The organism is Haliea salexigens DSM 19537, assembly GCF_000423125.1.
GTDB classification, from domain to species: domain Bacteria; phylum Pseudomonadota; class Gammaproteobacteria; order Pseudomonadales; family Halieaceae; genus Haliea; species Haliea salexigens.
In genome coordinates, this window is the sequence record NZ_AUHJ01000002.1 from 230,687 (window position 1) to 288,357 (window position 57,671).

49 protein-coding genes are annotated in these 57,671 nt (G+C 59.2%); 27 read left to right on the forward strand and 22 right to left on the reverse strand.

The features are described from left to right. Positions 1 to 503: 503 nt before the first annotated feature. Entirely contained in the window at positions 504 to 1,805 is a 1,302-nt protein-coding gene (locus G533_RS24425; RefSeq protein ID WP_144079776.1) for a phytanoyl-CoA dioxygenase family protein, read from the reverse strand. Between the two features lie 57 nt (positions 1,806 to 1,862). On the opposite strand from G533_RS24425, the gene G533_RS23850 reads away from it, so the two are divergent. From G533_RS23850 to G533_RS20415, 3 genes are all read left to right on the forward strand, one after another. Then, entirely contained in the window at positions 1,863 to 2,762 is a 900-nt protein-coding gene (locus tag G533_RS23850; RefSeq protein ID WP_084638779.1) for an IclR family transcriptional regulator, read from the forward strand. Positions 2,763 to 3,355: 593 nt separating this feature from the next. After that, on the forward strand, positions 3,356 to 5,077 hold the full coding sequence (locus G533_RS0103830; RefSeq protein ID WP_035526300.1) for an N-acyl-D-amino-acid deacylase family protein: 1,722 nt from the start codon (positions 3,356 to 3,358) through the stop codon (positions 5,075 to 5,077). Between the two features lie 37 nt (positions 5,078 to 5,114). Beyond that, the gene (locus tag G533_RS20415) at positions 5,115 to 6,002 is read left to right on the forward strand and encodes a Coq4 family protein (protein WP_051229938.1); all 888 of its coding nucleotides are present in this window, start codon (positions 5,115 to 5,117) and stop codon (positions 6,000 to 6,002) included. A 47-nt stretch (positions 6,003 to 6,049) separates the two neighbouring features. Here G533_RS20415 and G533_RS0103840 read toward each other — a convergent pair whose 3' ends face one another. Then, on the reverse strand, positions 6,050 to 6,814 hold the full coding sequence (locus G533_RS0103840; RefSeq protein WP_027948824.1) for a DUF2889 domain-containing protein: 765 nt from the start codon (positions 6,812 to 6,814) through the stop codon (positions 6,050 to 6,052). Positions 6,815 to 6,824: 10 nt separating this feature from the next. Next, positions 6,825 to 7,139 carry a DUF1330 domain-containing protein gene (locus G533_RS0103845; RefSeq protein WP_027948825.1) on the reverse strand — a complete coding sequence of 105 codons (315 nt, stop codon included), beginning with the start codon at positions 7,137 to 7,139 and terminating at the stop codon, positions 6,825 to 6,827. Positions 7,140 to 7,330: 191 nt separating this feature from the next. Here G533_RS0103845 and G533_RS0103850 point away from each other — a divergent pair, with 191 nt between their 5' ends. Continuing rightward, positions 7,331 to 8,101 (forward strand): SDR family NAD(P)-dependent oxidoreductase, encoded by a 771-nt coding sequence (locus G533_RS0103850; RefSeq protein WP_027948826.1) that lies wholly within the window; start codon positions 7,331 to 7,333, stop codon positions 8,099 to 8,101. A gap of 24 nt (positions 8,102 to 8,125) precedes the next feature. On the opposite strand, the gene G533_RS0103855 is transcribed toward G533_RS0103850, so the two are convergent. After that, positions 8,126 to 9,808 carry a diguanylate cyclase gene (locus G533_RS0103855; protein ID WP_027948827.1) on the reverse strand — a complete coding sequence of 561 codons (1,683 nt, stop codon included), beginning with the start codon at positions 9,806 to 9,808 and terminating at the stop codon, positions 8,126 to 8,128. Positions 9,809 to 10,042: 234 nt separating this feature from the next. Between G533_RS0103855 and G533_RS0103860 the strand changes: the two genes are divergently transcribed. The 3 genes from G533_RS0103860 (at position 10,043) to G533_RS20425 (ending at position 13,961) form a co-directional block, all read left to right on the forward strand. Then, positions 10,043 to 11,470 carry a M20/M25/M40 family metallo-hydrolase gene (locus G533_RS0103860; protein ID WP_240472361.1) on the forward strand — a complete coding sequence of 476 codons (1,428 nt, stop codon included), beginning with the start codon at positions 10,043 to 10,045 and terminating at the stop codon, positions 11,468 to 11,470. A 150-nt stretch (positions 11,471 to 11,620) separates the two neighbouring features. Further along, complete coding sequence (locus tag G533_RS20420) at positions 11,621 to 12,763, forward strand: serine hydrolase domain-containing protein (protein ID WP_084638781.1); 1,143 nt, start codon at positions 11,621 to 11,623, stop codon at positions 12,761 to 12,763. 103 nt (positions 12,764 to 12,866) lie between these two features. Then, positions 12,867 to 13,961, forward strand: a complete 1,095-nt coding sequence (locus G533_RS20425) for a CNNM domain-containing protein (RefSeq protein WP_084638782.1) — start codon at positions 12,867 to 12,869, stop codon at positions 13,959 to 13,961. On the opposite strand, the gene G533_RS0103875 is transcribed toward G533_RS20425, so the two are convergent. The 3 genes from G533_RS0103875 to G533_RS0103885 are packed head-to-tail and all read right to left on the reverse strand — an operon-like array spanning position 13,958 to position 18,092. Then, the gene (locus G533_RS0103875) at positions 13,958 to 14,851 is read right to left on the reverse strand and encodes a sterol desaturase family protein (RefSeq protein WP_027948829.1); all 894 of its coding nucleotides are present in this window, start codon (positions 14,849 to 14,851) and stop codon (positions 13,958 to 13,960) included. The two genes, G533_RS20425 and G533_RS0103875, sit on opposite strands and share 4 nt — an antisense overlap. Then, a complete protein-coding gene (locus tag G533_RS0103880) occupies positions 14,844 to 16,850 on the reverse strand; it encodes a hypothetical protein (RefSeq protein WP_205622532.1) in 2,007 nt (668 codons plus the stop codon). The genes G533_RS0103875 and G533_RS0103880 overlap by 8 nt, the downstream gene beginning before the upstream one ends. An 18-nt stretch (positions 16,851 to 16,868) precedes the next feature. Further along, positions 16,869 to 18,092: an ATP-grasp domain-containing protein gene (locus G533_RS0103885; protein ID WP_027948831.1), complete on the reverse strand. Its 1,224-nt coding sequence runs from the start codon at positions 18,090 to 18,092 to the stop codon at positions 16,869 to 16,871. A 180-nt stretch (positions 18,093 to 18,272) separates the two neighbouring features. On the opposite strand from G533_RS0103885, the gene G533_RS0103890 reads away from it, so the two are divergent. Together G533_RS0103890 and G533_RS0103895 are read left to right on the forward strand one after the other, a co-directional pair. Beyond that, positions 18,273 to 19,355 (forward strand): ADP-ribosylglycohydrolase family protein, encoded by a 1,083-nt coding sequence (locus G533_RS0103890; protein WP_051229939.1) that lies wholly within the window; start codon positions 18,273 to 18,275, stop codon positions 19,353 to 19,355. Positions 19,356 to 19,497: 142 nt separating this feature from the next. Then, positions 19,498 to 20,070 carry a hypothetical protein gene (locus G533_RS0103895; protein ID WP_027948833.1) on the forward strand — a complete coding sequence of 191 codons (573 nt, stop codon included), beginning with the start codon at positions 19,498 to 19,500 and terminating at the stop codon, positions 20,068 to 20,070. A gap of 57 nt (positions 20,071 to 20,127) precedes the next feature. Here the strand turns inward: G533_RS0103895 and G533_RS0103900 are convergent, their stop codons facing one another. Then, a complete protein-coding gene (locus tag G533_RS0103900) occupies positions 20,128 to 20,463 on the reverse strand; it encodes a hypothetical protein (RefSeq protein WP_144079777.1) in 336 nt (111 codons plus the stop codon). A 394-nt stretch (positions 20,464 to 20,857) separates the two neighbouring features. Here G533_RS0103900 and G533_RS0103905 point away from each other — a divergent pair, with 394 nt between their 5' ends. The 9 genes from G533_RS0103905 to G533_RS20430 all read left to right on the forward strand — a co-directional run bounded on the left by G533_RS0103905 (position 20,858) and on the right by G533_RS20430 (position 34,637). Then, on the forward strand, positions 20,858 to 22,006 hold the full coding sequence (locus G533_RS0103905; protein WP_027948835.1) for a metallophosphoesterase family protein: 1,149 nt from the start codon (positions 20,858 to 20,860) through the stop codon (positions 22,004 to 22,006). Next, entirely contained in the window at positions 22,003 to 24,627 is a 2,625-nt protein-coding gene (locus G533_RS0103910; protein WP_027948836.1) for an AAA family ATPase, read from the forward strand. Before G533_RS0103905 ends, G533_RS0103910 begins: the two co-directional genes overlap by 4 nt. Positions 24,628 to 25,281: 654 nt before the next feature. Then, on the forward strand, positions 25,282 to 26,193 hold the full coding sequence (locus G533_RS0103920) for a hypothetical protein (RefSeq protein WP_027948838.1): 912 nt from the start codon (positions 25,282 to 25,284) through the stop codon (positions 26,191 to 26,193). 1 nt (position 26,194) lies between these two features. Beyond that, positions 26,195 to 26,728, forward strand: coding sequence for a hypothetical protein (locus tag G533_RS24430; protein ID WP_144079778.1), 534 nt, complete (start codon positions 26,195 to 26,197; stop codon positions 26,726 to 26,728). A gap of 1,087 nt (positions 26,729 to 27,815) precedes the next feature. Then, entirely contained in the window at positions 27,816 to 28,451 is a 636-nt protein-coding gene (locus G533_RS0103930) for a hypothetical protein (RefSeq protein WP_144079779.1), read from the forward strand. Between the two features lie 2 nt (positions 28,452 to 28,453). Then, a complete protein-coding gene (locus G533_RS0103935) occupies positions 28,454 to 30,340 on the forward strand; it encodes a caspase family protein (RefSeq protein ID WP_027948840.1) in 1,887 nt (628 codons plus the stop codon). Positions 30,341 to 30,724: 384 nt separating this feature from the next. After that, complete coding sequence (locus G533_RS0103940) at positions 30,725 to 31,267, forward strand: HNH endonuclease (protein ID WP_205622533.1); 543 nt, start codon at positions 30,725 to 30,727, stop codon at positions 31,265 to 31,267. Between the two features lie 62 nt (positions 31,268 to 31,329). Further along, entirely contained in the window at positions 31,330 to 33,027 is a 1,698-nt protein-coding gene (locus G533_RS0103945) for a class I SAM-dependent methyltransferase (RefSeq protein ID WP_158413390.1), read from the forward strand. A 209-nt stretch (positions 33,028 to 33,236) separates the two neighbouring features. After that, a complete protein-coding gene (locus G533_RS20430; RefSeq protein WP_144079780.1) occupies positions 33,237 to 34,637 on the forward strand; it encodes a DUF1214 domain-containing protein in 1,401 nt (466 codons plus the stop codon). A gap of 24 nt (positions 34,638 to 34,661) precedes the next feature. Here the strand turns inward: G533_RS20430 and G533_RS0103955 are convergent, their stop codons facing one another. From G533_RS0103955 to G533_RS20435, 3 genes are all read right to left on the reverse strand, one after another. Continuing rightward, complete coding sequence (locus G533_RS0103955; protein ID WP_027948843.1) at positions 34,662 to 35,270, reverse strand: TetR/AcrR family transcriptional regulator; 609 nt, start codon at positions 35,268 to 35,270, stop codon at positions 34,662 to 34,664. A 48-nt stretch (positions 35,271 to 35,318) separates the two neighbouring features. Then, positions 35,319 to 37,655, reverse strand: a complete 2,337-nt coding sequence (locus tag G533_RS0103960) for a TonB-dependent receptor (protein WP_027948844.1) — start codon at positions 37,653 to 37,655, stop codon at positions 35,319 to 35,321. Positions 37,656 to 37,724: 69 nt separating this feature from the next. After that, the gene (locus tag G533_RS20435) at positions 37,725 to 39,590 is read right to left on the reverse strand and encodes a DUF3604 domain-containing protein (protein WP_084638783.1); all 1,866 of its coding nucleotides are present in this window, start codon (positions 39,588 to 39,590) and stop codon (positions 37,725 to 37,727) included. A gap of 280 nt (positions 39,591 to 39,870) precedes the next feature. Between G533_RS20435 and G533_RS0103970 the strand changes: the two genes are divergently transcribed. The 3 genes from G533_RS0103970 (at position 39,871) to G533_RS0103980 (ending at position 42,241) form a co-directional block, all read left to right on the forward strand. After that, a complete protein-coding gene (locus G533_RS0103970; RefSeq protein WP_158413391.1) occupies positions 39,871 to 41,241 on the forward strand; it encodes a phosphotransferase family protein in 1,371 nt (456 codons plus the stop codon). A 17-nt stretch (positions 41,242 to 41,258) separates the two neighbouring features. Further along, positions 41,259 to 41,672 (forward strand): nuclear transport factor 2 family protein, encoded by a 414-nt coding sequence (locus G533_RS0103975; protein ID WP_027948846.1) that lies wholly within the window; start codon positions 41,259 to 41,261, stop codon positions 41,670 to 41,672. Positions 41,673 to 41,839: 167 nt separating this feature from the next. Continuing rightward, positions 41,840 to 42,241 (forward strand): nuclear transport factor 2 family protein, encoded by a 402-nt coding sequence (locus G533_RS0103980; RefSeq protein ID WP_027948847.1) that lies wholly within the window; start codon positions 41,840 to 41,842, stop codon positions 42,239 to 42,241. 69 nt (positions 42,242 to 42,310) lie between these two features. Here the strand turns inward: G533_RS0103980 and G533_RS0103985 are convergent, their stop codons facing one another. From G533_RS0103985 to G533_RS24910, 3 genes are all read right to left on the reverse strand, one after another. Then, positions 42,311 to 42,853, reverse strand: coding sequence for a PEP-CTERM sorting domain-containing protein (locus G533_RS0103985; RefSeq protein WP_027948848.1), 543 nt, complete (start codon positions 42,851 to 42,853; stop codon positions 42,311 to 42,313). Between the two features lie 173 nt (positions 42,854 to 43,026). Next, complete coding sequence (locus G533_RS0103990; RefSeq protein WP_205622534.1) at positions 43,027 to 44,142, reverse strand: NAD(P)-dependent alcohol dehydrogenase; 1,116 nt, start codon at positions 44,140 to 44,142, stop codon at positions 43,027 to 43,029. A gap of 91 nt (positions 44,143 to 44,233) precedes the next feature. Beyond that, positions 44,234 to 44,638 carry a hypothetical protein gene (locus G533_RS24910; RefSeq protein ID WP_027948850.1) on the reverse strand — a complete coding sequence of 135 codons (405 nt, stop codon included), beginning with the start codon at positions 44,636 to 44,638 and terminating at the stop codon, positions 44,234 to 44,236. A gap of 68 nt (positions 44,639 to 44,706) precedes the next feature. Between G533_RS24910 and G533_RS20440 the strand changes: the two genes are divergently transcribed. Beyond that, complete coding sequence (locus tag G533_RS20440) at positions 44,707 to 45,834, forward strand: tRNA-queuosine alpha-mannosyltransferase domain-containing protein (protein ID WP_051229958.1); 1,128 nt, start codon at positions 44,707 to 44,709, stop codon at positions 45,832 to 45,834. Here the strand turns inward: G533_RS20440 and G533_RS0104005 are convergent. Both G533_RS0104005 and G533_RS24915 read right to left on the reverse strand, forming a co-directional pair. Then, the gene (locus G533_RS0104005) at positions 45,803 to 45,982 is read right to left on the reverse strand and encodes a PLDc N-terminal domain-containing protein (RefSeq protein WP_027948851.1); all 180 of its coding nucleotides are present in this window, start codon (positions 45,980 to 45,982) and stop codon (positions 45,803 to 45,805) included. The two genes, G533_RS20440 and G533_RS0104005, sit on opposite strands and share 32 nt — an antisense overlap. A 106-nt stretch (positions 45,983 to 46,088) precedes the next feature. Continuing rightward, positions 46,089 to 46,214, reverse strand: a complete 126-nt coding sequence (locus G533_RS24915; protein ID WP_144079782.1) for a tannase/feruloyl esterase family alpha/beta hydrolase — start codon at positions 46,212 to 46,214, stop codon at positions 46,089 to 46,091. A gap of 277 nt (positions 46,215 to 46,491) precedes the next feature. Between G533_RS24915 and G533_RS0104015 the strand changes: the two genes are divergently transcribed. Next, complete coding sequence (locus G533_RS0104015) at positions 46,492 to 47,745, forward strand: cytochrome P450 (RefSeq protein ID WP_027948852.1); 1,254 nt, start codon at positions 46,492 to 46,494, stop codon at positions 47,743 to 47,745. Positions 47,746 to 47,824: 79 nt separating this feature from the next. Here the strand turns inward: G533_RS0104015 and G533_RS0104020 are convergent, their stop codons facing one another. Continuing rightward, entirely contained in the window at positions 47,825 to 48,745 is a 921-nt protein-coding gene (locus G533_RS0104020) for a LysR family transcriptional regulator (RefSeq protein ID WP_027948853.1), read from the reverse strand. Between the two features lie 121 nt (positions 48,746 to 48,866). On the opposite strand from G533_RS0104020, the gene G533_RS0104025 reads away from it, so the two are divergent. From G533_RS0104025 to G533_RS0104035, 3 genes are all read left to right on the forward strand, one after another. Beyond that, positions 48,867 to 49,709, forward strand: coding sequence for a DUF6671 family protein (locus tag G533_RS0104025; RefSeq protein WP_035526306.1), 843 nt, complete (start codon positions 48,867 to 48,869; stop codon positions 49,707 to 49,709). A 94-nt stretch (positions 49,710 to 49,803) separates the two neighbouring features. Then, positions 49,804 to 51,477, forward strand: a complete 1,674-nt coding sequence (gene ilvD / locus G533_RS0104030; protein WP_205622535.1) for a dihydroxy-acid dehydratase — start codon at positions 49,804 to 49,806, stop codon at positions 51,475 to 51,477. A gap of 10 nt (positions 51,478 to 51,487) precedes the next feature. Continuing rightward, the gene (locus G533_RS0104035) at positions 51,488 to 51,778 is read left to right on the forward strand and encodes a hypothetical protein (RefSeq protein WP_027948856.1); all 291 of its coding nucleotides are present in this window, start codon (positions 51,488 to 51,490) and stop codon (positions 51,776 to 51,778) included. Between the two features lie 12 nt (positions 51,779 to 51,790). On the opposite strand, the gene G533_RS0104040 is transcribed toward G533_RS0104035, so the two are convergent. Next, on the reverse strand, positions 51,791 to 52,603 hold the full coding sequence (locus G533_RS0104040) for an SDR family NAD(P)-dependent oxidoreductase (protein ID WP_027948857.1): 813 nt from the start codon (positions 52,601 to 52,603) through the stop codon (positions 51,791 to 51,793). A 133-nt stretch (positions 52,604 to 52,736) separates the two neighbouring features. Between G533_RS0104040 and G533_RS0104045 the strand changes: the two genes are divergently transcribed. Next, positions 52,737 to 54,038 carry a spinster family MFS transporter gene (locus G533_RS0104045; RefSeq protein ID WP_027948858.1) on the forward strand — a complete coding sequence of 434 codons (1,302 nt, stop codon included), beginning with the start codon at positions 52,737 to 52,739 and terminating at the stop codon, positions 54,036 to 54,038. A gap of 33 nt (positions 54,039 to 54,071) precedes the next feature. On the opposite strand, the gene G533_RS0104050 is transcribed toward G533_RS0104045, so the two are convergent. The 4 genes from G533_RS0104050 to G533_RS0104065 are packed head-to-tail and all read right to left on the reverse strand — an operon-like array spanning position 54,072 to position 57,610. Then, positions 54,072 to 55,118 (reverse strand): alpha/beta fold hydrolase, encoded by a 1,047-nt coding sequence (locus G533_RS0104050; RefSeq protein WP_027948859.1) that lies wholly within the window; start codon positions 55,116 to 55,118, stop codon positions 54,072 to 54,074. A 15-nt stretch (positions 55,119 to 55,133) separates the two neighbouring features. Then, entirely contained in the window at positions 55,134 to 55,991 is an 858-nt protein-coding gene (locus G533_RS20445) for a TIGR03619 family F420-dependent LLM class oxidoreductase (protein ID WP_051229942.1), read from the reverse strand. A 45-nt stretch (positions 55,992 to 56,036) separates the two neighbouring features. Next, the gene (locus tag G533_RS0104060; RefSeq protein ID WP_027948860.1) at positions 56,037 to 57,164 is read right to left on the reverse strand and encodes an MltA domain-containing protein; all 1,128 of its coding nucleotides are present in this window, start codon (positions 57,162 to 57,164) and stop codon (positions 56,037 to 56,039) included. 11 nt (positions 57,165 to 57,175) lie between these two features. Beyond that, the gene (locus G533_RS0104065) at positions 57,176 to 57,610 is read right to left on the reverse strand and encodes an MAPEG family protein (RefSeq protein WP_027948861.1); all 435 of its coding nucleotides are present in this window, start codon (positions 57,608 to 57,610) and stop codon (positions 57,176 to 57,178) included. Positions 57,611 to 57,671 lie beyond the last annotated feature (61 nt).

Consider the following 57,671-nt stretch of genomic DNA (forward strand, 5'->3'; position numbering starts at 1 on the left):
TCCGTCGGAGTGCTGACGGAACGCGGTCAGTGAACCTATGGAAAACCTATGGGTTTTGCCTTCCGGGGGTTGTTGTAGGCTGATCATGTTTCCGCCCTATGCTTCTTCACTCACCACCCGCTGCTCCTGTGAGAATCAAGGGATCGGCTACTCGCACGAAGAGCCGCGGTTCCTGGTTTGCGGTGTTACCCACTATGCGATTGACCGGGTACAACCTCAGGCTTTCCTTCAAGGTTTGTGGAGTGAACACTTGTGCGTTGGTCTATTGAGGAAGCAATCTCCCGCGACCATCCTCAGCCGGGCACACTCAGGTCGATCAATAGCGTGCGCAACATGTGACGAGAGTCTTGGATTTTCATATTCGAATATTCAGAACCCGGCTTCAAACCACTAAAACATATACGGATTGAAGTCGGGCCTAAGTGAACAAGTTGGCTCTAGTAGAAACTAAAAGGTGGTATTTTTTCGCAAGGTTACAAATTTATTAATAGCAACCACTTTTTCTAACCTATTAAGCCCTGCTTCACTTTATCGCGATACGTTGTTTGCTCTTCTGCAACTTGATCGAGACTTGGAATGTTTCCCGTGCCAAAGCCTGGAAGAATCTGTTCAAAGCTTTGGAACCGTCCCAGAAGTTGCAGTGTTTCCGGGGCGTAAAATGGCAGGTACAGTGTGCGCCGCTGATGAGGGCCAGTTGGGGGCGGACCCGCATGCATCAAACAGGAATAATGGATCGTCACGTCGCCAGGTGATGTATCCAAGGGAACCGCACGCGGGTGATCAGTCCCCATCAACGCGGTATTGTGGACGGAGCGACCATGAGTACCTGCAAGTGCCCACAATCGGGAACTCCGGGACCCTGCGGCATCAAGATGAATGCCAATATTGATAGAGGGACACATTATATTACAGCCCCCAAGGCCACAGTCAGCGTGCCAGCCGAGATTGCCTGCGATACTTGGCGCCAGTTTTGCGCCTGCCCCGAAGGGCTTAAGCACCGTCATAGCGCCCTGTCCTCGGTCGTGTAGCGGAACAAGATTTCTCTTCGAAAGGCCCACAATATCTTGAACTGTGGTGTCCTCTTCCATTAGTGATCTGATAAGAGGCGACCGTTCTGAAAGAAACATGAGTCGGTAAGGGAAACGCTGCTCCGTGTCCAAATTCTGTGTCCACCATGAAAATATCTCCCCTTCCCTGGATTGCGAACGAATCCGCTCTATTTCAGTCGCAATTTCCTCGCGACGATGAGCCATAGCTCCTCGGATGACTAAATATCCTGCGGTACGAAGAAAGTGGGACATTTCCTCCGGGTCATCTTCTGGAAGGAAGGTCTTTTTCAGGTCTAGGGGTGTTCCGTCCATAGACAGAAGAGGCCGTGATGGATCAAAGATCTCCCGTCCAGAATACATACACTGGATGGCAGGAGCCCAAGTGCGCCAATCGTCCATGTTTCCACGAAGAAAGTGCACGGCTTGAGAGAGTACCAACGACGATGGCGTCCGTAACTCATGAACGTAGTTTTGCCAGGCACGCTCTTGAATCTCTATCACGCACTGTGCGTCCGCATGTATCCCCGGGGTAATTTGGACTTTTCCCTCAATTGAAGCATAGCTGTAAGCACGCCCATCAGGGAGCGTAATTGAGAACGGGGGGGCACATTCTAAATCCCACGTCACTTTGTCATTGACCCCGGACTCCAGCCGGGCCGGGAGCTCTGCTTGGTGGAATTCATCGAAATCCCACGCCTTCAAACCCCATCCACTAAGATCCCCAACATTCATATCTCTTGTAACTTCACTAAACACTTGACACCTCCTCTAATGATATCCTAATATTAGGATTTCTAATCCGAGATATTGGACATGAGTGTAGCAGCATCGCCACCTACGTCAAGAGTCATTGCTGTACTTGAGGCTCTGGCGACAAACCCAGAGGGATTAAGCGGGGTAGAGATAGCGCGTCGTCTTGATCTAAGCACATCAACACTCTCTCTCATCCTGAAGACGTTGCGAGATGAGAATTATGTTGAAAGGCTTGATGATCGATCATACAGATTGGGGTTTGGAGTACTCCGCTTGCTAAACGGTGTTGCTCGTAGCTTTCCGCTTCTAGGAATTGCCAACGATGAGCTGAATCGCCTTCACGCGAAATTTGGGTTTGGTTGTACGCTGGCTCGAATTGATGCCGGTCGGCAGGAAGTGGTCTTGACAGTAGGCTCTACGCAGGGCTTCGGAATTACGCCAGGTGTAAGCGTCCCACTCCAGCCACCACATGGCACAATTGCTATGGCCTGGCGCTCTGCGGAAGATATAGATCAATGGCTAAGCAGCGCATGGTGGCATGAACCAAACCAGCAAGGTAAACGCCAGAAGAAAATTATGCTTGATATCCGTAAGATGGGCTTGGCTGTGTACGGCATACAAAACAATGCCGACGACACTATCTCTCAGCTACGCGAACTCTTGGCCTCGGTACAAACAGAAAACCCCAAAAACATTCTGCACGCGAAGCTTGAACAACTCGCAGCAATCGTGGGAACACGAATTTATACCGCTGAGGAGCTCTCCAAAAGAGAGTGCCTCGGTGTGAGCCATATCATTGCTCCTGTTTTCGGGCCAGAGGAACAACCCCGGTATCTAATTTCATTACATGTCATGCAAGACGAAGTATCGCCAGACAATCTCCATCTTTATAACGAAGAACTTCTTGTTTCAGCCAATGTGATTTCTAAGCAGATCGGTGGACGCCCGCCAACATCGTAACTCATGCCATACACCAATATCCGTTCGACGACTGCGATGAGAAGCATGGCGACTGCAGCGATACGGAAGACTAGAAGGTCTGTTTCGAGCTTAACCCACAGTGAAGCGTCAAGCACCAGAAAGAGAGATCAATGGAGGGCCGAGATGCTTACCACTAAGAAACACAGAAAGTGCAGTGTAGTTGGTAGAAGTGAACGGGGGTGAACAATCGCCTTTGATCGCTGAGGCTTTGCCGAAGGTCCACCTGCCACTTGACGGTGAGGCTGCTGCTGAAGTTCGAGCCTGAGTCTTCGGTTTTACTGCCGACGATGGTATTCCAATGGGATTGGAAACACCTTAAGCCGGCGGCAGTTAACGGCGGGTTAACACGCTTGGGTGAGGGTTTTCGTCCCACGCTACCGTGAACCGCCCGTGCTTGACCTGGATTGCGTTGGCCTCTTATCCTCCGGTAGCTTGAATAACAGTTATAACAAGTAATCGGGAGCCACGTGCAGACCGTCAGCACATGTATCGGCCTGGGCATCACGGGCTTGTCTATCTCAGCAGGCGCTGCCGGCCAACCGATGTGATGATTCATCTGTAGAGGAATACCCATGCTCAACCAAATTCTGATTCGCGGCGGAATGGTCGTCGATGGCACCGGCGCCCCGGCGTTTACAGCGGACGTACGCGTACGCGACGGCCGCATTGCCGAGGTGGCTAGTGGCCTGCAGCCCGAGGCACAGGAACAGGTGGTGGATGCCAGCGGCTGCTATGTGTCACCGGGCTTTATCGAGACTCACACCCACTTTGATGCCAACATGTGGTGGCAGCCAGATCTAGATCCCTTGCCCGGCTATGGTGTGACCACCACCATACTCGGCAACTGTGGCTTTACCGCAGCGCCGGTTTCCGATGACCCTGCAGTGCGCAGGGAGATGATCAATATCTTTTCCTTCTTTGAGGATATTCCGGTGGCGCCCTTCCTGGAGCATTTGCCCTGGGACTGGCGCAGCTGGCCGGAGTACAAGGCGTCCATGACCAGCAAGGTCAAGGTGCCCGCCAACTATGGCGCTTTTGTCGGCCACCTGGCGATCCGCCTGGCGGTGATGGGCATGGATGCCTGGGAGCGCGGCGCAACGGCCGAAGAGGTGCAGCGCATGTGTGCCCTGTTGGATGAGGCTCTGGCCGCAGGGGCCCTGGGTATGTCCTCCAACCTGCTGGACCACGACGGTCAGGACCGTCCAGTGCCAACCCTGAAGGCGGATGATGCCGAGTGGCAGGCCCTGCTGGATGTGTTGGCGAAGTACCCCGGCGCCACCCTGCAGGTGATCGTCGATACCTTCATGCGCAAAACGGCCCCGGACTCCATTGCGCGCATCGACCGCTTGATCGGCGATCGAGCGATTCGCGCTCAGGTGGCGGGCATGGCGCCGACCCTGACGTTCCAGAAAGATATCGAGGACAAGGTTGGTCCTCTTCGCGAGCGCTTCAAGCGCGAGGGGCGGGATATCCGGGCAGGCTTTGCCCACGTGCCCCCGACCAGTGTGATCAGCATCAAGAAGTCGCTGATTTTCGCTCAGTCCAATGACTATGTCTGGCACGAAGTGGTGCTGGCGGAGAGCGAGGAAGAAAAACTGAAGCTGCTGCAGGACGAGGATTGGCGCGCACGCGCGCGCGCCAGCTGGGACGAGAAAGTCTGGAAACACTCACCTTTCGCCAACCCGCAGAGCTTGCTGCTGATCAACTCGGAAAACGGCGTGGGCCCCGTGGATATTTCCCTCGCTGACTATGCGCAGCAGCTGGGTGTGCATCCCTCTGATGCCATGGCCGAATGGCTGGTAAAGAACTCCGTGCACTCCACAGTGCACATGGCACCCTTCCCGCAGGACGAGCAGATGGTGGTGCGGCTGATCAAGGATCCGTGGACGGTTCCCAACATCTCTGACGCCGGCGCCCACGGGCAGATGCTCTGTGGGGGCGGTGAAAACATTCGCCTGCTCAGCTATTACTGCCGGGAGAAGGGCTGGATCAGCGTGGAGGAGGCGGTGCACGCCCAGACCGGCAAAGTGGCAGACTTCTTCGGTCTGCAGGAGCTGGGCCGGATCGAGGTAGGTCGACGCGCAGACATCACGGTGTTTAACCTTGAGGAGGTGGACCGCCGTCCGATGAAGAAGGCCTTCGATGTGCCCGACGAAAACGGCGGCACTACCTGGCGCTTCACCCGTGACCCGGCGCCCATGCGCCTGACCATGGTCAACGGCGAGGTCACCTTCGCCGACGGCAAGTCCACGGGGGCCGCTCCCGGCGAAATGCTCAGCCCGGCCGGCGCCTGAGGCGCTGCGTTCACCCGCCATTGTGACGGAGGCACCGATGACAGACAAAAAAATACCTTACCTGATGAAGGGGGCGACGGCACCCACCTCCGCAAGCTCCATATTGATCAGCTCGTCGCGGTATCTGAATGACGCGCGGGTGCGGGAAGGCATAGCCCTGCGCATGTTGGGACGTAACGGGCGTGATCTGCCCCCGACCTACAGCCTGCCAGCGCTCTACGAGGCACTGGGTGCAGTGGAGGATTACGCAGAGGTTCAGCGACTCTTCGATGCGGAGAAAAAGGTGAATCCGCGCTTCGCGGATTGGCTGTCGGAACGCTATCTCTCCACTATGGAACGGGATGACTTCAGGCACTACCCGCCGGAGAGTGTGGGCGGTATCTACTATCGCTACTTGCACGACCGCCAGTTCGAACCCAACATCATCGAGTTGCACGAGCCGGAAAGCGACCTGGATTACTGGCAGATGCGCAGCTCCCAGATTCACGACGTATTCGAACACATCCTCGCGGCGGCACCTTTCGACATTATCAATGAAATGGTGCCCACCGCGATGAAAATCACCAGCTGCTACAGCGTTCTCAGCCCCGGGCTCGCGGGCAAGTTGACGATTATCAACAGCACGCTACTGTCGGGGCAGCTGATGCGCGCCACGCTGCATTACCCCGAATGCATGACAGCTATCATCGAGCGCATGGAGCGCGGGCTGCTGATCGGCCGCACGTCCGAGCCCTATTTCATGCTGAAATACGAGGACATCCTGCACCTGACCCCGGAGGCAGCGCGGGAGGCAATCGGCATGCGCAATGTGCTGGCGAAGGATTATCCGGAGCTGTCCAACGTGATCAGCGAGGGTGCGTACTTCGAGGAAATGGAAGAAGTGAGGGCGCGCGCGCGTCAGCGCGAAGCGCTTGAGGCCGTGTAAGGGGCGATCGCGCCGCAGGCTTGCCAGCGGCCGTGACCACCCGATTCTCACACAAACTTCAGCAACAGCTCCGGCGTTTCTGTGAAGTCTCGCACGCTGTGTGGTCGGTGTATCGCTTGCTCGACTATCTCCGCTGAGTAGCTATAGCAAACATTGCCATTCTGGTGTTTTTTAACCGGCTCATTTGCCTTTCCGAGTGCATCGGCGAAGCGCCGCGCCTGTGCCACGAAATTACCGCGCTGCAACACCAGTGCCGCTTCCAGGGCATCGCCGCTGAAACAGTCTCGCGCCCAGCTGGAAAAGCCGCGGAACAGTGTGCGCCCGGCAAGCGGTTCCGGCGCTGTCAGCGCGAGGCCGCTGGCATGCCACAAGTGCACGGCCACGCCGTTGCAGTGCACACTGAGCTCTGAAGCACCGTCGCGTTCATCGGTCACAGCGACATCGTATTGCCAGTCAACGGCGCCACGCGGGATATGGTTGATCGCGAGTATGCAAAGGTCCAGCCAGTGCGTGCAATTGCTAGCCGGGTCGGCGCGCCGGCTCAGTTGCGTGGCATCGCTGTGAACGTCAGCGCCCACCAGCCGTTGCAGGCGGGCGAGGGCGCCGGGGCAGGTCGACAGCGGCGTGCGCAACGCATCGCCGGTGATGCCTGTGATAGACAGTCCATCGTGCTCAATGCCAACGCGAAAGCCGTGGTTATTGTCTTCCAACTCGGCACATACGTGGCCTTCACCGTGCATCAGCCGGATACGGCGCCGGTACACGCCCGTGCCGTAGTGTGGGTTGGTGATAGGCAGTACTGGAATGCTCATGTCTGTCTGCCTATGCTCGCGGCGGCAGTCCGTGCAGTAGGGTGAGGAACTTAAGTTCGGTGCCTGCCCGGCGAAATTCAGACAGTGCCTGGTAATCGGGGTCTGCGTACCAGGCCCGTGCCGCCGCCTCGCTGGGGAACTGGAACAGCACCACGCGCCCCTCGCGTGGTTCAGGGCCCTCCAGGGTGTCCGGATTGTCATCGTAGGTGATGAAACTGCCGCCGTGGCGCTTGAGAATCGGGAAGAAGCCTTTTTCGTATTGGCGGTATTCAGCGGCGTCGTGAACGATAAAGTTGGCCACGATGTAGGCGGGTGCATCTGCCACGGTGATGTCCTCAATCAGGTTGCAGAGCACACAGTACAGGTTTCGGGTTTTAGCTGCGAGAAGCAGGGGGCGGCAGTATCATCAGGCAGGCTCATACATTTGAACTGGCGCACGCTTTCTGCCCGAGTCGACTAGGTTAGTGTGGCCCAGTGCTCTAGATTGCCCGTGACTATGAAGAGGAGGCTGTGTAAATGAGCAAGTCTGCAAACCCTGGCAGTGGCGTGATTATCACTGGCGGCGCGTCCGGTATTGGTCTGGCGAGCGCAGAGGCGCTGGCGGAAGTCGGTCGTCCTGTGGCTATATGGGATATCAACGCCGAGCGCAGCGTGGCGGTGGCTGCGGACCTCGCTGACCGGTTTGGCGTTGCCACCGTGGGTGTGGGCGTCGACCTCAGCGCGATGGCCAATATCGCACCCGCCCTGGAGCAAACACGGGCAGCGTTGCCCAGTATCGGCGGCCTGGTGCACGCGGCCGGTATTTCGCTCGCGGTGCCGGTTGAGGAAATGACGGAAGCGCAGTGGGATGCGGTGCTCAATGTTAACCTGAAGGCGCTGCCATTTATGGTGCAGCAGTTGCGCAGCCTCCTTGCCGCTCAGCCTGGTTCGGCCATCGTTGCCATCGCCTCCATCAACGCCACGTTGGGTAATCAGATGAACCCGGCCTACACGGCCTCCAAGGGTGGCACGCTGGCGCTGGTGCGCTCGCTCGCGGATGATCTGGCACGCGATAATATTCGCATCAATTCCGTGACGCCGGGTTATATCCTCACACCCATGATGCAGCCCGTGGTGGAGCATCTTGATCCCGGGCATTTCGAACGCCCGGTGATGTTGGGCAGGATGGGGGCACCGCGCGAGGTGGCGGCGGCAGTGCGCTTTCTGTTGTCAGACGATGCCAGCTACATTACCGCTGCCGAGCTGGTAGTAGACGGCGGCACCATCGCCTCGCAGCGCACACGCTAGCGGAATCCTGGCTCTAGCGGCGCGTCAGGCGATGTGCCCGGCTGCAACCACGCGGTTGCGCCCCTCGTGCTTTGCCTGATACATCAGGCTGTCCGCACGCACCAGCGTATCCCAAATGCTGCTGTCGTTGTCTCGTACGGGTGCAACACCAATGCTGATAGTGAAACGCTGACCGGCGACGTGCAACGCACCGACGGCCTGCCGCAGGCGTTCGGCCAATACCGTGGCGGAGCGCAGGTCGGTTTGCACGCAAAGGATGGCGAACTCCTCGCCACCCAGGCGTGCAACCAGGTCCAGTTCGCGGGATACCCGCGTGAGGCAATCCCCAAGCGCTTTGAGCATCTGGTCGCCCACACCGTGGCCATGGGTGTCGTTAACCACCTTGAAATGGTCAATATCCAGCACCAGCAGCGTGAGAGGAACGCTGAACCGCTCGCGGCGTTCGAATTCGTCAGCGGCGCGCGCATCCAGACCGCGTCTGTTCAGCAGGCCGGTGAGAGGGTCCACGAATACGAGTTCTCTCTCCTGTGAAAAGCGGCGTAGCACGGCGTAGCTGAAAAAGCCGAGAGTCATGAGCAGGCCGATGGCCGGCAGGTGTAGCAACCAGTCCGCATTGGGCAGGAGGCCGTTGACGCGCAGGGTGTTCAATACAGCGGCGGTAGGCGCCAGCACCCAGCCGAGGGTGAAAACGCCCGCTTGTTTGACTTTGCGACGCCAGAGATACAGGGCCAACCCCGTGGTTAGCAGGGGTCCTATAAAGATCACCACCAGGCTGAGCAGCATGGCCAGTAGCGGCGGCAGGTCGTGCAGCAAGGCTAGGCCCAGGGAGAGCCATTGCAGACCAGCAACCAGCTTGTCCGCGGTGGGGGCCTTGTGCGCGAGGTCAAGAAAGGAGCGGTAGAAGCGTGTGCCCAGGTGCATCAATAGCGCCAGGCTCAGCATGTGCAGCTGATTGGTGTAGGGCGTCAACGCATCGGGCAGTGCGTACTGCACATAACCCATGAGAAAGCTGACGTAGGTTGCGTAGAGGGCCAGGTAGGTGCCGAGGATAATGGCCAATCGACTGCGCACCATGAAGGCACTCAGAACCAGATAGAACGCAGAGATCAGGACCGCACCAAACAGGGCACCATAGATCAACGCAAGTGTTTGCTCCGCGCGATTGTAGGAGTTGGGCGCATAGACGGACATTTCGAAATTCAGGTTGGACTGTGTTTCCACGAACAGAAAAATGGGCGTGGTGGACTGCGCGGGCAGTTGTAACAGGAAGGACGGGGTGCGGGGGCGCTCGTTGCCCATTGTTGTCTGCAGGTCACCGCTGCGTCGTTCATGCCAGCTGCCGTCGGGGCGGGGGTTTCGAATCACCACCAGGTCGGTGGGAGCGTAGTGGTGGCTAAGCACCACCGCGGTGGGTTGATCCATCGTATTCTTGAGCTGCAGCCGGGCCCAGGCTCCCTGTCTTTGCAGGCCCAGGTTGAGATCAGTTGCCGGGCTGAATTCCCCCGCAGTCCAGCGAGCGACAACATCTTCAGGCGTCTGGTTCACGCTTTGGTCGAGAAGCAGTTCCAGGTTCTCGGGCCGCACGCCTATGACAGTTCCTGCGTGGATGTCGAGCGCGACCGCCTGGCTGCCGAACGCGCCGTGACAGGCGGTGACAGCCGTCAACCAGAATAGTAACCACCGCAGTGGTGACAGTTTGCGTGTCATTGCGGCACCAGGGTATGGCCCATGTTGTACCCCCGTAGGCCGGGGCATGAGCGCGTTCATCTTTTAGGAAGCGTAGCACAAGCTGCATTATTGGCTCGGTTAATTCGCCTTTGCTGTGCGGTGGCTGCGGTGGGCCGCGCGCGGGCAAGCGGGCACAAACGCTCGCCGGAGGATGCGACGTGCGATGAATTCGGCGATAATGGGCGAGTTTTTCGCATATTCAGGCCTGATCTGATGGATTTTCTCTCCGTACTGCGGCGTGGTTGCGCCTTTGCCATGTTGTTACTGACATTCACCGTGCCCTCGGCGCAGGGTGAGGAGCCCGCGATGGAAGCGGTCGGTCTCACCCCTGGGAGCGTCGAGCACGCGCGCACCCTGCGTGACCGGGCGCTGGACGGCACCATGGCCTGGGATATTGTGGAGGCGCTCACCACGGAAGTAGGCCCACGCCTGGCTGGCAGCGCCAGCGAGGCCCGCGCTCGTGAATGGGCGGTGCAACGTCTGCAGCGCATGGGGTTTGCCAATGTACGCATCGAGCCCTTTGAAATCCCGGGCTGGACGCGCGGTGCAGAACGCGCCGAACTGCTGGCGCCGTTCCCCCAGCCGCTGGCGATTACCTCACTTGGCGGTTCGGTAGCCACGCCGGAAGCGGGCATAGCGGCAGAACTGGTCGCCTTCGAGAGCCTGCAGGCGTTGCGCGCGGCCGCCCCCGGCAGCCTGAGCGGCAAAATTGCCTACGTCAGCCACGCCATGCAGCGCAGCCAGGACGGCTCATCCTACGGGTTCTACGGCGAGTTGCGCCGCGTGGGAGCCAGTGTCGCGGCGGAGAAAGGCGCGCTGGCGATTGTCATTCGTTCCATCGGCACGGATGATCACCGCTTCCCCCACACCGGCCAGATGCGCTATGCGGAAGGTGTGCCGAAAATCCCCGCAGCCGCGCTGTCCAACCCGGATGCAGACCAGATTGAGCGCATACTGGGTCGCGGCCTGCCGCTGCGATTGCATCTGCTGCTGCGCCCGCAAAGCGCGCCCAGTGCCCCAAGTGGCAACGTGATCGCTGAGATTGTGGGGCGTGAGCGGCCAGAGGAGGTCGTCATTATCGGCGGTCATCTGGACAGCTGGGACCTCGGCACCGGTGCGATTGATGACGGCGCTGGCGTGGCGATTACCACCGCAGCGGCCAAGATGATTCTGGACTCAGGCAAGCAGCCGCGGCGAACCATCCGCCTGGTGCTCTGGGGTGCCGAAGAAGTCGGCTTGCTCGGCGGTTATGAATACCTGAACGCGCACCGTGAGCAGCTCGGCCAGCACGTGATTGGCACCGAGAGTGATTTCGGCGCGGAGCGCATCTGGAAGATGACCGCACAGGTGTCCCCTGCCGGTCAGACCGTGGTGGATGTCATGGCCGAACTGCTGGCACCGCTGGGTATTGCCCCCGGCGACATGAACACCTCCGGCTCGGGGCCAGACCTTGTCCCCATGGTGGCCGCCGGCCTGCCATCGCTGCGCCTGGTGCAGAACGGCATGGATTATTTCGATCTGCACCATACGCACGATGACACCCTGGACAAGATCGACCCTGAGGCGCTGGACCAGAATGTAGCGGCCTATGTAGTGTTTGCCTGGCTGGCGGCTGACAGCACGGCCCACTTCAGGCGTTGATCCGCACCGGCGACAGGAGGGTTTACAAGTCTCTGTTTCTGGTGCTCAATGGACGACTACGAGACCCTGCGCAAGAAAATCGTGAAGCGCAAGCAGTAAACCACGCTGCGCTATTATCTGGACGAATAATAACAACGGACTTCTCGCACTATGCATGAGCTTAAATTCCGGTGGTTATCGCTGCCGCTTTTCGCACTTTCGCTGGCCGGCTGCAGTGATGGCGTCGATACACCACCAGCACCCCCCGAGGTACTGCCGGCCTACGACTTCACTGCCGTGGACCAGCGCTTCCAGCAATTCCTCGATGACAGCACCATATTCGACGGCATCTCCGTCACGCTGGTAGACCAGCGGCAGGGCACCGTGCACGAGGCCGCCTTTGGTGACCACAGTCTGGAGACGATCGTCATGCTGGCATCCACCAGCAAGGTGCCGGTGGTGATGCTGCTGATGGCGTTGAACGACGACCCGGATGCCGGTTTTTCAGTGGACGAGCCCATCGGCGGCTATCTGCCCTGGGAGGGTGTGTACGGAGACCGCACGGTCACGCAGCTTGTGAGCAATACCTCGGGTATTCCCGGGCTGGGTAGCTTGAACGTATACGGCGCCCACCTGTGCCAATATGCCCCCGGCGGCACGCTGGAGGCCTGCGCGCGTACAATCTACAGCACCGAGCTGGAAGGCACGGTGCCCCCCGCCAGCAAATTTGACTACGGCGGCTCCCAGTGGCAGCTGGCAGGTTCGGTTGCAGAGCAGGTCAGCAACAGTACCTGGCGTCAGGCGTTTGATGCCTATATCGCAGAGCCCTGTGAGCTTGAGGTGTTTCAGTTCGGCAATATGTGGTCCAACCTTGAGGGCTGGAGCGGAAGCCCCGACAGCCTGCAGGGGCTGGATAACCCCAACATCGAAGGCGGCGCCATTTCCAGCCTGCAGGATTACGCCAAGCTGTTGCTCATGCACCTCAACGGTGGCCTCTGCGGTGACAACCGGGTGATGTCGGAAGACTCGGTAGCGTTCATGCAGGTCGACCGTGGCGGTGAGTTCGGCGTGCCTTACGGTATGGGCTGGTGGATTGTGACGCCCGACACAGCCGGGGAAGCGCCCACAGTATTCTACGACCCGGGTGCCTTTGGCGCCGTGTCCTGGATTGATACCGAGCGCATGATTGGCGGCTATGTGGCCATCGATGATTACACCCGCCGCGATTCCGGTGCGCCGGTGAACCTGGTGCTCGAGGAAATCATCCCGTTGGTGGCACAGGCGGTCGATGAGGCGCGCGCCGCTGTCGAATAACTGAGGCCAACGCGCCCGGTGTGTTGCGCTGGACGCCCTGTGGTTAAATGCGTACAGTCCAGCCTGTCCCGATCAAACCGCTGCTGGAATCTTTAGCTAATTCATGAGCCTTCTCCTCGCGTTTGCTGTCCTTTCCATCGCTGTCTCCTTTGTGTGTTCGATACTGGAAGCGGCACTGTTATCCATCACCCCCAGCTACATTGCCCAGCAGAAACAGGAGCACCCGAAACGCTGGGAAAAGCTGAAGGTGCTGAAGGACCATATCGACCAGCCCCTGGCGGCCATTCTCACCCTGAACACGGTGGCTCACACGGTGGGTGCCACCGGTGTCGGTGCGCAAGTCGTGAAGATCTACGGCGACGGTTTCCTTGGCATTGCATCCGCCATCATGACGCTGCTTATCCTGGTGTTCTCCGAGATCATGCCGAAAACAATCGGCGCGCGTTACTGGGTGCTTATGGCGCCGGCGCTGCCGTCCATACTCAACGGCCTGATTTTTATCCTGAAGCCGGCGATCTGGATGTCCGACCAGATCATGAAGCTGTTTGGCGGCAAACCGCCGGAGCATGACATCCGCCTGGAGATCAAGGCGCTTTCGTTGCTCGGCCGTGAGCTGGACAAGATCGACGAGGACGAGCAGCGGGTGATCTCCAACGTGCTGGACCTGCACGAGATCAACGTGCGCCAGATCATGACGCCCCGCGTGGTGTGCCAGACCCTGGCGCCGGACCAGACTGTGGCCGAGTTCATCGAGCAGATTCAGGAACACCAGTTCTCGCGTTACCCGGTGCTGGATGCGGACGAAGCGCCGCTGGGTATCCTGTTTCGCCACGACGTGATTCGTGCGGACGAAGGGCAACGGGTGGCCAACCTGATGAAGCCCGCTACCATTGTCACCGACCGCGCCAACGTGGAATCGGTTATGACGCGCTTTATTCGCGAACGCCAGCACATGTTCCTGGTGTATGACGAGTACGGCAGCTGGCTGGGTGTGGTGACCATGGAGGATGTGATCGAGGCGCTGATTGGCCAGCCGATCATGGACGAGAGCGACGATATTCCCAACCTGCGCCGTCATGCAAAACGGCGCTGGAAGAAGCGCCTGCAGAACCTCACCGTGGAATCCGAAGCGGAGCTGCTCGGCGTTACCAGGCGCGAGGATGAAGACGACATCCCGGCGCCCAATCGCCCGCGCTAGTGCATGCCCGCCTGCGCGCGCAGCACTGAGGCGCGCTTGTCGGGCCCATCCGCCGACCAGCCCGGCGCCAGAAAGAGTATGCGCAGGCGGTCGCCCCAATTGTTCGCGCGCCGCAGGTCACGCCAGATGGCGCGATATTCGTGGCTGAGCACGGTCCACGGGTTATCTGAATCGATGTTGGTGGTAAGCCCGTAGACCACAGGCTCGTCGTCGCGCTCGTCGGCAAAGGTGCCGAACAGTCGGTCCCAGATAATCAGCACACCACCGTGGTTGCGGTCCAGATAGCGCACGTTGGAACCGTGGTGTACGCGGTGGTGGGAGGGCGTGTTGAACACTGCCTCAATCCATGGGTGCAGTTTGCCCACGGCACGGGTGTGTATCCAGAACTGGTAAAACAGGTTCAGGCTGATGACGGTGACGATCATCGCCGGGTCGAAGCCCAGCAGCGGCAGCCACATCCAGAACAGGAACTTGTGCACGCGCTCACCCACACCCTGGCGCAGCGCAGTGCCGAAGTTCAGGTATTGCGATGAGTGGTGGTTGACGTGCCCCGCCCATAGCAGACGCACCTCGTGGTTCGCGCGGTGGAACCAGTAATAGCTGAAGTCATCCAGCACAAACAGCAACAGCCACGCCCACCACTGGCGGCCAATTACATCACGTAGCGGGCTGACCTCATGCAGGTAGACAAACGCGGCGAGCGCGAGCAAGCGGGGCAGGAGTTCCACGATCGCGGACGCCGCGAGCATGGAAAAAGACGCCAGCGTGTCGCCCAGCCGGTAGCGACCCGATTGATGGCGGTGGGCGTGCCACGCTTCCACTAGCACGGCTGCCAGGTAGAGGGGCAGGGCGAACAGGCTCAGGTCGTCCTGCAGAAAGTCCTCAAGCATGCGGGCTTACGCTCGCCTGCAGCGCAGTCGGGGGGATGCGGTCCGCGCCCCAGCTGCGGTGCACCAGTGCGGTCACGCGGTCCAGCTCTTCCTGCGCCACGTCGGCCAGCGCGCCCGGCTCCAGCGGGTCGTAATGAAATATGTACAGGCGTGAGAGGAATTCCTCAAAGGGCAGGGACGATTCGCCAAACCGCTCGCCGTTGCCTGATGTGCTCACTTTCACGCCATCGCCCCAGTCCTGGCCGCTGTCGTTGTTCGGGTTGTAGAAATACACGCGCATGGTGTTACCCGGGTCGATGTTTACCCGCAGCAGTGTGATGGCGTGCCAGCCAACAAAGCGCGCGGCGCTGTCGGTGACGGCGATGCCAGCGGGCTGCGGATGGATCACTGGCAAGCCGCCATTATAGTAGGGATGGTAGCTGGCGTAGAAGTGGCGCAGGAAGGCATCCAGGTCCGCCAGTTGACCGCTGGCGACATCCACGTTGATGCGAAAGCCCCGGCCGGACCACCAGCCGTGAAACTCGGGGTTGACCCAGCGGTGCGGGTCCCCTTCGCGGCCGATGCAGCGGCGCCCCATTTCCGCGTAGATGCGGTCCAGGTGCGGCACTACCAGCAGCGATACCGGGTCCAGATCCAGGGGCAGGGTGGCCGCAAGCCCGCCCTCGCTGGCACAGGAGGAAATCGGCTGCCCTTCGAAATGCATGATGATTTCGTTGTCCCGCGCGGCCCAGGCGACCATTTGCAACAGGTAGTCCGGGTCGCTGTATGCCCACATGGACAGGGCGCGCGCCGACTGGCAAGTGGGGTTGTTGCCCTGGCCCACGCCCAGTGGCTGCCCGAGCATGCACAGTACGCCCTCCATGAGTCGGGCGTGGGGCGATACACCGTTGCCGAACGCCAGTGTCAGACGTTCGCGGGAGGCCGCCGAGAGCTGCAACCCCAGCTGGCGCAGCAGGGCGGGTGCGGCGGCGGGCTGATAAAGAATGCCGCGTTCCAGCATGAGGGCAAGACCGTACACCGCTTGTGCGGTATCGGGCTGCACACAGCCGTGAATCAGCGCATGCACCAGGTCGCGGTAACAGAGCAGGCAATCGCGGCCCGTGGCGGAAAGCCCCAGCGCCTCTGCCAGCAGGTGGTCGTTCTGTTCCAGCAGGAAGCGCAGCAAAACGGCGTGGTAGGGCGATACCAGCCCGGTGTCATGCATCGCGCGCGCGCAACCGGTAGCCTCACTCTGCAGGCCGCTCGGGTCCATGCTGTGCAGGCGCTCAAGATAGACCGCCACACCGGGGTCTTCGGCGCAACCGCGGGTGGGGCTGAACAGTGCGCTCACCAGGCGGTTGGCACCCTGCCCACTGCTGCCGAGGTCGATATCCGGGTTCGCCTGGCAGCTGGCGATCTGGGTGATCATGTGCTTGACGCTGTCCACCTGAATGGGCCGCTGCTGCAGCATGCGCCAGATCTCGTCGATCAGCTGGTCGATCACATGCTCGTAGCCGATGCGCTCAGTGAGGTAGTTGAAAAGATTGCGCGGCAGCAGCGCCAGCTTGCCCTGGCTGGCCCGTTCCGCCTCGGTGGGCGCACCAAACAGCAGGTGCAGGTTGATGGCAATCACCTGGGTGAGGTAGTGGTGTGCCTGCTCCGCGGGTAGCTGGGGGTGGCGGTACTCGCCCAGGGCCACGCTCAGCAAGCGCAATTCCGATAGCGCCTCGATGACCACCGTGTGGGCATCGGCACTGCCCAGTGAATGTGGCGTGAGGGCGGGTACCAGAATCTGCGGCGTGGCCCAATCGGACCCCGCAAACACCCCGGCTTCCTCGATCGTGCGCGCACGTGCGGCCACGGCGGCACAGCCACCCGGCAGCAACATCACCCGGCGCGCCGTATCCAGCACCCGCGGCAGTTTGCCGGGCTTGGCGAAGTCCCTCGCCGCCGCCAGCAAGGCGGTGGCCTCGTCCAGCATGGCCAGCAGGCCGCTCAGTTTGTCGCTCTCTGCCGTCACCGCCAGCGTTGCTTATTACTAGACATAATAGTCGAGGTCTTCCTGATGTTTGAGCAGGTCCCGTAACTGGTGCGCATCCGGCCCCTTGAAGTACACCAGGCCCCAGTGGGTACCAAATGCGGTGCGCTTGGTGACGGTTTCTTCCAGCGGCGGCGTGAGCTCGTGCGATTCGAAGTAGGGATGATCTTCCACTTCCTGCGGAATTTCCAGCGTGCTGACCACACGGCGTCGTGGGTACACACCGAAACAGCCGGCGTAGCCGTTGGCATCTTCAATCTCCCGCGGGAAGAATGTCGCGACTTCCTCGGCGGTAGCTTTGGGGTCAAACACCAGCATGCTGGCCTGATAGGCATTGAAACCGTAGACCCGCTCCAGCAGTTCGAACACCTTGAAGCCCGGCGGGCGATAGGCCACTTCGCCAAAGTACATTTCGCCATCACTGGTCACGAAATATTCCGGGTGAATCAGGCCGAACTCGATATCGAAGGCCTTGATGAGCTTTTCGATCTGGGCGGTGATCTGCGCGCGGTAGGCTTCGAGGTCCGGCGACGCCGGTACGAACACCGAGTAGCCCAGGGTGACGTATTCGGAAATATTGAGAAAGGCGATTTTACCGTTGTGAATCCAGGCTTCCACCGCAAATTCCCAGCCATCCAGGTGCGACTCCATCAGCACCGGGAATTCCTCGTCCGGAATCGAGTCCACCTCGTCGGGCGTGCGAATCACCCGGTGGCCCAGGCAGCCTGCCTTGTCGAAGGCCTTGAGGTGGATGGGGTCGTTCGGGTCACCGTCGAGTTTCAGCAGCGTCTGGTTAACGCGCTTGAGGAAACGGATGACATCCGCTTTGTCGTGAGCCTCCTCGAAGATACCCACGCGAATGCCGCCCAGTTGCGCGCGGCGCTTCATCAGCGCTTTGTCGCGCAGCAGGAGTGACTGGCCATACAGGCGCGGGTTGTCCAGCAGTACGGAGTTGATGGCCCCGGCCCATTCCACGGTTTCCTCGTAGAGCGGAACGGCAACATCCACGCCCATGGATTTCAGTGTTTCGGCAATTTCCAGCGAGCGGTCGTTGAGGCGCTCGAAGTTCCAGGAAACATAGGGGATATTGTGTTTTTGGCAGTACTCTTCAGCCCATTCCGGTGCGACGACAACGTAGCGTCGGTCAAAATTTTCTGCGGCTTCTACTGCGTTCAGGCTCCAGCCCAGCAGGGCGATGTACCCTTTTTGCGGATCTTTGTCCATGATGCGCCTCCCATGGTCGGCGAAGTGAAGGGTTTGCCGCGGAGTGTTGAGAGCAAACCCGATGAAGAACCGCACAGTGTACAGGATTTAGCACTTCTTCGCAGGCGGGGCCCCGGTGCAGGCTTTTGCTCGCCGCCGGTTTTGACTATGCTGGGCCACCCTGAAAGCACGAGAAATGCTATGCAGAAAGACCTCTATCCGAATGTTGCGCCGAGCCTGCGCAGCCGGTTTCGCGGCTGCCTGTTGGCGGGGGCTGCAGGTGATGCGCTGGGTGCAGCGATTGAGTTCGACACCCGGGCGGCCATTATTACGCGCTTTGGTGAGGGTGGTATTCGCCAATACGCCCCGGCCTATGGCTTACCCTGTGCCATCACGGATGACACGCAGATGACGCTGTTCACCGCAGAGGGGCTCATCCGCGGCCTGATGCGTTACCGGCAAGCAGGCCTGATTGAGTATTCACAGGTGACCGCCTGGGCGTACCAGCGCTGGTTGCTTACACAGGGCGAGAGCAACCATAGCCAGCTTGATCCTCTGCACCCGGACAGTGGTTGGCTGTACGAAGTGCCGGCTCTGCACAGCCGGCGCGGCCCCGGCCTGACCTGCCTGAGCGCCCTGCGCGACACGGAAACGCCCGGTGACCCGGCCCGCAACAACAGCAAGGGCTGTGGCGGTGTTATGCGCATGGCCCCCGTGGGGCTGTTTGCCGATTCTGCAGAAGAGGCCTTTACGCTGGGCTGTGAGCTGTCTGCACTCACCCACGGCCACCCCAGTGGCTGGTTCGCCGGTGGCGCCATGGCCGCCATGATCAGCACCCTGCGCGATGGCGGTGATATTGATGACGCGCTGGCGGTTGCGCTGGATAATCTGGCCGGCCAGCTGGATGCGGAGGAAACCATCGCGGCCCTGGAGCGTGCGGCAGACCTCGCTTCAACTGACCTGCCCTATGCCGAAGCCGTTGCCCAACTCGGCGAGGGCTGGGTGGCGGAGGAGGCACTGGCCATAGCCGTGTACTGCGCGCTGGTGGCGACGGACCTGCAGGAGGCACTGGTGATTGCCGTGAATCACGATGGGGATTCCGACTCCACCGGCGCTATTGCCGGTAACCTGCTCGGCGCGCATTGGGGGGAGGAGGCCATTCCCGCCAGCTTGCTGGAGCCGCTGGAGCTGCGCGACGTCATCACCCAGGTCGCCGATGACCTGCTCGACTGTGTGGATTGGCAGCCGGATGCAGCCGTGCTGCAGCGTTATCCCGCGTTCTGATTCAAGGAGCATAGCTGTGAAAACACGATTGGCCGCACTGTTGGCGGCACTGGGCACTTCCGCTGCGCTGTTTTTGTGCTAGATTCATTCAGGCGCCCGCGGGGCGCCACCCACAACTTCAACTCAAAGCAGGACTACTCGAATGACAACAATCCGCTTGCTACTGTCCGCCGCGCTGCTCGCTGTTACCACGCTGGCTACCGCCGCCGATGATGCACTGCCCTCCGTCTCCGCCAGCCGTATGGTAGAGGCCTCCGCATCCGTTGCGGCAATCAACCATGAAACACGCGAAGTCACCCTCTCCACCGAAGAGGGCGAGTCGGTGTCGTTCACCGCCGGTAACAACGTGCGCAATCTCGATCAGGTTGCAGTGGGTGATGTGGTCACCATGACTGTGCTGGAAGAAATCAGCCTGTCGCTGGTACACCCGGACCAGCCCATGGCCGCCGCGGAGGGCGGCATGGAAGCGGTAGCCTCGGCCGCTGAGGGCGACAAGCCCGGGGTGGTAATGGCTGACGTGGAAGTGATTACTGCCACCGTAGAGGCCATCGACCTGGAAGCCGGTACGTTCTCCCTGAAAGGCCCTGAGGGCAATGTGATGGAGTTTGAAGCCCGCAACCCCGAGAACCTGAAAAAAGCCAGCGTGGGTGACCTGGTGGTGTTCGAGCTGGACCGCGCCGTTAGCCTGGTGGTGGAAGCCCCGGCAACGATGTAATCACTCCGTATGTCCCGCGCGGCAACGCCGAGCGGGACAGAGGTGATCGAGAGACGGTTACAGCAAGCTCTGTATCTCCGGCACCGCTACCGCGAGTAACGTCACGCCCATCAGTGCCGACAGCACCCGGAAGTTGCCGTGCATGGTGGCCTCGATGGAGGCAAGCTTGATGTCTTGCTGGTTGAGGCGGGTAGTAAGCATCGTCTCCAGCTCCGCTTTCAGGCCCGTTCTCAGATCCCCAAGCTGGTGCTCAATATCGATAAACCGCTGATCAATGGCAGCAAACCGCTGCTCGAACTTCGCATCCTGCTCCGCAAACGCCGCGCGCAGCGTGCTATCAAGGTAATCCTTGGTGACGATATTGTCCGCGTAGAACCCGAATGCTTCCGCCATCAACTCAGCCTGCACCTCCGCCTGCAATTCAGGAACCGGGACGCCGGACCGGCCGCCTCTCTGAGTCGCCGCGCATACTTCAACGAATCAAATGCCAGTGTCGTCATAGCATAGCCTTCCGTTCTGCACCTGCCAAGCATGCCCAATCATGCCAAATCGGGCGCCAGAACCGTACATCACATCCGTCCATCTTGCCCATTAAATCCGCCCACCTTGCCCGGCCAGGCGGGCCCCAAAACCACACCTGCGCGAAAACGCGACCTGTACAGCCATCCACCATGGCCAGCCCGCCCGAGCGCCAGTACTGTGATGCACGTCAAAGTCAATCACAGCGTGCGTAGGCAGGGGGTACGGTTTCCCCCATACTTCTGACAATTGGGGGAAATAACAACACGTGAAATTCATCCACACATCCGACTGGCAGATCGGCATGACCCGCGCCTTCCTCAGCCAGGAGGCGGCGGCGCGCTACAGTCAGGCACGCATTGATGCGATTCGTGCGCTCGGAGAATTGGCCGAGAAGCACCATGCACAGTTTATGGTGGTAGCGGGGGATGTGTTTGAATCCAACCAGCTCTCCGCCCAGACACTGATCCGGGCGCTGGATGCGCTGAACAGCGTATCGGTGCCGGTGTTCCTGCTGCCCGGCAACCACGACCCGCTGGATGCCTCCTCGATCTTCCGCAGCAAGGCTTTTCGCGACCAGGCCCGCGACCACATCATCGTGGTTGAAAACAACGAGCCGATTCCGGTGCCGGGGCTGGCCAATGTGGAAGTGGTCGGCGCACCCTGGTTCAGCAAGCGCCCTGCGGAAGACCTCTGTGCCAGGGCGCTGCAAGCCCTGGAGCCCGCCCCCGGCATAACCCGCATCCTGCTCGGCCACGGCCAGGTGGACTCGCTGTCACCGGACCACAGCCAGCCCGGGGTGGTCAGCCAGGCGCGGCTGGAACAGGCGCTGGCCGAAGGGCAGGTGCACTACGTGGCATTGGGTGACCGTCACTCCCTGACCAACGTCGGCAACAGCGGCCGCCTGTGTTATTCCGGCACGCCGCTGGTCACGGATTTCGACGAAGTGGAGCCCAACCAGGCGCTGCTGGTAGAACTCGCTAACGACACCTGCACTCTCACATCACTCAATACCGGCTTCTGGGAATTCCAGGCCCTGCAGCGGGATATCAACGCCCCCGAAGACCTCGCGGCCTTCGCCCAGTGGCTGGATGCAGTGCGCGGCAAGGAATGCACCGTGCTCAAGGTCGGCTTTACCGGCAGCGTCAACCTGGCGCTGGCGGCGGAGCTGGATGCCCTGCTGGACTCGCAATCCCACGTTTTCGCCAGCCTCAAGCGCCGCGCGCGCACCACGGACCTGGCAGTCATCCCGGACGCCCTGGACGACAACGCCATTGCGCTGAGCGGCTACGCCGACGCCACCTGGAAAGCCCTGCTGGAACGGGCCGCCAGCGACGACACCGCCACCGATGCCCTGCGCCTGATGTACCGGCTGGCGGGCGGCGCCGGCGGCAATGAAAAGGCGCGCGGCGCATGAAGCTGCTCACCCTCACCCTGGAAAACTGGCGCGGCGTCAGCGCAAGCCACATCGAATTCGACAATGCCGTTACCCTGATCGAAGGCCCCAACGAGGTTGGCAAGTCCTCCCTGGTGGAGGCCCTGCGCATGCTGCTCCGGGAAAAGTCCGGCTCGAAGAAAAAGGAAGTGCAGGCCGTGCAGCCGGTGGGCCAGGACGTCGGCAGCAGCGTCGCCGCCGAAGTTCGCTGCGGCGACTACCACTTCCACTACAGCAAGACCTACAACCGCAAGCATGGCACCGAACTGCGCATCCTCGCCCCGCGGGCGGAACAGCTCACCGGCGATGACGCCCACAACCGCGCCTGGGAGATCCTCAGCGGCCACATGGACATGGCCCTGTGGGACGCCCTGCTGGTGGAGCAGGGCAAGGAGATCGGCGGCGTCAGACTGGCGGACTCCGACGGCCTGGCCCGGGCGCTGGACAACGCCGCCGGCGGCGCCGGAGTCAGCGGCGAGGAAAGCGCCCTGTTTGACGCGGTGCAGGCAGAGTACGAACGCTACTTCACCCTGAAGACCGGCAAGGCCCGCTACGGCGAGCAGCAACAGCGGGTGGAGCAGCACAGCACCCAGGTGCAGCAACTCAAGACCACCCTGCGCGAACTCGACGACGACCTGCGCCGCTTCGAGGGCGTCTCCGCGGAGATTTCCCGCCTGCAGCGCGCCCTGCCTGAGCTGCAAGCAGCCAAGGAACAGCACGAGCAGCGCTGGACCGCCATCGACAGCCTGCAGGCCCGGCTGACCGCGAAGGAGGAGGAGGGCAAGCCCCTGCGGCAGCTGCTGGACCACGCCCGCACTCAGTGGCAAAAGCGCCAGGAAGCCGCGGCGGACATCGCCCGCCGCGAGCAGGACCTCGCGCAGAAGCAGGCCGCGCTGCAGCCCCTGGCCGAACACGCGACGGAACTGGAGCGCACCGTGCAGGCAGCGGAGGCTACGCACAAACAATTGCAAACCCAGCGCCGAGCCCTGCAGCACGCCCTGCAGCAGGCCCGCCGCGATACCGCCTACCTGCGGGACGCCGCCGAACTGGCGCGCCTGCAGCAGCTGCTGGAGCGGGTACAGACGCAGCGTGCTGAACTCGCGGCACTGCGCAAGACCCTGGCCGACATTCACATTACCGTGGAAGGTCGCAAGGACATCCAGGCAGCCGCCAGCGCCCTGGATGTGGCCAGCCGCACCCGCGACAACGCCGCCACCCGCCTCAGCATCGAAGCCCTGCAAGCGGCAGAATTCCAGCTCAACGGGGAAGCCATAAGCCTGCGCCCCGGCACGCCGCTGGAACGGCAGGTGGCAGAGAGCCTGCAGATCGACATCCCTGAGCTGGCGCGCATCACCATCGCCCCCGCGGCCTCCGCCGGTGAGCTGGCGGCAGAGGTGGACGCGAAGCAGCAGGAACTGGATACCCTGCTGGCCCGCTACCAGGTCAAGAGCGTGGAACAGGCCATCACCCTGGACGAACAGCGGGCCGGCGGCGAACAGCTGCTTCGCTCCGCCCAACAGCGCCTGCAGGACACCCTGCAGGGCGCGGACGAAGAGGCGCTACAGGCCGACTGCGCGCGCCTGCAGCAGGCCTGCGACGACGCCCTGCAGCAGCGCGACCCCGGCCAGGAACTGCCCGCCAGCGAGCGCGAAGCTCGGGCGCAACTGGAAACCGCCAGCGAAGCCCTGGACGCCTGCGAATCCGAACTGGACCAGGAAGCCGGCCGCCTGGCTGAGCAGCGCGATGAACTCACCCGCGCGCAATCGCAACAGCAGCAGGCCAGCACCGAGCTCAACGCGCTCAGCAGCGTCCTCGAGGACAAGCGCAGCAGCCTGGCGCAGGAGCGCGAGGCCGAACCTGACGCCGCCCTGGAACAGGCGGTGACCGAGCGGCAACAGCAACTGGCGGCCATCACCGACGAGCTGGAACAGCTGCGCGCCCAGCTACAGGCGGAAGACCCGGACAGCGCCCGCCTGCAGCGGGACAACGCCAGCCAGGCCCTGCGCCGGGCCGAGCGCGACATCATCGACCAGCAACAGGAACAGGCCGTACTCAAGAGCCGCCTGGACCGCGCCCAGGCCAACGGCCTGTTCGAGGAACTGGAAGCCGCCGAGCAGGCCCTGGCGGAAGCCGAGGACACCCTCGCCGCCATCGAACGCCGCGCCGCCGCGGCCAAGCTGCTGTGGGAAACACTGAACGCACAGCGCGACGCCTCCCGCCAGGCCTACGTAGCCCCCCTGCGCGACGGCATCCGCAGCCTGGGCAAGATCGTCTTCGGCAGCGACTTCGACATCGTGCTGGGCGAGGACTGGACCATCCTCGACGTCATTCGCGACGGCAAGACCATCCCCTTCGACTCCCTCAGCGTCGGCGCCAAGGAACAGCTCGGCATCCTCACCCGCCTGGCCGCCGCCCGCATCGTCGCCGACCAGGGGGGCGTACCGGTGATCATCGACGACGCCCTGGGCTTCTCCGACCCCACCCGCCTGCAGAGCATGGGCGCGGCGATTGCCGCGGCGGGCAGGGACGCGCAGGTGGTGGTGCTGACGTGTACGCCGGGGCGGTTTATGTATTTGGGGGAGGTGGGGGTTAGGAGGTTGTGATGTATGCAGCTGGGGGCGGTTAATCTGGTTAGGTTGGGAACGATTTTTTGCAACAGTCTGACTGTAGAGGGAAAGTTGTGAGTGTGTTGCTGGAAATACAGGAATTAGTCGGCGTCGTGTTGTACGGCGTGATCCGCATAATTAGCTGTTACATGTCTGAATAAGGATTTAGTTTTGCCAAAAAGAACTACAAAAACACCAGATGGTACCCACCAGGCTCTAAAGAATACGAGTTATGAAAACACCCTTATTAGTTGGCTGATGTACGACGGATGGCAAGTGTTCGCGCCAGTACTCGATCATGGCCACAAGACTGATATTCTCATTTCAGACGGCCCAAATTATCACCGTCTCCAAGTGAAGACTATTGAAGCCCAAGGCGAAGTTCATGTTCTTGAAAATCGATGGGAGGGCAGCAATGTGGACTTCGTGATCTACATTGCAAGAAATTCTACGTGGGGGTATGTGATGCCTGCGTTTACCGAACCCAAGAGACCTATGAATCATGAGGCACATAAACGTTTTCTGTACCATGATCGAAAGTCATTCCTTAAGGCGTTTCATACCGTCGACACGTAACAAGTTAGGGCTACGGACACGCTACGCTTGCCGCAGCCTAAAGCGATAGAATTTACGGAGAAATAAGGAATTACTATGAAGTCCTGTTATATCTCAATACCTAAGAAAAGCTGGGTGATCGAACTTGCAGATGAGCTTCGAAGTCGCGATATCAAAGCCGTTTTTGCCACGGATGTTAATGAATTTGAAGGGAGCTACGCCTCTACGGTTGCATCGGTAATTAAATCCTGCGACATAACCCTGTGTATAGCTGACGATGAAAGGTCTCTCAAATCTGTGCTCTTTGAAGCAGGCATAGCTTTTGGTATTGGGAAAAAGGTTTTATTGGCCACTTCCTACGATGCTGGAAACATACCGATCGACTATTCTGAGTTTCCGATCATCCGTTTGGACTCATCCCATTACCAGGAAATAGCGAGCTATGTGGAGGAGGTTTTAAGGTACGGAAAAAAGCCTACTTCAAAAAAGAAATATAACTTCATACCTAGCAAGCCGATCGGAGCCTATTCTCAGAAGTACGTAGAATCATTGCGTGAAATTGAAGAAAAAATCTTGGGTGCCTGTGATAAAGGAAAAGTGTCTCGGGAATTCGAGAAGCTAATCGCTGAAGCTATAAGAAAGTCGGGGGTTAACATAGTCTCAGAATTTCGATCTGGAAAATATAGACCAGACATAGCAATTTGGAGTGATGAGCTCACGTATATTGGCGCAAACCCACTAATCGTGGAAGTAAAGTCAAGAATCAAATCACTTTCTGAACTTGAGCGAGTTGTAGACAAACTTAATCACTACCTCTTGGATTCAAACTCGAAATATGGCCTCTTAATCTATCTCAGTGGCCCGGAGCGAGACCAGTACTTCTATGACCTGCCATCAAATATCATTGCCGTTTCTGCTTTCGAATTGCTGAGATCGTTGGAGGGTAATAGTTTTGGTGAAGTTATAAGAGATCTTAGAAACCAGCGTGTTCATGGCATGAGGGGATAAGATGGCTACATTATCCCTAGCTAAAATTTCTGGCTATGTTGCGCAAGGCCAAGCTGCGACAACAACCAAAGGGAAAGGTGATGCATTTGAAGAGTTGCTCTGTTATGTTGTTGGAAAAGTACCTGGAATATCTATTACAAGACGAAATGTACTAAACGATGCTCATTCAGAAGAAGTAGATATCGCTTTTTTCAATGAGCAGAAGCTAAAGGGCTTCTTCTTTCTACCAAATTTCATCTTAGCGGAATGTAAAAACTGGTCCAAGCCCTTAGGAAGTATCGAAGTGAATTGGTTTGATACAAAGCTCAAAAATAGAGGACTAAGTTTCGGAATTCTATTTGCTGCAAACGGTATTTCCGGCGAAGCTGCAGAAAGAACAGCGGCAAGAGATGTTATTTCGAACTCGCTCAAGGAAGGCCGCGATATTGTTGTGATCACTCAAGATGAATTGATGGCTATTGCGACCACTGACCAGCTATGCCAATTGATTAAAGAAAAAATATGCGACCTAAAGGTAAGTGGCACCGTAATTTAGCTTCTAAAAACTCAAAGCACTCGGGCGCAGAAAAACTGCGCCAGTGTTTGAGGCGTTAAATTTCAGGAGACTCCATGGCACTTCCAGGATACTAAGGATATTGTTGACCTTATGAAGAAGGGGGCAACGATTTAGGCTCAAGAGAAAATCATTGAGCTGCGCGAGTCAGCGCTCGAACTCCAGGGAGATAACATAAATCTCAAGAATCAGGTTTTGGAGGTTCAAGAACGGGTGCGCAACTTAGAGTGGTTTGAATGCGAGCACTGTCCGAAGTGTCGAAAGCCGGCGTGGGTTGTCGAATTTAGTAAGCGTGATCGCCAGTTTGGGCGGTTGGGCGGAATTCGTAGCGAATACAATTGCACTGAATGCGGTTTTACTGAGTCGAAGTTGATCACGCAAAAAGAAAATTTAGCAAGGCTATTAAATTCGCTCACTACGATCGCCGGACGCTCGCAAGCTCTCGCTCCGCGCCGGGACGCCACAACTGGCGACTCTGCTTGAAGCGTTATGAGGCGCTAGCTGATCAATACCTTGACTGGGAGAATGAAAATGGTTAATCGTAACTTTCGGCTGAAAGCCGGTTTCGCTGGGGGACTCTGTATACTGTTATTGTCTAGTTTCGCCAATGCTGAAACCGCAGTCGGTCGCTGGTGTGACCGGGCAGTCCCGAGCATGCCTCAATTCAATAGAGTAATGACCATTGTTTTAACGCAAGATGGGCACGTTGAGTTAAGGTCGGAGTTTATTGATGGCTCCAGTTCAGTGCTAGAGCTTCAAGAGCTTTCCGGAAATATGTATGCACTTGCGAACTCTCAGTCGGGAGAGCGGTACAGAACCATTTCTGATGACGGCAGCTTACAGCTTCTGGATGCAGATGGTCTTGTCAGAACGGCCCTCCGATTAGAGGACAGCCCTCAAACGGGTGAGTGTGGTTGATGAGAACGCCTCATAACCAAGTGCAGCAGTTCGCGCCTGATGGCGCCGGACGTCAGCCCCGCTGCCGCCGCAGTGCACGGCCTTATGGGGCGGTCACTCCCAAGTAAGATTCTTCAATTCACGTAGGCCCTTTTGCAAGTAATTCAAGAGTATGAATGACGATCGCATAGTTCCATTTCGCATGACCTCTCAGTTATCGGAGTTTGATGCTGCGCTATCTGATGATGTGGCTGCAGCTATGCGAGAGCAGCGAAGATCAGTGTTTTCTGGTAACAATGTGTATAGTTATTCACATGGGACCAGGTGGCACTCAAGATCAACTGAAGAATCTGCGGACGATGAAGATGATGAAATGCAGGTTCACTCTATGGAAGTTAGGGTTACATTTGAGGAGATCGTCGCTAACGACGTTGGCGCCTTGAGTCGATATGTGAATGCGGTTGTGAGCGGGATGATGCAGGAGCTTATGCGCGCCATGTATCAGGCCCTCAACGAGTCTACAGAAAAGACAGGAAACGTGGTTAATGCAAAAGGCGGTGGTTTCAAAGCCGAGCAGTTTATAGAGATGCTCGAGAAAATTGAATTTGGGGTGGATCGAAACGGTAATGTGTCATTCCCAGAAATACACGCAGGGCCCGAACTAGCGGAAAAGATGCTGAAAGAGTTGTCGGCACAGGGGCCAGGCTTCGAGGAGCGCGTTAGGAAAATTACTCAGAAAAAAAGCCAAGCAGCGTTAGAAAAGGAAGGAGAACGCAAATCGAGATTTCCCAGAAGAGGTAAGGACTAGCTGTGAAAGTTTTGGTTGCTGTTGGCTGTGATCATTACTCCTGTGATGAGCTCTCCAATTTAGCTGGAGCTGAAAATGACGCAAGCGCGATATTTGAAGCTCTCGTAAACAGTGATACATCTATTTATGACAAGAAGCATTCTATCTTGCTTCATTCCCCTACTTCTCAAGAAGTAAAGGAAGCAATACAGAGCATTATTTTTGTCGACGTTGGAATTGAACTTTCCTTTTTCTTCGCCGGTCACGGTGGCGTCAAAGATGGGGCATATTTCCTATGTGCAAGCGATACTATGATCGATCGGCTTACCGTTTCTGCTCTTGGGATGACAGAACTTTTCATGTGGCTTAATGAAGCGAACGTGCGCGACTCGAATATTGTAATCGATGCCTGCCAAGCTGGAGGAATCGCATACGATGTGGCAACTTTTCTGAAGCCGACTAATATTGGGGCTCTTGGCACCCCCTCTTTATCGGTATTGGCCGCAGCAGCTGCCGATCAGAACGCTAGAGAAATTAATGGGCACGGCATAGCCACGGCCGCTCTATTGAAGTGTTTGTCAGGGGAGGAATGCGTACTAGCTGATCGGCCGAGTCTCAGCTTGAGCGAAATAGGATATTCGGTGGCTGAGCTAATGAGCAGCAATGATCAACAGGCACCGGTAAATTGGGGGCTAAACCTCTTTGGTCGAACACAGTTTTGCCGTAACCCATGTTTCGCCGAATCCAAAACACCTGTTATAGGACTGCCAGAAGGACTGCGGAGTGGCGTGGTCGACGCAATTGTAATTGCCAAACATACGAACAGGATATGGGAGCTTTATCTCACTAGTTCAAACCATTTCGACGCTATTAGCTTCTTACGCTTAACGCAATCAGTTTTGAGCGACCTTCCTCCCGAATCCGAGGCTGCACCTGCCATAGTAGATGGTTTAGCCAATACCTTCCTGCCTCTTTTGGCTGGTTCGAGCGACCCATTCGAAGAGGTCGAATTGCTCGGTGCATGCATAGCATCGCTATTGCGCTATGTCGACGACCAAGTTGTGGCGAGCATCGTGAGTACTATGGCCAAACAACTAGTGGGGTCAATTAGTTCCGCGGCCCGAGCCGTTTGCGCCTCGCTCGAAGAAAACGAGTATCACTTATTGAGTGACCACACCGCTTTAGCCGACTTATACTTTCTTCCGATTAGGATTCTTCGAATTCTCGGTTGGCTCGGTGCAGCGAAAATTATCGCCGATACATTAGAAGGTGAAGTGCCGCATGATGCCCCTAGCACGGAAGAATTGGTTCGTAAAATTCTAGAACTATATGCATGCTCCATCGTCGCCGTATCCGATGAGCAAGCGTGTGGCCTTGTCGTGTTCTTGTGCGCTGCACAAGACATGAACTTGTCGGAAGAGGCCGAGCAGATCTTCGGCTTACTTTGCCATTCCTTTCACCGTTATAAGGGGCGCGTTGCCGTGCCACAATTATCCGGATCAGGTGCATACAGATTCACAAGGAGTCGTGCTGCGGGAAATAAGTCAACATGCGAGGAACTAATTGCCAGTCCAACTGAGTTTTTGTCAGCATTGTTACTGGCATCTGAAAAAATGTCTCTGACAGACATTATCGATGACTTCATAGAGGATTTTGATCACGTCCCCGGCAATCTGTTTGTGCCTGGCAGCTACGCCATTTTCGCTGATGAGAGGATCGTAGATGGCGTGAACTACACGTACATGATTGGACATGGTGTGTGGGCGGTTCGCGACTTCTGCGGCACTTGGGATGCTGTTTGCAAGCAGATTGAGAAGGATTCGGGGCTTAAATCAGGAGCCGCTCAGATCGGAGCAATATGCGCTGCACTAGTTCAGCAGGATCGCACTCCTTGGTTCATATGGCGCTAAACCCGGAAGACTTCATATCTTACATCGCTGGGAAACTCAGTGGCGGTAGAGGCATGCCCCATAACCAGCACAAGCAGTTTGCTTCCTTCGGTCACCGGAGAGGCCTAACGGTCGGCCGCTGTTGTAAGAATCATCCGGAGTTATCTGTTGACTAGCAGAACCGCTTGGACCCGGGAACAGTTGCTGATCGCATTCGGTTTGTACTGTTGGCTACCTTTTGGGAAGCTGCACTACAGAAACCCTGACATCATTGAGAATGCGGAGAGAATCGGGAGAACACCATCCGCGCTCGCTATGAAGCTGACAAATATAGCAAGCCTAGACCCAGCAATAGTGGCAAGTGGTCGCTCGGGTTTGTCGGGTGCCTCAGCCGCGGATAAGGCCATGTGGCAAGAAATGAATGAAAACTGGGATCAGTTCGTAATGGCAGTCCACGCGGCTCAGGAGAGGCTTTCTGTTGGTCACGATTTGGCCGGGGAGAGAGGAGAATACAGAGACTCTGTCGAAGACGTCAGCTTTTTAGGATCGACAAAGGAGTCACTCGTTAGTGTCCGCGTAGGGCAGGCATTCTTCCGTAATTCTGTGCTCAGCGCATATGACTACCGGTGCTGTGTAAGCGGTCTTGCGTTACCTCAGTTGTTGGTCGCGAGTCATATTGTTCCCTGGAGCCAGGATGAACACAATCGATTGAACCCCAGGAATGGATTGGCGATGTCAGTTCTGCACGATAAGGCGTTTGATCGTGGTTTTATAACGATCGCAAATGATCTGACTGTGCGGGTCTCATCTTCCGCCATGAAGAATGCAGATCCATTTTTTTGTTCAGCTATCGCTGCGTACGATGGCAAGCCGATAGTGCTTCCCGAAAAATTTAGACCTGACCCGAGTTTCTTGCAGTATCACCGGAATCAGGTTTTCAATGACTGAGTTCGAGTGGGGCTGTAGTCGGTTCCTAGAGTCATTTTTGAGTCAGGCGAATGGCGCAGAGCGTGAATTCTACTAACGTGTATGACAAGCAAGCCACGAGTCTGTCAGATCAGTACAACGCTGTTGATTCGACGCTTGTTCATTCGCAGTGGGCATTCGGTCTCGAAGATAGAAACCCCGGCTTCGCCTGCGACATAGGCGCCGGCTCCGGCCGCGACGCTAACTGGCTAGCCGAGAAGGGCTGGGACGTCATCGCGGTCGAGCCCAGCCGGGGCATGCGCGAACTGGCCATACCCAAATCCCACGCCAATGTCACCTGGCTCGACGACTCCCTGCCGGAACTCTCCCGCCTGCGCACCCTCGGCCACCGCTTCGACCTGGTGCTGCTCAGCGCCGTCTGGATGCATTTGCCACCGGGCCAGCGCGACCGGGCCTTCCGCATCCTCACGGAGCTGCTGAAGCCCGGCGGTACGTTGGTGATCACGTTGCGCCACGGCAGCGATGAGCAGGAGAACCGGGAGCGCGGTTTTCATCCTGTATCCGCCGCGGAGCTCGCGGTCTTCGCCCAGCGCCGGGCGGTAGTGATGAAGGATCCAGTCCGGCAGCCGGACCAGACCCGCGCCCACGTGGAGTGGGAAACGGTGGTGTTCACCATCCCGGATGATGGCACCGGCAGTCTGCCGCTGCTGCGCCACATCATTGTCAACGACAACAAGTCGGCGTCCTACAAGCTGGGGCTGCTGCGGGTGCTCACCCGGATTGCCGAGAGCGCGCCCGGGGTGGTGATGCGGCGCTCGGATGACTGGGTGGAGATTCCGCTCGGTATCGTCGGCCTCTACTGGCTGAAGCAGTACAAGCCCTTGGTGCTCGACTACCAGTTGCGGGAGCGCCCTAAATCAGGGCAGGGACTTGGTTTCGCCAAGGATGCCTTCTGGAAGCTGGCGCAGATATCGCCCTATGACCTGCGCGTGGGCGGCCATCTGGCGGCGGACCATGCCGCCATCGTCACTCAGGCCATCCGCGATGCCTGCGCCAATATCACCACGATGCCCACCCGCTACATTACCTGGCCCGGCCGGGCTGACCCTGTATTTGAATTCGAACGGCGCGGGTTTCGTTTCCAGCCGCAGCCGCTGGTGATTTCCGCGGAGTACCTGGCGCGGTTCGGCGTGTTCCGTGTTCCCGCCGCGATCTGGCAGACTCTGGGCCAGTACGCCTGTTGGCTGGAGCCCGCCATCCTGCGCGAGTGGGCGGCGCTGCACAGCCAGTGGAATGTGAGTGATCCCCGCGCCGGCGACCAGCAGGTATTTGCCTGGGAGGAGGGGAGGCGCGATACCAGCCTCGCGGCCGGCCGCTTGCTGGACCTGCGCCAGCAGGGTGTGGACGTGCCCTGCGTGTGGAGTGATACCCGTGTCCGCGACGTGAACCGGCTGCATATCGACCACTGCTTCCCCTGGTCGCGCTGGTTCAACAATGACCTGTGGAACCTGCTGCCCGCCCGCAGCGACGTCAACCTGGCCAAGGGCGACAAGCTGCCATCCGCGCTGGCCCTGTCATCCGCGCACGGGCGTATTCTGGACTGGTGGGATCGGGCGTGGCTGGGGTCGCCGTACCGTGAGCGCTTCCTGCTGGAGGCCGCGGTGTCACTGCCGACCCTGGTTGAGGAACCGGCCCCCGCGGATATCTACCAGGCCATGCTGCACCAGCGGGCGCGCCTGAAGGCGGACCAGCAGTTGGCGGAGTGGACGTTCGGGCGATAAGCGAACTTTTCCGAGATTCCCCGCCCTGCATTTCCCGGACCACAGTTCATTTGAGGAGGTAGCTCCGTAAGCTCCCCCGTCACGAGTGCGCCTCATGAAGAAGATCAACGTAAAACAACGGCATTAGTTAGGACACATGTCCGGTTTGTAAAGATGAACCACTACTCCTCGATAGCAATTGCAACACACCCGGTCGTCGTTACTATGGATTGAGCGCAGTTCGCGGCCAGAGCTGGAGCCTCCAACAATGGCTCACTTCGCCGATTAACCGATATTCACCGTTTTTTGTTCAAGAAGAGGATCGTGCTGTGACCCAGAATAATGATCATAGTGGTGGCTTGAGCCGCCGGGGCTTCTTTGAGGGTGTAGCGTCGTTTGCCGCACTGGCATCCATGACGAACTTGCCGCATGCCGCCGCGGAACCGGCCTCGCGGCCTCTGTCTATTGAAAGTAGAACGCGAAGCCTGGCGAAGGGCATTGAACAGGCGATGCTGACGGGATTGAAGCGGAATTCGGCGCGCTATCCTCTGGGAGAAGCCAGCACGATTGTGCATGTGCTGCAAAACCTGCAGTTGGGGTTGGCAATGAATTATGTGAATGCGGACCCCGCCCGGCCAACGTTGTTCAATTACATGAATCCGCACGTAAAGCAGGGTGGCGACAATACGGACGCCTTTTATTCGGGCTTCGCTGTCGATGCCCGGAATACCTATCGGCTCCATGGCAAGTTGGGTGGTGCCCGCTACGTATCCTTTACAACTGTCGAGCGTGACGACTCCACACCCTGGGGAGGTGCGATGGGTGCTGCCCTGTATGGTCATGAAATGGAAGTTGAGCCCGATGGGAGCTTTGAGGTCATAGTCAGCGCCAAACCTCATGAAGGGAACTGGTTACGGATAACGGAAAGGGACTTTCGGGTTACGATTCGCCAGTTCTTCGCGGACTGGGAAAATGAAGCGCCGATGTCTGCCATGGTGGATCTTGTCGGGGAATCGGGCATAGAGCCCATTGCCAATAATGCAGAAAATATGATGCAAGCGATGGAAGCATCAGTTGGATGGCTGCATACAACGGTCAACTTCTGGCAGGACGTGATTGATATGTACCGGCAGCACCCGAATGCCTTTAAAAGCTGGCGAGAGTTGACGGGCGACGGGGTGAATGCCACCCCGGGCGGCGACCCGGATATTTGTTACTGGAATATCCCCGAGGGCAAGGCCTTGATTCTGCGTGTGCGGCCCCCTGAGTGCCTGTTCTGGAATGTGGAATTCAACAACCCGTGGTGGGAAACCATGGATTATCGGTTCCACCTTGCCGGCACCAACAATCACCATGCGGTGCTGGAAGACGACGGCGAGGTTATTCTGGTGGCGGCGCACGAAGATCCGGGCCTGCCCAACTGGTTGGATACCTGCGGCCACACTGAAGGCATGATGGGCAGACGCTGGATGTTCGCGAAAGAGAACCCGCGCTATAGCTGTACCCTGGTTGACTTTGATCAACTGGATGCCGTGCTGCCGGCAGGCGTGAAACGGATCACCCCGGAAGGCCGCAAGGAACAGCTCGCCGCGCGCCGGCGAGGGCTCTATAAGCGCTTCGTCACCTTGTAAGCGCGCTCATCGGGTCGGGGCGTGCTAAAGGGGTAGGCCCCGGCCACTTTGTAAGCGATTGAGACAATCATCAATCAGCGTAACCTGGTACTTGCGTGTGTAATACGTGGGGTCCGCCAGCTGATTACAGCTAACGCCTGCCAGGAGGTGCAGCAGCACATTGGTGGCTGCCTGAATGTCTGTGCCAGCAGGTATCTCTCCATCAGCTACCGCTTGCTGAAGGTCGCCGCTGAAACGCTCCCTTGCCCCGGTAATACGCAGGCTCATACCAAGCTGTTCATCGCGACTGGCGATTGCCGAGCTCCAGTAGTGAATTCGAATTTTCCATTCACTGATAAGTTCACGGTTCACCGGCATCAGGGAGAGCATACGTGCGCGCGCAGCCGCAAGCCCTCGTTTCCTCCGTGTGGCGCGCTGCTCTCGTGAGAGTGCTTGCTGGTTGATCCATTCCTGGGTCTTGCGGATGATGTCTTGCTTGCCGGAAAAATAGTGCTCGACTACGCCCTTGGACAGGCCGGATCGTTGGGCGATGGCACGGAAGGTAGCCCCTTCAATGCCCTCATCCGCAATGATCTCGGCCGCCGATCGAGCAATCAAGTTCTGGCGCTCAGCCCTGTGTTCAGCTCTAGGCATCAATGGTTGCCCGATAGGGGGCCTCGTCCGGTTAGTGGTCCAATCCAATCAGTAATTGTACGTGACTTCGACCCCAAAGGTTCTGGGGTCACCAAATTGGTTCGCCGCGAAGCCAAAGGCGCCAAAATCAATGCCGTGCACGTAATATTCCTCATCGGTCAAATTCTTTGCCCACAAGGCAATGGAAACCCGACCTTGATCCCCTGCCGGGATGTCACTCAGGGCCACACGCGCTGAGAACATATCGTAGGCTTCGATGAAGGTACTTTCGAAATTGTCAGGATAAACAGGTTGATCGTCAATATAGGACCAGGCAAGCCTCATGCCCAGGGTGCCAATCGACCCGATGGGACGGTTGTAATCCAGCGCTACACTGCTCGAATGCTCTGTCAGGAAGGGAATAACGCGGTCATCCTTTACATCGACATTGACGCCTTGCGCAGCATCGAACACGGTGTACTCAGTATACTCTCCATCCAGGTAACCATAATTGACAGTGAGCTCCAGGTTTTCGGTAAGAAGCGCCGCCAACTCCAGTTCAAGCCCGCTGATGCGCGCCTTGCCAGCATTATCAACAATAGATACCGCCCCGGCGTTGGGATCCGGGAGGAAGTTGGACACCTGAATGTCATCGTAGTCGCTGTAGAAGGCCGCGGCGTTCACCTGCAGCCGCTGATCAAGCCAGCGTGACTTCAGGCCAAGCTCATAGGACCACAAGGTCTCGGAGTCGAAGCCTTGCTGGAAGGCGCTGACTGTTGTGGCGGCGTGATTGAAGGCACCACTCTTGAAGCCCTTGGCGACTTTGGCGTAGACGGTTCGGGTTTCGTCGATATCCCAGGAGATTGCGACCATGGGTGAAGTGTCATTGTAGCTGTCATCCACCTCGGTGTAGGGAACGGAAACAATGCCTGAGGATTCGATGCGCAGTTTGTGAAAGTCCTTGTTTTCTTTTGTGGTCCGGGCCCCAAGGGTAAGTTTCAGGCGATCGTCGAAACCCTCCGGACGCCAGTCCACCTGACCGTACACAGCAAGGGCGTCATTGTCGAAACCAAACTGGGTGATTACAGGGTTGATGGTGGCACCGAACTGCTCAAAGTAACCAAAATTAACCCCGGGGTTGTTTACGAACGCCTCTTCTTCGAAGTAGAACAGGCCCAATACATAATTCACCCGATCGGTTGAACCAATCAGTTGGAACTCCTGGGACAGCTGCTCGTAATCGATGTCTCTGAGGAAACCGGTAATACCGACATTGGTGCCATCGAGGTCGAGCAGGTTTAGCGAGTCCGTCGTCCGTCTCGCGGTGATCGAGCGCAAACTGACATCGCCCATCGCACCCCATTCGAAGCTGCCACCCTCAAGGGTTAGCGCATGGCCGGTGATTTTCAGTTCTTCACGTCCGCCATCATTGTTGGAGGCGGTGCTTAAGCGCTCGGACTCGGCATAGTTGTGCAGCTGAGTGTTGGAAAAACACGCGCCCTGAATCGGGGTGGGGCTACACAGGAAGCCCTCTGGGTCGAACAGGCCATTGGGCGTGATTCGGGTGAGCTGCATCAGAGGCGGTGTTCGATCCATCTCGGATCGGTCGTACTCGTAGCGCGCGCTCCATTGATTGTTGATGTCCCACAGCAGAGACAGGCGAACTGCCTCGTCATCTTTTTCCCCAAACGTTCTCGAGGACGGTGCTTCCGCGAACGGACTGATGGTTGAAAACACGTTGTCGGCCCAACCATCACGCTGGTATTTGCGGTAGGTGATCTTGCTGGATAGCTGGCCCGGGCCTTCTCCGATGCTACCGATGGCGGGGAAATTGACGGTGACCTTGCCAAAACGCTCGTCGAACCTGCCGACGCCAAATTTGGCATTGAGACCAAACTCTCCAGTGGGCTTCTGGGTAACGAGGTTGATGGCCCCGCCAATGGTGTTCTTGCCGTACAGGGTGCCCTGCGGGCCTCGCAGGACCTCGATGCGTTCCAGGTCCACGAAATCCAGGAGATTCCCGGTATTTTTCGCGATAAAGACACCATCCAGATAGATGCCAACCGTGGGTTCAAAATTAATGTTGGGGTTGGTTGTCACGGTTCCGCGGATAGCGATTGTCGCACCGTTACTATCACCGGCGGTTGAGCGGATCTGCAGGTTGGGTATCTCACCCGTAAGATCCGTGATATCCATAAAGCGGATTTTTTCCAGGGCGTCTCGCGATAATGCCGAGATCGATATGGGGGTATCCTGGAGTGATTCTTCGCGTTTCTGCGCGGTGACCACCACCTCCTCAAGTGCCAGCTGTTGGGCGATGGCAGCTGCAGGCAGCGTCGCCAGTGTACTGAACAGGGTCGCTGAGCCGACGGCCAGTACCAGTTGATTGCGAGCATAACGTGCCATGTGATGACTCCTTATTATTGAATATGAAAAAAGTGCATTGGGAAGAATGTGTTGTTGCTGACCGAGCGCTCATTCATCTGCAAGCCTGTCTGCACCAGGTCTGTACCAGATCGGAGAGCTGTAGGCCCGCTCCTGATGTTCCTGCGCGGTCGTTTGCGGTGCGCTTAGCTCATATTGCGCGATGTCATGTGCAACCCAGTTGGGCGTGGGAATTTCCAGCACGCGGACGTAATAGAAGGCCGCTTCCTGCAGATTGAAGTCGGGGTCGCGCCAGGTTCCTGACAGCTGTACGGCACCGCGATCATTACGGTACGTCGCCCCGACGACGCCACTGGGCATCCTGGGCAATTCACCGTCTTCCAGTGCCTGGTCTTCTGACCAGAGGACGTCGTAGACACGCTCCTGACTGGCGCCTTCCTGATCGACCCAGCCTTTGATGATTTGAACGCGGTCCAGATTGGCGCCCATCGGGTCCTTCATCGCCGAGACCAGAAAGGTGGGGGCACCAGCGCCTGCACTCCGCCGTGGCATGACACTGCCCATGGGCACGCCGTGCTGGTATCCCCTGGAGACATGGAGCGGGTCCGAGGCGCTGCCATCGTCGAAGTTCCAGCCGCCGAAGAAACGCAACGTAATGCGGGGGCCTGTGGTGGCGTAGACCTCGCGTCGCCGCAATGCGTCGAAGATGGCACTTCGCGTATTCTCGGTGGCCCAAACCGCAGCGGAGCCTGCGGCAGCAATATCTTTGACCATTATGTCGGCCAGTTTTTCGTGGGACGCCGGAATCAGGGTTTGAGCGATCCGGTCCGCTTGCGGCTCGTTGCCCGGGTGATTTCCCCGGAAGTCGTTGTCATCAACACTGCTCAATGAGGTGTGGGAGTCGGTGCTGCCGATCATGCCGAACTGATAGGGGTTCACACCCGTACGTAGTTCGATTTCCAAGCCGAGTTTCAGCGCACCCCGCGCGTATTCGTGACGCAGCATCCAGGGCTCCTTCGGCGCACTGGCCAGGAGGTTGCCCTGGTCCCAGGTGTAAAAATCGGCGTAGGCATCCTGGGGGGAAAGGAGAGGATGCGCTTCGGCGTCACCCTTGTACTGGACTACCTCGACCAGAGGTTCCCACTGTGCTCGCAGTGCGGCGTATTCGCGTCCGATCGGACGACCATCGGCTGATTCAGCAGGAAACATCAACCCGTTGCTTCCATTGGCATTGTGCGGGATGGCAAAGACCTGGCCACCCGTTGTGGCCTCGTACTGCGCCAGGTAGTTCCAGAGGTCTCGCGGATCTTCACTGTTGAAGGTTGCGAAAGGCAGAACCTGGTCGGCAAAGCCGCCACCTTCGCGAAAGATGATCACGCGGTGGAGATTGTTACCGCCGGGTGTCGGGGACCACTCAAAACCCGGTAGCGTGGTAAAAGTACCGGGTTGATTGGTTTCATCCGCCATCTTTACTGACAGGTCCCAGAACACTTGCTGGGCCTTTGCGTCGTTGAGCTCGGGGTTCCCGAGTTTGCTGAAGAAGTGGACGAAGCCGCCTTTGTTGTCTCCCAGAGCTTCAAAGGTCTCCACCCATTTCTTCATGCCCGGAATAGCCAGCAACGCCGGCTCTCGTGACTCGATGCCCTGCATCATCCCCAGGTTTTCGGCGTGATCGGCTACCACAAGAAAATCCAGCGGCCGCTGCAGCTGTGCCTGTTGCCCGGTACTTGTCGTTACCTCCTCACCCCTGGCAAAACGGTAGGCGTGTTCTGGCGATAGTGTGAGGTTGCCAAAGAGGTAGCTGTCTGCCGAGAACGCAGAGTGGACGTGGGTGTCGCCCCAAAAAACCTGGGTTGGAGAGAGCGATTTGCAGGGTTCGACGGCACCCGCCCGTCCGGTGCCGAGGCATGCGATTACAAGCCCCGCGAAAATTCTGACTGCCTGCTCTCGGCGCATACGTTAGCCCTCTGATATCAGTGGCCAGGCCGGTCTGGATGTGAGCCACCGCAGACGGCAATAATTATTGTTTTGCGTGACGGACTTGCTGGTGCGCCATCACAGTTGTTCAGATTAGGACGCGCGTCCTATAAAAGTCAATACCAGGCGCTCAGCTGCTTCGCCTGAATTCAGCGCCTTGACGCCACTCGTTCACAAGTTTGTACTTGACATGAGTAGGACGCGCGTCCTATTTTTCGAAAGAGCCGTGACACGACAACCTGAGGAGAAAGACCAGCCAATGTCCAAGCTGCTAACTGAGAGAGAGGTTTTCCCTTGGGTCGAGAAGACGATGGGCGGACGCATAAGCGCCTCGCGCAGACAAGGGGGTAGGGAGTCTGGTGGCCGTCCGGGCTGGTTTATTGATCTGGAGACCGGCTCCGGCTCCGTGCCTTACTATGTGCGAGGGCACCGCGGCGGGGATTTCGGCTACATTCAGGAGTATGGTCTACAGCGAGAGGTGGCATTACTCAAGCTCCTGCGCGAGGAGGGCATTCCGGTACCTGAGGTAATCGCCAAGTCCGACGAGCCCAATGTGGCTATTCTGGAATATATTCAGGGCGTGAACGATTTCACTGAATTGGGTTCCGACGCCGAGCGCGATGCGGTCGCCAGGGATTTTGCGCGCATCATGGCCAAGTGGCATGCGATTCCGGCTGAGAAGTTCGTGGAAATCGGGCTCAAGCAGCCCGGTAATTCCAGGGAGCTGGTCGACTGGGATCTGGAGGTTTGGGAACGCGGGCACTTCCCGTTGATTGATGAGCCGATCCCCCTTGTTACCTTTGCGTGCCAGTGGCTTCGCCGCAACGCGCCGGAGATGCCCGAGCGTCTGGTGTTGGTCCAGGGGGATACGGGTCCCGGTCAATTCTTGTTCGGCGACGGGCGGGTACAGGCGGTCGTGGACTTTGAACTCGCCTCGCTGGGCGATCCGATGCGAGAGCTCGCCCACATACGGACGCGCGATGTCTGGTATCCCACGGGCAATCTTCCGCGTTGGTTTGAGTACTACAGTGAGTTCAGCGGCGTTCCCATTGATGCGAAGAAGCTGTCCTACTACAGCGTCATTGCGATGTTGACCACAGCCCTTGCTCTGGGGCCGGTTGTGCAGAAGCTGAATCCTCGCGATGAACATGCAGAATGGATCGCACAGGACGTGTGGTCCAAGCGAGCGACTGCAGAGGCGCTTGCAGAAGCGACCGGAACACCGCTGCAAGACACTGCGTTACCGCAGGCGGAACACAGCTATGTTTCTGGACTATTTGATGCCCTCGAAGACAACCTGCGCGAGGAACAGCTGCCGCATATCGACGAGAGTTTTCGACAACACCGTATGCAGATGACACTGCGCCTGGTCGCGCATATGCGTAATGTGGCTGAGATTGGCGCTGAGATGGCCGAACTCGAAATAGCGGATATGCAGAGTTTGCTGGGTCATCGACCGAAATCTGTGAAGGAAGGACACAGATTGATGGAGGCCCTGGTCAGGAGGGCTGATGCAGATATGGATGATGCACTCATCCAGTATTTTTATCGCCACGCGAAACGTGAGGTGGCCTTGATGCGAGGCGGGATGGGGCGCGCCGAGCACGCCCGAACTTCGCCTATCAATTGATTTGGAGGCTCAGGCCCATGGCAACACGCGCCAACAAACAGACGGCGATTGATTTCATTCAAGCCATTAACAGTGGGGACAAAGATTGCCTGCTCCAGTTGATGCACGATGCGGCGACCTGGACAGTGCCACAATCAGCCGTTGCGCCCTACGCGGGTACCCATCAGGGTGCATCGGTCATCGCAGATATGATGGTTGGTGCAGTTGAGCAGGCATTTGATGCTGACGGTGTTCATCACGACGTGGGGCTGTGCGTGGCAGAGGGGCAGCATGTGGTGATAGAAACGCGGATGACCGCCAGGCAGCCCACGGGAAAAAGCTATGAAAATGCCTATGTCTTCATTTTCTGCATTTCCGATGGACGCATTGTCTCAATTCGCGAGCATGTAGACACCGCCTACGCCATCCAGTTCTTTGCGATGCCGGAGTGAGTTGAAACAAGGCTTCTGCGTCTGCAAGGAGTCCCTCGTGGAGCAGGCGGGTGCCCTCGAAACCTTTGCGGATACGGCAGTGGGTTGGCCACTCCGGACGCCGGTGTAAAAAATACGTCGCCACTGTACTATCTGTCGGCCATTCCAAGAAAACAGGGACCCACCCCATGCCCACCAAACAACAAATCGACCACGCCATCAACGAACACTTCGACGCCTGGAACGCCCAGGATCAGGCGCGCTGGTCAGCGAACTTTTCCGACGACATCGTCTTCGAGGACCCGTACGGCGGCCTGCTCAAAGAAGGCCCTCAGGCCGTGCAGCACAGCTGGGAAAACAGCTTCAAGAACGGCGACGTGTGGACGCTGGAATGCCTGTTGAAACAGGTCTGCCTGGATCAGGCCGCGTTGGTGGTGCGCTCCACGGGCTCAGTGAATGGCAAGCCCGCAGTGGTGGAAGGCATCGAGATTTACACGGTGAACGACAGCGGCAAGGTGTGCCACATTCGCACGTACTTCAACCCGCCGGAGGGCATGGAGCTGGATCCGTATTTCTCCCAGCAAACCTGAAGCGGGTGATAATCCTGGAGCCAAAAAAAACCCGCCGTTGGCGGGTTTTGATCGACGGTGCGGGGCTGCTTAGGCAGCCTTGCGGCGCACCAGCCCCAGACCCAGCAGGCCTGCGCCGAACAGCAGCAGGGTGGCCGGTGCGGGCACGGGCGCTGCTTGTGTTTCAACAGTGATGTAGGCTGCGCCGCTGTCGAAGGGAGAGGAATTCACCAGAATGTCCACGGAATAGCTGCCAGCTGCGAGTAACGTGCTCCCTGTACTGTAGTAGCCACTGTCAAATGCGACATCGGGGTTTGCAGTGGTGTCACCCGTTCCCGTAGTTGATGTGGTGAACGCGAACTCTGAATTGATGAACACGTCAAAAATGTCGCCGATCAGATAAGCGTCGGTGACTTTGAGTAAGCCCGGCAGGAGCAGGTCGAACGTGAATGAGTTTCCTGTGGTGCCGACTCCCTCGTTCGTGCAGCCTGCCTCCGCTGGGGAGCCTACACCGTCAAAGCAGAAGCCGTACCATCCGGCATCCGGGGTAATTGGACCCGCAGAAGCAAAACCGGGAACCAGCAGGGCGGCAAACAGGAATACAGATGTGCAGAAATTCTTGGTGGTTTTCATCGCATTAATCTCTCGTGGGTGTACCGTGAGGAGTGTTATGCAAACACTGTGCCATGCCAGGTTCTACGCGGGGTGGCGGCCACTCAGGGTGCTATACAGCGCTGATGTGTAAAAAAAATCGACATTGAGAGGTGTGAGCTGAATACCCGTTTTCGGAGCCCGGTGACCGTAGTTTATTGCGCTACATTCACTACAATTTTACCGCGCGTCCGCCCCCGCTCCAGATAGCGAATAGCATCCGGCACTTCCGTCAGCGTAAAACGTCGATCAATGAAAGGTTCCAGCTCCCCGCGCTCTGCATAGCCCGCCAGCACCGTCAGATCCTCTGCGGTGGTCATTGCCATCAAGGGCTCCAGGCTTTGCGAAACGAAGGGTGAGCGCACCAGGGCATGCAGAGGCCGGGCCAGCGGGCCCCACCAGTTGTTCATCTTCATGTTGCCGACCGCCACCAGCACACCGTCCGGTTCGGTGACGTCCAGCATGGCTGAGATGGAACGGTTGCCGACCATATCCACAATGGCGTGGTAGCGGGTGTTGCCTTCGGTGTAATCCTCTTGGGTGTAGTCGATGACGTGGTCTGCACCGAGTGCGCGCACCAGTTCGGCGTTGCGGCCGCTGCACACCGCGGTCACGGTGGCGCCCATGGCCTTGGCGAGTTGCACCGCGTAGCTGCCAACGCCGCCGGAAGCGCCGTTGATCAGCACATGCTGGCCCGGCTGGACATTCGCTTTGTCGCGCAGGGCCTGAAGCGCGGTGATGGCGGCCACCGGCATTGCGGCGGCTTGCTCGAAGCTGAGGTTTGCCGGTTTTAAGGCCATGCCGCCGGTTTCATTGCGCACCACATACTCCGCGAAGGCACCATTGGCCACGCCATACACTTCATCACCCGGTGCAAACAATGTGACGTCCGTACCCACGGCCTCCACGGTGCCGGCAAAATCGGCGCCCATGCGCGGCGACTTCGGTGCATTCAGGCCATTGGCCAAACGCAGCAGGTAAGGCGTGCCGTGCAGGAAATGCTTGTCGAGGGGATTGACGGAGGCAGCGTGCACACGAACCAGCACCTCGCTGGGAGTCAGTTCCGGCACCGGGAGGGTCTCCAGGGTGACAATATCAACGTCACCGTAGCAGCGCTGCAGGTTGGCCGTGAAACCGCTAGCGCCTGCCGCTGTCGGCGGCGCCGGCTCGCAGGGTGCGTTATAGCGGGTCATCAGCGCCAGTGCGCCCACGGCGATAACGACAGTGGCGGTAAGCCCGGCCAGTATTTTCAGAATAAGTCGTTGTTGCATGTTGTGTGCCCGGGCAGTGAAGAGGGCGTCACTCTCTATGGGTGTGGGCTGCGCGGCAAGCCTTTTGCGATGAATAGCCTGTGGGGTGCGTTCAGTGGACCAGCCAGGCCTGCAGCTGGGGCACTACCTGCGCAACCACAATCAGCCCCAGCATGAACGAGTGCAGCGTAGCCTGTATGCGCAGTGGCTCGAGCTTTTCCAGCCGCGTCACAAACTTGTCAAGGCGCGCGTCGAGCTTGTCTAGCCGTGCATCAAGCGCGTCCAGGCGCGCTTCAAGCGTGTTCAGCCGAGTTTCAATTCGCTCAAAGCGCTGTGCCTGTTCGCCGAATCCGGCGCGCAAGACGGCGTCCAGATAGTCGCGCGTCACGATATTATCGGCGTAAAAGCCAAATGCTTCGGCCATCAGTTCTGCCTGTGCGTCAGCCTGCGGTTCGGGTACGCCGGCCTCCCGCAGGCGGCGTGCGTAACGCAGTGAATCGAATGCCAGTGTTGCCATAAGAATAGCCTCCCCACGCGATTACGCCAAGCATGACAACCCTGCAGGGGCTGTGGTACATCATGTGCATGCCTCTTTCATCCCAAACAGCCCACATTGATACAGCCGATTCGCGGCCGCGTGCGTGGTTACTGTCTGCCTACCGTGCCGACAGCCACGCCGCCTGGGCAGACTGGTTGCTGGCCTCGCAACCTCAGTTCAACTGGCAGCGCCTGGAACTGCCGGGGCGTCACTTTGCCTGGCGTATACGCGGCAATCCGCTGTCCTGGCTAGATGCGTTGCCGTTGGAGCAGCCGGCCCTCATTGTGGCTTCTTCCATGGTGGATCTTGCGACGCTCAAGGGGCTGCACCCGCGTCTGGCTGGCGTGCCAACGCTGTATTACTTCCACGAGAACCAGTTTGCCTACCCGCTCAGCCACCGCCAGAGCCACTGGCTGGAGCCGCAGATGGTGCAGCTCTATGGTGGGCTGGCGGCTACCCGACTGCTGTTCAACTCCGCCTTCAACCGCGACAGTTATTTACAGGGCATCGCGGGGTTACTCGCGCAAATGCCGGATGCGGTGCCGGATGGTGTGGTGCAGCGGCTGGCGCAGAAGAGTGTGCTGTGCCCGGTGCCTATCGAGCCGGTGCCGGCAGCGCAACAGCGCGACAGTCAGCTGGTGCTGTGGAACCACCGCTGGGAGCACGACAAGTGCCCGGAACTCTTTGTCGAAGCGATGGTGGCATTGGCCGAGAAAGGCGTTGAGTTTCGGCTCGCCCTGTTGGGCAAGCGGCCACAGCGTGCACCGCCGGCGTTGGCACGGCTGCGAGAAGCACTGCCGCAGCGCATTGTTGCCGACGGGCAGTTGCCGGCAGCGGAATACCGCACACAACTGGGCCGGGCGGCGATTGCGGTGAGTACTGCGCGCCATGAATTCCAGGGCCTGGCTATGCTGGAGGCGGCGAGCGCAGGCGCCATCCCCCTGGTGCCCGATGCGCTGTGCTATGCGGAACAATATCCCTCAGCCTGCCGTTACCCACAGGGCGATGTAGCCGCACTGGTGGAACGCCTGCGGCTGTGGTTGACGGGCGGATTGCCGCCGCGAGTGGACGTTACGCCCTGGTACAGCGCCAGCCTGGCTGCAGTGTGGGCCGGGTTGCTGGCAGCTGCACCGGGGGCTGGAGCTACCCCTTCGGCCCCATCAGCGCCCATATAATCAGCCCTACCAGCGGAGCCAGCAGCAGGAGCAGGATCCACAGCAACTTGGCCAGCCCGCCTGCGGAACTCTTGGCCACCTTCACCACCGCCCAGATAACAATCACGAGCCAGATCAGGCCCAGTAATCCACCGACTTCTACACCCATAACAACCTCCTTGATGATGGCAGGCCACTTTGCGTGCAGGCCCGCCAGTTTCTTCCTGAGTTCACTCTACTGAAAATGCCCGTGTCTTACTATGCACGTAACCCCTTCATTTCCCGCAGTGGTAACTGCTGGCTTCATCCATGGCCCCGTGTGCGTTGTAGATGGCGCGCTGGGGATAGGGACAGAGCAGGACGGTGGCTTCGGCGCTCAGCGCTAGCGGTGAGTTGGGCATCGCTTGAGCTTCTGCAACCACGTCGATGGTGGCGGGATTGATGTGCTCGCCGGCCGGTACGCCACGGTAAATGTCAAGGAAGCCCTGTGAGGCCTGTTGCCCCCATGCCGGCTGATCCTCACGCCCGGTAATCCAGTGTTGAGGTTAAGGCATGTTCGCCGGAGTCCACAAGGAACGTGTCCTCGCTCCGTTCCAAACAGTATGCTCATCATGGTTTCGGCGATGGACCTTATGTACTATTTACGAAGGTGACCGCACAAGTGGGTGACCTCCGGCAATGCAGGTCGAGAAAATCATGAACAACTGCCCCATCACCAAACACAGGCTCGCGGATCTGGCCCTCTACAGTCATGGTGCGCCCAATCAGCTGATTGCTGAAAATCGGCGACAGCACCCGGTTTCCTGGGAAGAGGGTTGTGCCGGGCAATCCGGGCATTGGAATGTGTTTACATCCGATCAGATGGATATCGTGTTGAAAAACCCGGCGATTTTCAGCAATGCCACAGGGCCAAGGCTTGTCGATACACCCAAGGAAGCAATCAGGGGTAAACACGTCTCTCTCAATCTGATGGACCCGCCAATGCACCGCGATTACCGGCGCCTGGTCGACGCCGCGTTCAAGCCAAGTGCCATCAAGCTGCTTGAACCCCGCGTTCTGGCTATCGCCAACGAGATAATCGATGGAATCATTGGGCAGGGTGGCTGCGAATTTGTGACGTCGGTCGCGACACCGTTACCACTGCGTGTCACCGCGTCGATATTGGGCATCCCGGATGAGGATCAAGCTTACGTCTGCACGCTGACCAACACGATGATGATCGCCGACGATCCTGACTTTGCCGGCAGTGTGATGGACGGCTACGAGGCGCAGCGAGCACTCGTTAAGTACGGCGCGGGGTTAGCCGCCAATCATCGTCTCAATCCCTGTGAGGACCTTACGACTGAAATGCTGGAGGCTAGGCGGGAGGGCGGAGAGCAACTGACGGATCTGGAATATGGCCTGTTCTTTCTGAACCTGATTATTGGTGGGGTTGAAACCACACGTAATGCTACCGCCTATGGTTTGTATCAATTGATACAACAGCCGAAACAGTTCCACATGCTGCAGAATGATCCTGCGCTGATTCCCGACGCGGTGGAAGAAATTCTGCGCTTTCGAGCACCGATAATGAATTATCGGCGTACCGCAATGGAAGATTTTGAGCTTGGGGGGCAGACGATCCGCAAGGGAGACAAAGTCATTGTCTGGTTGGCTTCGGCCAATCGGGATGAGCAGGTTTTTGCAAACCCCGACACCTTTGATATCAAGCGCTGCCAGCGCGAAAGGGTACAGCGGGATGCACGTACTTTCGGTGCAGGGCCGCACTTTTGCCTTGGCGCACATTTGGCGAGGCTACAGCTCAAGGTGATTTTTGCAGTGATCACATCGCGAATGACCAATGTACAACTGGTGAATGAACCCAGGAATGCACTGTCTGCGTTTGTTGACGGTTACAAGGAAATGAATATTACCTTCGAACCCTTGGCATAGAGCCAGCGCATCCCGTTTTGCCCCCGGCCCAACAAGGGCCTGACAATGACTGGCATCGGCGTGTTGCTGCCCGCATACACTATTTGCCGGGCTTGCGGCGTCGCGCGGGTTTCTGCGCGCCATCCTGATACTGCTCCAGCAGTGTGTTCAGTGATACCAGCTCAAAATGGCGCTTCGCGGTGATGGCGTAAAAGCGCTCCACAACACTGTCCAGTACGCAGTAGCGTTCCAGCTTGCCGGATTGTAACTCGTCCTGCACCACCACCTCAGGCACCACCGCCAAACCGCCCGAGTCGCGCGCCAGCAAGCGTAACATGGCCATGTCTTCCACTTCGGCGTAGGGGTCCACTTCCACGCCGTGTTGTTCACAGAGCAGGTCGAACTGGTTGCGGATCTCGCTGTTGGGGCCTGGCAGCAGCAGCGGCAGGGTGCCCAGATCGTGCGGGAAGCGGAACTGTTTGGCCGGCTTGCCCGGTGGCCCCACAATGCAGACGCTCTGCTCGGCAATCTGTTGGCAGCGCCAGGGGGTAGACGTGTCGGCCGCCACGGCACGGTTAGAGAGAATGAGGTCCAGCTTGTGCACGCGCAGTTGCTCCAGCAGCTCCTCCAGGCTGGCGGAGCGTATCACCAGCTTTACCTTGGCTTCGCCGATAACCGGGCGCAGGAAGTTTTCCTGGAAGTTGCGCGAGAGAGTGGCCACGGAGCCGATGCGCAGGCGCTGCACACGCTGCAACTCGCCGCTTTCCGTGAGCGCCAGCAGTTCGCTGCCGAGGTTGAATATGCTCTCCGCGTACTCCAGCACCAGGTGGCCTACCTCTGTCAGCCGCAGCGAGCGGCCGTCGCGGCTGAACAGTTCGTGGCCGAGCTGTTCCTGCAGCTGCTTGATCTGTGACGACAGGGCGGACTGGGATACGTGCAATTGCTGCGCGGCGCGTGTGAGGTGGCCTTCTTTGGCCACCACCCAGAAGTAGTAGAGGTGGTGGAAGTTCAGCTGGCGCATGTCAGTGTTCTCTTTAAAAGAACAATAATATCTAATCTAACTGTTATACAAAATCATTCTCGCGCTTCAATATTGAACAGTTGAACCACACCCGCCACGGCAGTTACGGTACGTCGCCTGCATGACTGATCAACCACACGCGAGCAGCGGCCGTATCGCCCTGCTCACCCGCCATGCCAAAGGAGCGCTCGTTGCGCCGCCACTGGCCGCGCTTGGCCTGGAAGTCAGTGTTACCGACGCCTTTGATACGGACCAGCTGGGCACCTTCGCGGGCGAGGTGACGCGCACCCTGAGTCCGCTGGACTGCGCGCGCAGCAAGGCACAGCTGGCCTGTGAGCTGACGGGCCTCGACCTTGGCCTGGGCAGTGAGGGCAGTTTTGGTGGAGGCCCCATGGCCGGCCTTGTGAATTGGGACGAAGAGCTGCTGCTGCTCTGGGACCGGCGCTCCGGTCAAGAGGTTGTGGCGCGTGCCGCCGGGCCCGTGCGGGTCGCCGCATTTACCTGGGAATCCGAAGCGCAGCTGGTGGCGCAGTTGGCGCCATTCCCCAGCGCGCAAGGCTGGATTATTCGCCACCCGGCCGGGGTGAGCAAAGGACTGTGTGGTGTTGCCGCAGTGCTGGAGGAGCTGCATGCCAATGTGCTGCCGCGCCTGCCCTCGGGCGACGCACATTCGGTGCGAATCGAACCTGACCTCCGGGCCATGCATTGCCCGGAACGGCAAACGTATATCCGCCAGGCGGCAGAGCAACTGGCCCAGCGCCTGCACACAGCCTGTCCCCACTGTACCGCGCCGAACTTCTGGCCAGACGATCACGTACCCGGTCTGCCCTGCGCGGACTGCGATGCACCCACCTCACTCCCCCTGCTGGCCCTGCGGCGCTGCAGTGTCTGCGGCCACGAACAAGGCGAGCCTGTTACTCCGCCTGTCGCTGAGCCACAATACTGTTCCTGGTGTAACCCGTGATGCATCGCGTGGCATGTACGCAGCACGCAGGCGGCAAACCCTTTTTTCCCCTGCAACGTACAGGTAAGTATTCCTGCTGGAGGCCCGTATTACTGTGAAAGACAAACGTCACCACTCGTCCCTTGTTGTGGACGGCATCGAAAAAGCACCTGCTCGCGCCATGCTGCGCGCAGTGGGTTTTACCGACGAGGATTTCCACAAGCCGCAGATCGGCATCGCCTCCACCTGGAGCATGGTCACGCCGTGCAACATGCACATCAATGCGCTGGCGGACGAAGCCTGTGCCGGGGCCGATGGCGCCGGTGGCAAGGGTGTCGTGTTCAATACCATCACCATTTCCGATGGCATCGCCAACGGTACCGAGGGCATGAAGTATTCGCTGGTATCGCGCGAAATCATTGCCGACTCCATCGAGGCGGTCGCGGGCTGTCAGGGGTTCGACGGGCTGGTGGCGGTGGGCGGCTGCGACAAGAACATGCCGGGGTGCATGATCGGCATCGCGCGGCTCAACCGTCCGGCGGTGTTCGTGTATGGCGGCACCATCCAGCCGGGTGCCAACCACACGGATATTATTTCCGTGTTCGAGGCGGTGGGCCAGCATGCGCGGGGCGACCTGAACCTGTTGGAGGTCAAGCAGATTGAGGAAACCGCGATTCCGGGGCCCGGTTCCTGCGGCGGCATGTACACCGCCAACACCATGGCGTCGGCCATCGAGGCATTGGGCATGAGCTTACCCAACAGTTCCGCACAGGAAGCGGTATCTCGCTCCAAAGCGGAGGATTGCCGACAGGCGGGCGCCGCCGTGCTGAGCCTGCTGGAGCGGGATATCAAGCCCTCGGATATCATGACGCGGCACGCGTTTGAAAACGCCATCGCCACCGTGATTGCGCTCGGCGGTTCCACCAACGCCGTGCTGCACTTGCTGGCCATGGCTCATGCCGCGCAGGTAGAGCTGACACTCGACGACTTTGTGCGTGTGGGCGAGCGAGTGCCGGTGTTGGCGGACCTGCGCCCCAGCGGCAAGTACATGATGTCGGAATTGATTGCCATTGGCGGCATTCAGCCGCTGATGAAAATGCTGCTGGAACGCGGTTTGCTGCACGGCGACTGCCTAACCGTAACCGGCAATACGCTGGCAGAGAACCTGGCCGATGTGGCGCCTTACCCAGAGTCGCAAGACATCATCCGCGCCTTTGACAACCCCATCAAACGCAACAGTCACCTGATGATTCTGCGCGGCAACCTCGCGCCGGAAGGGTCTGTCGCGAAAATCACGGGTAAAGAGGGCCTGCGCTTCCAGGGCACTGCGCGCGTATTTCATTCCGAAGAGGAGTCCCTGCAGGCGATTCTCGATGGCCGCGTGGTCAAGGGTGATGTGCTGGTGATTCGCTACGAAGGGCCGCGCGGCGGCCCCGGCATGCGCGAAATGCTCAGCCCCACCTCGGCGCTGATGGGCAAGGGGCTGGGCGCCGATGTGGCGTTGATCACCGATGGCCGTTTCTCGGGCGGCAGCCACGGCTTTGTGGTCGGACATATCACGCCGGAGGCGAGTGAGGGCGGCCCGCTGGCCATTGTTGAAGACGGCGACGAAATCGTGATCGACGCGGAAACCGCGCGCATCGACGTCACGCTCAGTGCCGACGAGATGGCCACCCGTATGGCACGTTGGCAGCCCCCGGCGCCGCGGTACACACGGGGCCTGCTGGCCAAATTCGCCAAAACCGTGGCCTCGGCGTCAGAAGGCGCGGTCACAGATAAATACCTGTAAGGAAAACAACATGACAGACGAGTTGGAAGCGCGGCGATTCCGGTTGATCAGTGGTGTGTTCTACCCGGACGAAGCCAGCCAGTTGTTGATGACCCTGATTGAGGACAAGATCAGTTTTCACCAGCGCAATAACTGGAGCCGGCGCGAACGCTTTGGCGAAACGGATACGGCCAGCGCAGGTCGCATCAGCGAGCTGCGCCAGACCAAAACCGACCTGGCCGCGCTGGTTGAGGAGGCCGAAGCGGCGGGCATGACGCTGAGTATCAGTGGCAACATCGATATCACGCTGACGCCGAAATAGGGTGCAGGAGCGCTACCACGCGGAGCGGTACTGAGGGTTGCGTTCGTCAGCCAGTTCTTCCGCCAGCGCCACATAGTGGCGTTTGAACTCCGGGTGCGTGAAGATCCAGAAGCGGCCCTCGGCGACGGCGTCGAGCACGATCTCCGCGCAAGCCTCCGGTGACAGGGGCACAATATCCTCGCTCATCAGTTCGGTCATCAGTGCCTGCGCTGTGGGGGAGGGGCTTGCGCGCCCGGCGGCAGAAGCGGCCATGGACGTTTCGATCGGGCCAGGGCAGAGCAACGAGACGCCAACAGAGGCACCGATACTGCGCAGTTCGTAGTGCAGCGTTTCGGTGAGGCCGCGCACCGCCATTTTTGAGGCGGTGTATGGGCCCATCAGTGGCGCTGCGAGCAGTGCCCCCAGCGAGCCGGTGTTCACGATGTGGGCCGACTGTTCCTGCTCCAGCATACGCGGCACGAAGCTGGATACGCCGTGCAGCACGCCCATGAAATTGATATCCATGGCCCGCCGCCAGGACGGAGCCGACTCCTCCCAGCACACGCCGGTTTGCAGTATGCCGGCATTGTTGCACAACAGGTTTACCGCGCCGAAGTGCGCGTAGACATCCTTTGCCAGCGCTTCCACGGAGTCGGCACAACTGACGTCCGTGACGCGGCTGTACAGGTCGCCTCCCGCGCTGCCAATAAAAGATTCGGCAGCGGCCAACTGGGCCTCGTCGATATCGGCAAGCACCACGGTCATGCCCTGGCGAGCACAGCGCTGTGCGAGGGCGCGCCCGATACCGCTGGCGGCGCCCGTGATAACGGCAACTCTGGCTGACATGCGGTTTTTCCTTTTGCTGAGTTCAGGGCAGGATACGCATCGCCCTGCTTCCTGACCACCGGCAAAGTCCGTAGCACTTGCGCCCTGCACGCTGTACCCATAGTCTGGGCACAATAAAAAAAGGAGCCCCCACGTGGCCGCTACACCGCCTTCTGCCGGCGCGCCGTCTTCGTTGTTTTCTGCGGGAACGCGCCGTTATGTGCTGACCATCCTGGTCATCGCCTACACCTTCAACTTCATTGACCGACAAATCCTCGGCATATTGGTGGAACCCATTCGCCTTGAACTCGGCGTCAGTGATACAGCGATGGGCCTGCTCACGGGTTTGGGTTTTGCCCTGTTCTACACCCTCATGGGTATTCCCATTGCGCGCTACGCCGACCGCGCCAACCGGCGTAATCTCATCGCGGCGGCTGTAGGTATCTGGAGTGTGTTCACCGCCGCGCAGGGGCTGGCGCAGAATTACTGGCAGCTGCTGGCTTATCGCATTGGCGTTGGGGTGGGTGAGGCGGGCTGTTCGCCACCGGCCCATTCCATGCTGGCGGACTATTACCCGGCCAATGAGCGCGCGACGGCGCTGGGTATCTATTCACTGGGCATTCCGATCGGCATTCTGTTCGGCTTTTTTGTCGGCGGCTGGATGAACGAGTGGTTTGGCTGGCGCGTGGCATTTTTTGTGGTGGGTATTCCCGGCATTGTATTGGCGCTGGTGATTCGCTTTACGCTGCGCGAGCCGGATCGCGGCATGTCCGAGACCCGGGTGACCGCGCCCGGTAGCCAGCCCTCTATTGCCGCGGTATTCCGTTACCTGCTGGCGCGGCGTTCGTTTGTGCACATGGCGTTGGGCGGCGGCATTACCGCCTTTGTCGGTTACGGCCTGATCTCCTGGTCTGCGGCGTTCCTGGCGCGCTCCCACGGTATGTCCTCCGGTGAGATCGGCACCTGGCTGGGCCTCATATTCGGCATTCCCGGCGGCATCGGCATTGTGCTTGGTGGGCGTCTGGCGGACTACCTCGGCGCCCGGGATGCGCGCTGGTATTTATGGATTGTGGCGCTGGCGCTGCTTGTTTCCGTGCCCGCCGGGGTGTTTGTGTTCCTGCTTGATGACATTCGCGCGGTGTTGCTGCTGATGGTGCTGCCAGTGATGCTGGGTAATTTCTATCAGGCCACCACCTTCGCCCAGACACAGACATTGGTCGGCCTGCGCATGCGCAGTGTGGCGTCGGCCATTCTCCTGTTTGTGATTAACATCGTTGGCTTGGCACTGGGGCCGTCGGTAGTGGGACTGATCAGTGACCTGCTGGCAGCGGATTACGGCGAACACTCCCTGCGCTGGGCGCTGCTGATCTGTTCCCTGGCGAATGTCTGGGCGGCCTGGCACTACTGGCGGGCAGGGGCGGCGTTTCCCGCTGATCTGGCCCGGGTGGAAGACTAGCGGCGGCTCTCAGTTCCAGGGGCTGGCCGCCGGCTACAACGTGGCGAGGAAGCGCAGTAATGCGGCGTTGAAAGCCGCCGGCTGTTCCTGTTGCACAAAGTGGCCCGCGCGCGGGATCAGTTCTATGCCGCGCAGGTCACTGGAACAGCGCGCCAGCACCTCGAGTGCATCGGCGCCGATCATCTGCAATACAGGGTCTTCGCTGCCGGCGATAAACAGCGACGGTGGTGTGACCGTCGCGTCGGCCCAGGCCTTGCCCACTTCCCAGTTGCGGTCTGCTACCCGGTAGGAATTGATGCCGCCAATGAACTCTGCCCCCGCCGCACAGCGCGTGAACTCCTCGACGTAGGTATCCATGTCCGCCTCGCTCATCCACGGCCAGGGCAGGGGAATGGCCGGGTCGGCGAGCACATCGAGGTAGCTGTTGCCTTCGGTGCTGAAGCGCGTCCAGTCAAGCAGGTGGCCGTCGGCACACAGTGCCCAGAACAGCCGCGTAAGGAACAGGCGCGGCGCGTGGGCGAGCTCGCGCTCCGGCCGCTCGGGCTCCTGATAGTAGTGCATGTGGTAGAAGTGGCGCGCGGCCACTTCCGCAAAGCAGGTGCTGGGGGCCTTGTCCGGGCGGGCGAAGGCGCGGCCGTAGTCCGTGCCGGGCGACGGGTTGGCGCCGGCGCCACCGCGGCCCGCGAGGTCGAAATCGTAAGGGCAGGCCACGCCTACCACAGCGCTAACGCGGGACGGGTGACGTACGGCCACGTTGTATACCTGGGCTGCACCGAAATCGTGCCCGACCAGTACCGCTTGTGCCAACCCCAGATGATCCATTAGCCCGAGCACATCGTTCACCGTGTGCTGGCTGTCATACACGGCCGGGGCAAGCGGGCGGCTGGAGCGGCCGTAACCGCGCTGGTCGAACGCAACGGCGTTGAAGCCAGCCTCGGCCAGAGCCGGCAACTGGTGGCGCCAGCTGTAGGCGAGCCCGGGAAAGCCGTGGCAGAGAATTACCCAGGGTTGCTCCGGCTGGCCCCGACACAGGCTGTAGTGCAGTTCAAACTCACCCACGGGGGCGCTGGCGTGCTCCACGGTGCTCACCGGTGGCTAGCGTGGCGTGATGAAGCGGTCCGCGAACCGTTCCATCGCCTCGAGTTTGGCATCCAGTGAATGAAAAGCCGGGTCGTCGACTGTCCAGGCCATGGCGATAGTGCCGTCGATGCCCCAGTCTTCCAGCTGATGGTAGATGCCGGGGTCTGGTTCGGTCTGAGGCATGACAAAACGTCCGAAGGGCTCCGCGCCGCGTTCGGCCTCGACGATGGCGCGCTCGGCGTTCAGTTGGTCCAGTAGTTCACGAATTTCGGCCATCGGGTAGTTCATGCCCATCCAGCCGTCGGCGTGTGCTGCGCGGCGCAGGGCGGCGCGCGATTTGCCGCCGATCCACACCGGCACTTTGCCGGGCACCGGGAACTGCCCCGTGGGGGGGAACTGGTAGAAGTCGTTGTCGGCTTCGGCCATGCCGTCATCCCAGAAATCCCGCATCACCTCCAGCATCGCGTCCATGCGTTTGCCGCGGTTGCGCGGGTTGTGGCCCAGCACGGTAATTTCATCCTCGCACCAGCCCGCGCCAACACCGAACACAAAGCGGTGGTCGGTTTGCATGGCCAGCGTCGCCGCCTGCTTGGCAGCGCTGAAGGGCTCGCGCATGGTCAGCACGTACACATAGGTCATAAAGCGCAGTTGCTCGGTGACCGCGGCCATGGTGGCGATGGTAATCATCGGGTCCGGAAAGCGGGTGTGGGCGTGAATGTGGCGCTGCCCGGAAGGGTGCACGGAGGTGTAATCGCGAGGGATGGCCACGTGGTCTGATACGGCTATGCCCGCATAGCCCATTTTCTCGGCCGCCGCGGCAACCTGTTTTACCTGGTCGTTGCCTTCGTGAAACCAGGCCAGCCAATATTCCATATCTCCTCCTGACGGTGCGGGAAAACGCCAGGCGAGTGCTGCGGCTTACTCGCGTTTCAGCAGCAGCCAGGCCTCGGCGTAATCACTAATGTGACGATTCGCCGCATGATACCCCGCCCAATCGCGGTAGTAGCCGCTCAGCCAGTCGAGCTGGTACAGATTGTCATGAAAAGCGCCGCCGGTATCCGCCATCACGTTCAGGCGGTAGGTGGGCTCCCCGGCTTCTTCGGTGCGCAGCAGCACCAGGCGGCCCAGGCCGAGCTGGAAAATATCGCCGGCAACGGTCACCAGCGGTTGTACAGGAATCTTGTAATCCGCGTCCTTGCCGTAGCCGAGCACGCCCGGCACTGCCTTGAAATACCAGTAGCGCTCCTGCTCCTCGGGCTTGCGCGTGCGGTCGTATGCAATACCGTTGTTGCGATGAACGTTGAAGTAGCGCTTCTGGCCCGCGTCGTCTTCGATGACCGCCGTGCCCTGCAGCAGGGCGCCTTCCAGGTCGGCGCGGCTGAGCCAGATCAGCGGCGGCGCGCGCTGTGCCATGTCGTTGGCGCTGGCGGCTGCAGTTTCACTGGCCACAATCGCCTGTTTGCCGAACTGGAAGCGGGTAATGGCCGTGCCCAGGGCATCGGCCTCGGCCAGTGGCAGCTGGGCCTCATCGTGCGGTAGGCCATACAGGGCGTGGGGGGTGGCCGCTGTCTGCGCTTCGCTGCCGGATGCCACCCGCACGTAGTATTTGGTCAGCAACAGGCGTTCGGCAGGCAGGTTCTGCAACAGCGGTTTGCCGCTAGCCAACTGTGCGGCCCGCGCGCGATCCGGCTGCCAGCGCAGCAGCTCGAAGTGGCGCTGCAGGAACGCGGGGTCGTTGAGGCGCGAGCTGCGCCCGAGGCGTGCGTCCTCTGCCGCAACTGCGCAGACGAATTCCAGTGTGGCGCGTATGCGCTCGGGCGGGGTTTGCAGCCAGGGCGTGGTGCCGCCGTGAATGACAGCCGGGTCGTAGGCGTTGCCCTGGGCGAGATAGTCGGCGGTGGCGGCGGCAACGTCACACAGTGCCTCGCTCTGATCCGGCCATTGCCCAGGTGCCAGGGTGTGTGCCGGGCGGAAGCTGGGCGCTGCGCTCGCCGCCGCGCTACAGAGCAGCAGCGCGGCCAGCGCGCCCCGGAAAGTCAGTGGCATGAGGGACCCGCCTAGAAGGTGGCGCGTACAGCGATAGCCGCCATGCCCGCCAGTGCCAGCGAGGACAGCAGGAACAGCAGGAAACGCACCGGCACGTAGTTGGTGGTGGCCTGCACGATGCTGTGGGCAATGCGCAGCACGAGGTAGCCCCAGGCCAGCTGCACCGCCAGCGCACTGTCTATGCCGGTAATGGCCAGAATACAGCACAGTGCGTAAAAAACGGTGGGCTGCTCGTGCAGGTGGGTGTAGTTGTGCGCCTTCCAGTTCACGTGGTCGGGAAGCACGCCTTCGAGGTCGGCACCACGGCGTCCACCGGGTTGTGGCTTGGACAGGTCCAGCCCTGATTTGCTCATGGCGGGCATGCGTGTAGCGGCCATCCAGATCAGCATGACCAGAGACCAGCTGGCAAGCAGGGCGGCGGGGGCAAGGATTTCCAGGGCAGGCATAGCGGGCACTCTCGGCGTTTATGTGTCGCGAGTAGAACTGATCGCGCAGCTCGGCGTCAAG

Coding starts and splice junctions, on each gene's coding strand:
- G533_RS0104005 (WP_027948851.1), bottom strand. CDS start 45,982: ATGGGTGTAGAAGTCGGTGGATTACTGGGCCTGATCTGGCTCGTGATT.
- G533_RS0104060 (WP_027948860.1), bottom strand. CDS start 57,164: ATGCCACTGACTTTCCGGGGCGCGCTGGCCGCGCTGCTGCTCTGTAGC.
- G533_RS0103860 (WP_240472361.1), top strand. CDS start 10,043: ATGGATTTTCTCTCCGTACTGCGGCGTGGTTGCGCCTTTGCCATGTTG.
- G533_RS0103910 (WP_027948836.1), top strand. CDS start 22,003: ATGAAGCTGCTCACCCTCACCCTGGAAAACTGGCGCGGCGTCAGCGCA.
- G533_RS0103955 (WP_027948843.1), bottom strand. CDS start 35,270: ATGCCTAGAGCTGAACACAGGGCTGAGCGCCAGAACTTGATTGCTCGA.
- G533_RS24915 (WP_144079782.1), bottom strand. CDS start 46,214: ATGCCCAACTCACCGCTAGCGCTGAGCGCCGAAGCCACCGTCCTGCTC.
- G533_RS0104025 (WP_035526306.1), top strand. CDS start 48,867: ATGACTGATCAACCACACGCGAGCAGCGGCCGTATCGCCCTGCTCACC.
- G533_RS0103830 (WP_035526300.1), top strand. CDS start 3,356: ATGCTCAACCAAATTCTGATTCGCGGCGGAATGGTCGTCGATGGCACC.
- G533_RS0103900 (WP_144079777.1), bottom strand. CDS start 20,463: ATGGCGGAAGCATTCGGGTTCTACGCGGACAATATCGTCACCAAGGAT.
- G533_RS0103920 (WP_027948838.1), top strand. CDS start 25,282: ATGAAGTCCTGTTATATCTCAATACCTAAGAAAAGCTGGGTGATCGAA.
- G533_RS0104015 (WP_027948852.1), top strand. CDS start 46,492: ATGCAGGTCGAGAAAATCATGAACAACTGCCCCATCACCAAACACAGG.
- G533_RS0103985 (WP_027948848.1), bottom strand. CDS start 42,853: ATGAAAACCACCAAGAATTTCTGCACATCTGTATTCCTGTTTGCCGCC.
- G533_RS24430 (WP_144079778.1), top strand. CDS start 26,195: ATGGCTACATTATCCCTAGCTAAAATTTCTGGCTATGTTGCGCAAGGC.
- G533_RS0104020 (WP_027948853.1), bottom strand. CDS start 48,745: ATGCGCCAGCTGAACTTCCACCACCTCTACTACTTCTGGGTGGTGGCC.
- G533_RS0104035 (WP_027948856.1), top strand. CDS start 51,488: ATGACAGACGAGTTGGAAGCGCGGCGATTCCGGTTGATCAGTGGTGTG.
- G533_RS0103960 (WP_027948844.1), bottom strand. CDS start 37,655: ATGGCACGTTATGCTCGCAATCAACTGGTACTGGCCGTCGGCTCAGCG.
- G533_RS0103980 (WP_027948847.1), top strand. CDS start 41,840: ATGCCCACCAAACAACAAATCGACCACGCCATCAACGAACACTTCGAC.
- G533_RS0103890 (WP_051229939.1), top strand. CDS start 18,273: ATGCAGAAAGACCTCTATCCGAATGTTGCGCCGAGCCTGCGCAGCCGG.
- G533_RS0103930 (WP_144079779.1), top strand. CDS start 27,816: ATGAATGACGATCGCATAGTTCCATTTCGCATGACCTCTCAGTTATCG.
- G533_RS0103975 (WP_027948846.1), top strand. CDS start 41,259: ATGGCAACACGCGCCAACAAACAGACGGCGATTGATTTCATTCAAGCC.
- G533_RS20435 (WP_084638783.1), bottom strand. CDS start 39,590: ATGCGCCGAGAGCAGGCAGTCAGAATTTTCGCGGGGCTTGTAATCGCA.
- G533_RS0103970 (WP_158413391.1), top strand. CDS start 39,871: ATGTCCAAGCTGCTAACTGAGAGAGAGGTTTTCCCTTGGGTCGAGAAG.
- G533_RS0103885 (WP_027948831.1), bottom strand. CDS start 18,092: ATGGACAAAGATCCGCAAAAAGGGTACATCGCCCTGCTGGGCTGGAGC.
- G533_RS0103990 (WP_205622534.1), bottom strand. CDS start 44,142: ATGCAACAACGACTTATTCTGAAAATACTGGCCGGGCTTACCGCCACT.
- G533_RS20420 (WP_084638781.1), top strand. CDS start 11,621: ATGCATGAGCTTAAATTCCGGTGGTTATCGCTGCCGCTTTTCGCACTT.
- G533_RS0103840 (WP_027948824.1), bottom strand. CDS start 6,814: ATGAGCATTCCAGTACTGCCTATCACCAACCCACACTACGGCACGGGC.
- G533_RS0103850 (WP_027948826.1), top strand. CDS start 7,331: ATGAGCAAGTCTGCAAACCCTGGCAGTGGCGTGATTATCACTGGCGGC.
- G533_RS20440 (WP_051229958.1), top strand. CDS start 44,707: ATGCCTCTTTCATCCCAAACAGCCCACATTGATACAGCCGATTCGCGG.
- G533_RS24910 (WP_027948850.1), bottom strand. CDS start 44,638: ATGGCAACACTGGCATTCGATTCACTGCGTTACGCACGCCGCCTGCGG.
- G533_RS23850 (WP_084638779.1), top strand. CDS start 1,863: ATGAGTGTAGCAGCATCGCCACCTACGTCAAGAGTCATTGCTGTACTT.
- G533_RS20445 (WP_051229942.1), bottom strand. CDS start 55,991: ATGGAATATTGGCTGGCCTGGTTTCACGAAGGCAACGACCAGGTAAAA.
- G533_RS20415 (WP_051229938.1), top strand. CDS start 5,115: ATGACAGACAAAAAAATACCTTACCTGATGAAGGGGGCGACGGCACCC.
- G533_RS0103895 (WP_027948833.1), top strand. CDS start 19,498: ATGACAACAATCCGCTTGCTACTGTCCGCCGCGCTGCTCGCTGTTACC.
- G533_RS0104065 (WP_027948861.1), bottom strand. CDS start 57,610: ATGCCTGCCCTGGAAATCCTTGCCCCCGCCGCCCTGCTTGCCAGCTGG.
- G533_RS0103940 (WP_205622533.1), top strand. CDS start 30,725: ATGTGGCAAGAAATGAATGAAAACTGGGATCAGTTCGTAATGGCAGTC.
- G533_RS0103855 (WP_027948827.1), bottom strand. CDS start 9,808: ATGACACGCAAACTGTCACCACTGCGGTGGTTACTATTCTGGTTGACG.
- G533_RS20425 (WP_084638782.1), top strand. CDS start 12,867: ATGAGCCTTCTCCTCGCGTTTGCTGTCCTTTCCATCGCTGTCTCCTTT.
- G533_RS0104040 (WP_027948857.1), bottom strand. CDS start 52,603: ATGTCAGCCAGAGTTGCCGTTATCACGGGCGCCGCCAGCGGTATCGGG.
- G533_RS0103875 (WP_027948829.1), bottom strand. CDS start 14,851: ATGCTTGAGGACTTTCTGCAGGACGACCTGAGCCTGTTCGCCCTGCCC.